This is a genomic window from Amycolatopsis taiwanensis DSM 45107 (genome assembly GCF_000519205.1).
Lineage (GTDB): Bacteria > Actinomycetota > Actinomycetes > Mycobacteriales > Pseudonocardiaceae > Amycolatopsis_E > Amycolatopsis_E taiwanensis.
Window position 1 is genome coordinate 57,672 of sequence record NZ_JAFB01000033.1, and the last position, 47,790, is coordinate 105,461.

The 47,790-nt window shown below is 70.0% G+C and carries 49 protein-coding genes (1 of these 49 cut by a window edge); 41 read left to right on the forward strand and 8 right to left on the reverse strand.

All coding sequences use genetic code 11. The features are described from left to right. Positions 1–1,221 carry the 3' portion of an acyl-CoA carboxylase subunit beta gene (locus tag A3CU_RS0125210; RefSeq protein ID WP_027944643.1) on the forward strand. Its footprint begins 288 nt before the window's first position, so the window shows 1,221 of its 1,509 coding nt (coding positions 289–1,509); its start codon lies beyond the left edge, outside the window; its stop codon occupies positions 1,219–1,221. 39 nt (positions 1,222–1,260) lie between these two features. Here A3CU_RS0125210 and A3CU_RS50620 read toward each other — a convergent pair whose 3' ends face one another. Next, a complete protein-coding gene (locus A3CU_RS50620) occupies positions 1,261–2,505 on the reverse strand; it encodes an HNH endonuclease signature motif containing protein (RefSeq protein WP_342668930.1) in 1,245 nt (414 codons plus the stop codon). 317 nt (positions 2,506–2,822) lie between these two features. On the opposite strand from A3CU_RS50620, the gene A3CU_RS46545 reads away from it, so the two are divergent. Then, positions 2,823–3,503: a PIG-L deacetylase family protein gene (locus A3CU_RS46545; RefSeq protein WP_052372140.1), complete on the forward strand. Its 681-nt coding sequence runs from the start codon at positions 2,823–2,825 to the stop codon at positions 3,501–3,503. Here A3CU_RS46545 and A3CU_RS0125225 read toward each other — a convergent pair. Then, entirely contained in the window at positions 3,454–3,990 is a 537-nt protein-coding gene (locus A3CU_RS0125225; RefSeq protein ID WP_027944644.1) for a dTDP-4-dehydrorhamnose 3,5-epimerase family protein, read from the reverse strand. The genes A3CU_RS46545 and A3CU_RS0125225 overlap by 50 nt on opposite strands. Positions 3,991–4,069: 79 nt before the next feature. Here A3CU_RS0125225 and A3CU_RS0125230 point away from each other — a divergent pair, with 79 nt between their 5' ends. The 17 genes from A3CU_RS0125230 to A3CU_RS0125310 all read left to right on the forward strand — a co-directional run bounded on the left by A3CU_RS0125230 (position 4,070) and on the right by A3CU_RS0125310 (position 22,227). Beyond that, positions 4,070–5,161: a class I SAM-dependent methyltransferase gene (locus tag A3CU_RS0125230; protein ID WP_027944645.1), complete on the forward strand. Its 1,092-nt coding sequence runs from the start codon at positions 4,070–4,072 to the stop codon at positions 5,159–5,161. A gap of 193 nt (positions 5,162–5,354) precedes the next feature. Then, positions 5,355–6,596 (forward strand): class I SAM-dependent methyltransferase, encoded by a 1,242-nt coding sequence (locus A3CU_RS0125235; protein WP_084143725.1) that lies wholly within the window; start codon positions 5,355–5,357, stop codon positions 6,594–6,596. A 29-nt stretch (positions 6,597–6,625) separates the two neighbouring features. Continuing rightward, on the forward strand, positions 6,626–7,423 hold the full coding sequence (locus A3CU_RS0125240) for a glycosyltransferase family protein (protein WP_027944647.1): 798 nt from the start codon (positions 6,626–6,628) through the stop codon (positions 7,421–7,423). Positions 7,424–7,425: 2 nt separating this feature from the next. Then, entirely contained in the window at positions 7,426–8,445 is a 1,020-nt protein-coding gene (locus tag A3CU_RS0125245; protein WP_027944648.1) for an NAD-dependent epimerase/dehydratase family protein, read from the forward strand. 74 nt (positions 8,446–8,519) lie between these two features. After that, positions 8,520–9,398 (forward strand): glycosyltransferase family 2 protein, encoded by an 879-nt coding sequence (locus A3CU_RS0125250; protein ID WP_027944649.1) that lies wholly within the window; start codon positions 8,520–8,522, stop codon positions 9,396–9,398. Then, entirely contained in the window at positions 9,395–11,566 is a 2,172-nt protein-coding gene (locus tag A3CU_RS50030; RefSeq protein ID WP_052372141.1) for a glycosyltransferase, read from the forward strand. The genes A3CU_RS0125250 and A3CU_RS50030 overlap by 4 nt, the downstream gene beginning before the upstream one ends. A gap of 173 nt (positions 11,567–11,739) precedes the next feature. Beyond that, complete coding sequence (locus A3CU_RS46555; RefSeq protein WP_245617323.1) at positions 11,740–12,132, forward strand: DUF1616 domain-containing protein; 393 nt, start codon at positions 11,740–11,742, stop codon at positions 12,130–12,132. Then, positions 12,129–13,355 carry a lipopolysaccharide biosynthesis protein gene (locus A3CU_RS46560; RefSeq protein ID WP_245617324.1) on the forward strand — a complete coding sequence of 409 codons (1,227 nt, stop codon included), beginning with the start codon at positions 12,129–12,131 and terminating at the stop codon, positions 13,353–13,355. The genes A3CU_RS46555 and A3CU_RS46560 overlap by 4 nt, the downstream gene beginning before the upstream one ends. A 257-nt stretch (positions 13,356–13,612) precedes the next feature. Next, positions 13,613–15,517 (forward strand): hypothetical protein, encoded by a 1,905-nt coding sequence (locus tag A3CU_RS0125270; protein ID WP_245617326.1) that lies wholly within the window; start codon positions 13,613–13,615, stop codon positions 15,515–15,517. Then, a complete protein-coding gene (locus A3CU_RS0125275; protein WP_027944651.1) occupies positions 15,514–16,065 on the forward strand; it encodes an acyltransferase in 552 nt (183 codons plus the stop codon). The genes A3CU_RS0125270 and A3CU_RS0125275 overlap by 4 nt, the downstream gene beginning before the upstream one ends. Continuing rightward, the gene (locus A3CU_RS0125280; RefSeq protein WP_027944652.1) at positions 16,062–16,295 is read left to right on the forward strand and encodes a hypothetical protein; all 234 of its coding nucleotides are present in this window, start codon (positions 16,062–16,064) and stop codon (positions 16,293–16,295) included. The genes A3CU_RS0125275 and A3CU_RS0125280 overlap by 4 nt, the downstream gene beginning before the upstream one ends. 96 nt (positions 16,296–16,391) lie before the next feature. Continuing rightward, positions 16,392–17,237, forward strand: coding sequence for a glycosyltransferase family 2 protein (locus A3CU_RS0125285; RefSeq protein ID WP_027944653.1), 846 nt, complete (start codon positions 16,392–16,394; stop codon positions 17,235–17,237). A 57-nt stretch (positions 17,238–17,294) separates the two neighbouring features. Beyond that, positions 17,295–18,098 carry a glycoside hydrolase family 16 protein gene (locus A3CU_RS0125290; RefSeq protein ID WP_027944654.1) on the forward strand — a complete coding sequence of 268 codons (804 nt, stop codon included), beginning with the start codon at positions 17,295–17,297 and terminating at the stop codon, positions 18,096–18,098. A gap of 89 nt (positions 18,099–18,187) precedes the next feature. After that, positions 18,188–18,802, forward strand: coding sequence for a malonic semialdehyde reductase (locus A3CU_RS0125295; RefSeq protein WP_027944655.1), 615 nt, complete (start codon positions 18,188–18,190; stop codon positions 18,800–18,802). 72 nt (positions 18,803–18,874) lie between these two features. Beyond that, complete coding sequence (locus A3CU_RS0125300; protein WP_027944656.1) at positions 18,875–19,411, forward strand: DUF4240 domain-containing protein; 537 nt, start codon at positions 18,875–18,877, stop codon at positions 19,409–19,411. A 240-nt stretch (positions 19,412–19,651) separates the two neighbouring features. After that, positions 19,652–21,688 carry a threonine--tRNA ligase gene (gene thrS, locus A3CU_RS0125305; protein ID WP_027944657.1) on the forward strand — a complete coding sequence of 679 codons (2,037 nt, stop codon included), beginning with the start codon at positions 19,652–19,654 and terminating at the stop codon, positions 21,686–21,688. Next, positions 21,685–22,227: an HIT family protein gene (locus tag A3CU_RS0125310; RefSeq protein WP_027944658.1), complete on the forward strand. Its 543-nt coding sequence runs from the start codon at positions 21,685–21,687 to the stop codon at positions 22,225–22,227. Before thrS ends, A3CU_RS0125310 begins: the two co-directional genes overlap by 4 nt. A gap of 90 nt (positions 22,228–22,317) precedes the next feature. On the opposite strand, the gene A3CU_RS0125315 is transcribed toward A3CU_RS0125310, so the two are convergent. Then, the gene (locus A3CU_RS0125315; protein ID WP_027944659.1) at positions 22,318–22,854 is read right to left on the reverse strand and encodes a YceI family protein; all 537 of its coding nucleotides are present in this window, start codon (positions 22,852–22,854) and stop codon (positions 22,318–22,320) included. A gap of 121 nt (positions 22,855–22,975) precedes the next feature. Here A3CU_RS0125315 and A3CU_RS0125320 point away from each other — a divergent pair, with 121 nt between their 5' ends. From A3CU_RS0125320 to A3CU_RS0125340, 5 genes are all read left to right on the forward strand, one after another. Then, a complete protein-coding gene (locus tag A3CU_RS0125320; protein WP_027944660.1) occupies positions 22,976–23,470 on the forward strand; it encodes a MarR family winged helix-turn-helix transcriptional regulator in 495 nt (164 codons plus the stop codon). Positions 23,471–23,739: 269 nt separating this feature from the next. After that, positions 23,740–24,351: a phosphatidylinositol phosphate synthase gene (pgsA, locus tag A3CU_RS0125325; RefSeq protein WP_027944661.1), complete on the forward strand. Its 612-nt coding sequence runs from the start codon at positions 23,740–23,742 to the stop codon at positions 24,349–24,351. Positions 24,352–24,573: 222 nt separating this feature from the next. Next, positions 24,574–25,491 carry a phosphatidylinositol mannoside acyltransferase gene (locus A3CU_RS0125330; RefSeq protein WP_027944662.1) on the forward strand — a complete coding sequence of 306 codons (918 nt, stop codon included), beginning with the start codon at positions 24,574–24,576 and terminating at the stop codon, positions 25,489–25,491. A 73-nt stretch (positions 25,492–25,564) separates the two neighbouring features. After that, complete coding sequence (locus tag A3CU_RS0125335) at positions 25,565–26,701, forward strand: glycosyltransferase family 4 protein (RefSeq protein ID WP_027944663.1); 1,137 nt, start codon at positions 25,565–25,567, stop codon at positions 26,699–26,701. Further along, positions 26,698–27,198 (forward strand): LemA family protein, encoded by a 501-nt coding sequence (locus A3CU_RS0125340; RefSeq protein WP_027944664.1) that lies wholly within the window; start codon positions 26,698–26,700, stop codon positions 27,196–27,198. Before A3CU_RS0125335 ends, A3CU_RS0125340 begins: the two co-directional genes overlap by 4 nt. A 13-nt stretch (positions 27,199–27,211) precedes the next feature. On the opposite strand, the gene A3CU_RS0125345 is transcribed toward A3CU_RS0125340, so the two are convergent. Further along, a complete protein-coding gene (locus A3CU_RS0125345) occupies positions 27,212–27,736 on the reverse strand; it encodes an XdhC family protein (protein WP_027944665.1) in 525 nt (174 codons plus the stop codon). A gap of 74 nt (positions 27,737–27,810) precedes the next feature. After that, complete coding sequence (locus A3CU_RS0125350) at positions 27,811–29,925, reverse strand: elongation factor G-like protein EF-G2 (protein ID WP_027944666.1); 2,115 nt, start codon at positions 29,923–29,925, stop codon at positions 27,811–27,813. A gap of 162 nt (positions 29,926–30,087) precedes the next feature. Here A3CU_RS0125350 and pdxS point away from each other — a divergent pair, with 162 nt between their 5' ends. The 13 genes from pdxS to A3CU_RS0125415 all read left to right on the forward strand — a co-directional run bounded on the left by pdxS (position 30,088) and on the right by A3CU_RS0125415 (position 42,828). Continuing rightward, the gene (gene pdxS, locus A3CU_RS0125355) at positions 30,088–31,002 is read left to right on the forward strand and encodes a pyridoxal 5'-phosphate synthase lyase subunit PdxS (RefSeq protein ID WP_027944667.1); all 915 of its coding nucleotides are present in this window, start codon (positions 30,088–30,090) and stop codon (positions 31,000–31,002) included. Positions 31,003–31,150: 148 nt separating this feature from the next. Further along, the gene (pdxT, locus tag A3CU_RS0125360; protein ID WP_027944668.1) at positions 31,151–31,777 is read left to right on the forward strand and encodes a pyridoxal 5'-phosphate synthase glutaminase subunit PdxT; all 627 of its coding nucleotides are present in this window, start codon (positions 31,151–31,153) and stop codon (positions 31,775–31,777) included. A gap of 152 nt (positions 31,778–31,929) precedes the next feature. Continuing rightward, positions 31,930–32,679: a YebC/PmpR family DNA-binding transcriptional regulator gene (locus A3CU_RS0125365; protein ID WP_027944669.1), complete on the forward strand. Its 750-nt coding sequence runs from the start codon at positions 31,930–31,932 to the stop codon at positions 32,677–32,679. A gap of 92 nt (positions 32,680–32,771) precedes the next feature. Beyond that, positions 32,772–33,284, forward strand: coding sequence for a DUF4262 domain-containing protein (locus tag A3CU_RS0125370; protein WP_043842480.1), 513 nt, complete (start codon positions 32,772–32,774; stop codon positions 33,282–33,284). Positions 33,285–33,428: 144 nt separating this feature from the next. Continuing rightward, complete coding sequence (ruvC, locus tag A3CU_RS0125375) at positions 33,429–34,004, forward strand: crossover junction endodeoxyribonuclease RuvC (protein ID WP_027944671.1); 576 nt, start codon at positions 33,429–33,431, stop codon at positions 34,002–34,004. Beyond that, positions 34,001–34,594, forward strand: a complete 594-nt coding sequence (gene ruvA, locus A3CU_RS0125380; RefSeq protein ID WP_027944672.1) for a Holliday junction branch migration protein RuvA — start codon at positions 34,001–34,003, stop codon at positions 34,592–34,594. Before ruvC ends, ruvA begins: the two co-directional genes overlap by 4 nt. Next, positions 34,591–35,637: a Holliday junction branch migration DNA helicase RuvB gene (gene ruvB / locus A3CU_RS0125385; protein WP_027944673.1), complete on the forward strand. Its 1,047-nt coding sequence runs from the start codon at positions 34,591–34,593 to the stop codon at positions 35,635–35,637. Before ruvA ends, ruvB begins: the two co-directional genes overlap by 4 nt. A gap of 125 nt (positions 35,638–35,762) precedes the next feature. Continuing rightward, on the forward strand, positions 35,763–36,155 hold the full coding sequence (yajC, locus tag A3CU_RS0125390; protein ID WP_027944674.1) for a preprotein translocase subunit YajC: 393 nt from the start codon (positions 35,763–35,765) through the stop codon (positions 36,153–36,155). A gap of 167 nt (positions 36,156–36,322) precedes the next feature. Next, a complete protein-coding gene (secD, locus tag A3CU_RS0125395; protein WP_027944675.1) occupies positions 36,323–37,897 on the forward strand; it encodes a protein translocase subunit SecD in 1,575 nt (524 codons plus the stop codon). Between the two features lies 1 nt (position 37,898). Continuing rightward, entirely contained in the window at positions 37,899–39,104 is a 1,206-nt protein-coding gene (secF, locus tag A3CU_RS0125400; RefSeq protein WP_027944676.1) for a protein translocase subunit SecF, read from the forward strand. A gap of 3 nt (positions 39,105–39,107) precedes the next feature. Further along, positions 39,108–39,626 (forward strand): adenine phosphoribosyltransferase, encoded by a 519-nt coding sequence (locus tag A3CU_RS0125405; protein WP_027944677.1) that lies wholly within the window; start codon positions 39,108–39,110, stop codon positions 39,624–39,626. 77 nt (positions 39,627–39,703) lie between these two features. Further along, a complete protein-coding gene (locus A3CU_RS0125410) occupies positions 39,704–42,019 on the forward strand; it encodes a RelA/SpoT family protein (protein WP_027944678.1) in 2,316 nt (771 codons plus the stop codon). Between the two features lie 29 nt (positions 42,020–42,048). Continuing rightward, entirely contained in the window at positions 42,049–42,828 is a 780-nt protein-coding gene (locus tag A3CU_RS0125415; protein WP_027944679.1) for an enoyl-CoA hydratase-related protein, read from the forward strand. 56 nt (positions 42,829–42,884) lie between these two features. Here the strand turns inward: A3CU_RS0125415 and A3CU_RS0125420 are convergent, their stop codons facing one another. Next, positions 42,885–43,739 (reverse strand): peptidylprolyl isomerase, encoded by an 855-nt coding sequence (locus A3CU_RS0125420; protein ID WP_027944680.1) that lies wholly within the window; start codon positions 43,737–43,739, stop codon positions 42,885–42,887. Positions 43,740–43,892: 153 nt separating this feature from the next. Here A3CU_RS0125420 and A3CU_RS0125425 point away from each other — a divergent pair, with 153 nt between their 5' ends. Next, positions 43,893–44,570, forward strand: coding sequence for a hypothetical protein (locus A3CU_RS0125425; protein WP_027944681.1), 678 nt, complete (start codon positions 43,893–43,895; stop codon positions 44,568–44,570). Here A3CU_RS0125425 and A3CU_RS0125430 read toward each other — a convergent pair. Then, complete coding sequence (locus A3CU_RS0125430) at positions 44,527–44,826, reverse strand: hypothetical protein (protein WP_245617327.1); 300 nt, start codon at positions 44,824–44,826, stop codon at positions 44,527–44,529. The two genes, A3CU_RS0125425 and A3CU_RS0125430, sit on opposite strands and share 44 nt — an antisense overlap. Further along, on the reverse strand, positions 44,823–46,253 hold the full coding sequence (locus A3CU_RS0125435) for a YibE/F family protein (protein WP_169739689.1): 1,431 nt from the start codon (positions 46,251–46,253) through the stop codon (positions 44,823–44,825). The genes A3CU_RS0125430 and A3CU_RS0125435 overlap by 4 nt, the downstream gene beginning before the upstream one ends. A 199-nt stretch (positions 46,254–46,452) precedes the next feature. Here A3CU_RS0125435 and A3CU_RS0125440 point away from each other — a divergent pair, with 199 nt between their 5' ends. From A3CU_RS0125440 to A3CU_RS0125450, 3 genes are all read left to right on the forward strand, one after another. Then, a complete protein-coding gene (locus A3CU_RS0125440) occupies positions 46,453–46,824 on the forward strand; it encodes an SsgA family sporulation/cell division regulator (protein ID WP_342668931.1) in 372 nt (123 codons plus the stop codon). A gap of 74 nt (positions 46,825–46,898) precedes the next feature. After that, positions 46,899–47,543, forward strand: a complete 645-nt coding sequence (locus A3CU_RS0125445) for a LysE family translocator (protein ID WP_027944685.1) — start codon at positions 46,899–46,901, stop codon at positions 47,541–47,543. A gap of 48 nt (positions 47,544–47,591) precedes the next feature. Continuing rightward, on the forward strand, positions 47,592–47,790 hold a 199-nt coding region (locus A3CU_RS0125450), incomplete at its 3' end, for a helix-turn-helix domain-containing protein (RefSeq protein ID WP_027944686.1).

The following is a 47,790-nucleotide window of genomic DNA, read 5'->3' on the forward strand; positions in this document are numbered from 1 at the left end:
TCCATCGGGACCGCGGCGGCCTCGAAGCGCACCAGGCTGGCCGTGCTGGCCCGCCAGGAACGGGTGCCGCTGGTGATGATGGCCGAAGGCGCCGGGCACCGCGCGACCAACGCGCTGTCCGCGCATCGCCCGGCACCGAACGACCTGCAGGCGCTGGCCGACCTGGCCGGCATCGTCCCGACGGTCACCGTGGTCACCGGCCCGTCCGCGGGGCACGGCGCGCTGGCGGCTCCGCTTTCCGACTTCACGGTCATGGTGGCCGGCGACGCCTCGCTGTTCACCGCCGGACCGCCGCTGGTACACGCGTCCGTCGGGGAAAACGTGGACAAGGAGGAACTCGGTGGCAGCGCGGTGCACGCCGAGATCAGCGGCGTCGCCCAGTGCGTGGCACCGGACGTGCACCAGGCACTGGCCGCGGCGCGCCGGTACCTGTCCTATCTGCCCTCGAACGCATGGCAGCCCCCACCGTTCTCCGGCGGTGACACGGGCCCCCGCACGCTGGATACGCTCCTGGAGATCGTGCCGCCGAACGCGCGCCGACCGTACGACATGCGCGCGGTCTGCCATGAGCTGGCCGACGCCGGATCGCTGTTCGAAATACAGCCCGGCTACGGCCCATCGCTGATCACCGCGTTGTGCCGGCTCGGCGGCTGCCCGGCCGTCATCGTCGCGAACCAGCCCATGGTGCTCGCGGGCGCCATCGACGTCGCGGCCGCGGAAAAGGCCGCCCGGTTCGTGGAACGGATGGCGGCGTTCGGCCTGCCCCTGGTGATGCTGGCGGACAACCCCGGAGTACTGGCCGGCAGCGTGTCCGAACGCGCCGGAATCCTTCGCTCGTCCGCGCGGATGTTCGCCGCACAGCACCGCGCCGCGGTCCCGAAGTTGCACGTCACGTTGCGCAAGGCCTTCGGGTTCGGCAGCTCGGTGATGGGGATGAACTCTTTCGACGCGCAGACCGTCTCGCTGGCCTTTCCCGGGGCCACGCTCGGCGGCATCCCGGCGGCGGTCGGTGGCGCCACCGCGAAGGCGGACGAGCGGACCCGGCGAGAACTGATCGAGACCGAGGCGGCGGGACCGTGGCGGCTCGCGGGTTCGGTCACCTACGACGAGATCATCGACCCCCGCGAGCTGCGCAACGCCCTGCTCGCCGGACTGCGGCTGGCACGGTCCAGGCTCACCGGCGCCCGGGAGCCCGTCCGCGGCACCGGTTACCTGCCCTGAGCGTCCGGCCCGCCAAGCCGGAGTCGGCCTGCTATGGGGTCAGTAGGGCGGTTCTTGGGTGTCGTCGCGCGGGTCGTCCTTTGTGGACTCGTCGGGATTTCCGACGGACGGTTTGAGGATGGGTTCTGGCCGGGTCGTGTGGCAGCGTCCGGTGGGAGTTGTCACCGTCAACTCGCCCGTCGCCTCGTCGAGGTGGAAGCCCCATTCGTCGGCGTCCTTCAAGCGATGGTGCGCACGACATAGGCAGATGAGGTTGGCTTGCGAGGTGTGCCCGTTCTTGCCGCGCCGGTAGTCGCGGTGGTGATCGACATCGGAGCGCTGGGCGGGTCGACGGCAGCCAGGCGCCCGGCATTCACGGTCGCGTACCCGGACGAGCTCGTCCAATGCGGCGGGCGGCCGGTACCGGGTACGACCGACATCCAATACGGCACCCGAGACTGGGTCGCACGTGACCTTGCGCCACACACTGTTCGGATCGGCCATGATCTCCCTGGCGATCTCGCCAGGGATCGGGCCATGTCCAGATAGTTCGCATCCGGTGTCGGTGATGCCCAACGCCGCATCGATGGGCACATGCACATACACCTGAGCGAGCACCCCGGGTAGTCCCTCGTGCTTACCCAACACCAGATCCGCCAGCACATCGGCCCTCAGCTGATCAAGCGTGCGTTCCTCGTCCTTGGTCTTCAACCTACGGGCGATACCGTCCACCCGGGCGTAGATCGCGCTGGCGATTTCGGCGGGGAGATACGCCCAGAGCGAAGCCATTCCCTCCTCAGCGTGCACCAGTTCGACCCGGCGATCCTTCCGATGCTTCTTCGCCCGCTCCGCATACCCATCAGGGTCGACCGCGCACACCGCATCCCGCGCGATCCTCCGCACCTTCTCCGAATCCTTGCCCGCCAGCCGCCCGGCGATCCGCTCGTCCACCTCACGGGCTTGTTCATCCGACAGCGCCGCGGTCACCTCACAAACTTTTCCCGCGGTACGCAGGTCGATCTTGCCATTCTCCATCGCCGTCAACAGTTTCGGCAGCCGAGTGGTCAACACCTCCGCCGCACCGACCAGGCCCGCGGCGGCCTGTCTGCTGACCGACAGTTCGAGCGCGACTTCATCGGCCACCCACCTCGTATGACCCCGAATCCGGCATAGTCGGGCGATAGCGTGCACCTGGGCGGCCTCGGCCCGGCATACCGCTTCCCGTGCGACGGCCATGGTCTCTACCGCAGCCCGGTCGGACATGCGCGCGATATCGTCGCCGCACAGCGAAAACAAGTCATACATCACGGGAGAGCCCTTCACTCGGCGACAGGGTATCAATAGTTTATCGACCAAACGATCGACAGTCCATCGAACAAAACGTTAAAACCGTTACCCGACGGCGTCATGAGTGACCCGTTACTGTCGAAAAACGGTACGAACGGCCCACTCGTGCATCATCTGAAAACTGGCGGCCGACAGCGAAACCGGTCACCAACCCTCGTCCACAGCCTTCTTTTCGGGTGCGGCCCAAATTTCGACCCAATGGTCGACGTGATCAAGAGATCATCTAGTAGACCACCGAAATCGCTCACCACGGCCGCCGTACTAGGCTCGTCGCCGTGATCTCCTTGCGACTGCCCGGAATCCGCCGTGTAGCGGTGCTCGCCGCACACTGCGACGACATCGCCATCGGCGCCGGCGGCACCCTGCTCACCTTGTGCACCGGCCGTCCGGAACTGTCCGTCCACGCGCTTGTGCTCGCCGGCGGCGGCACCGCGCGGGAGGCGGAGGAACGGGCCGCGCTGGCGGACTTCTGCGCCCCGGCGTGGGTCGAGGTCACCGTGCTGGACCTGCCGGACGGCCGGATGCCGGCGCACTGGTCGGCGGCGAAGGACGCGATCGCGGCGCTGCGTGCGCGTGTCGACCCGGACCTGGTGTTCGCGCCGCACCGGCGTGACCACCACCAGGACCACCGGCTGGTCGGCGAGATCGTGCCGCAGGTCTTTCGTGACCACCTCGTACTCGGCTACGAGATCGCCAAGTGGGACGGCGACCTGACCCAGCCGTCGGTCTACCAGCCGCTCACCGGGCCGGTCGCGCGCCGCAAGGCCGAACTGCTCGGCAAGCACTACCCGTCACAGCACGGCAAGGACTGGTACACCGAGGACGCCTTCCTGGGCCTCGCTCGCCTGCGCGGCATCCAGCAGCACGCCGGCTATGCGGAAGCATTCCACGTGGAAAAGCTGGCGCTCACCCTCGAAGCTCCCGCCACGGCGGAGCCGCCGCATCCCGCGCGCTGACGGTGGTGACCGGAAGTGGCCAGGCTATCGCGAGGTCCGGGTCGTCGTAGCGGACGGCGATGTCCTCGGAGGGATCGTGGGGACGGTCGATCCGGTAGCAGACGTCCGCGGTCTCGGTCAGCGCCTGGAATCCGTGCAAAAGCCCGGGAGGCACGTACAGATGCGTGAACTCCACGTCGTCGAGGCGCACCGTGAGGTGCCTGCCGAAGGCTGGGGAGCCGGGGCGGATGTCGACCACCACGTCGAGCACCGCGCCGTGCGCGCAGCGGACCAGTTTCGCTTCACCGCGGCCGGACCGGCCGTGCAACCCGCGCACCACGCCCCGGCGGGTGCGCGACTGCGAGTCCTGAGCCCGCGGCCCGAGGTCGATCCCGTGCTCGGCCCCGATCGCGGCGTCGAAGGTCCGGATGAAGAAGCCGCGCTCGTCGTGGTGGGGCACGGGGGTCAGCAACAGGACCCCCGGCAGTTCGGTTTCCTTGATCTGCACCGTGCTCGCTCCTGTCGATGCCGCGGGTGACGCTGCCGCGCCCCATCCGGAAAGTCGTGACCAGGGAAGGAAAGTTACCGTGCCAGCTTGCCGAGCCTGTGGGGGAACCGACGGCGAGGTCGTGCTCGACCTCGGCGCGCAGCCACCCTGCGACCTGTTCCCGCCCGCCGCCGACCCCGGGCCGGATCCGCTGTTCCCGTTGCGGATGTGGCTGTGCGCGGCCTGCTCGCTGGCCCAACTGGTGGAGGATCCCGGCACCCGCGAGGAGCCGGCCGGGGTGGAGCCGCGGGCGCTGACCACGCAGGCCGCCGACGCGGTGCGGACCCTGCGGGAGGCCGGACTGGTCCGTCCCGGCGCGACGGTGGCGGAGTTCGGCAGCCCGCACGGCGGCTCGTGGCTTCCGCTGCTGCGCGAAGCCGGCATGCGGGAAGCGCTTCCCGGCGAGCCCGCCGACCTGGTCGTGGACTGTTTCGGGATGATGCACGAGGCCGACCAGCGGGCCGCGATGGCGGAGCGCGCCGCGCGGCTGGCCCCCGGTGGCGCGCTGCTCATGCAGTTCCACTCGCTCGCCTCGATCCTGGCCCAGCACCAGTGGAACGCCCTGCGCCACGGCCATTTCGCCTATTACTCGACCCCGGCGGCGATCACGCTCGCCACCTCGGCGGGGCTGCGGTCCGGGCGCGGCTGGACCTTCCCGCTCTACGGGGGAACGGTCCTGCTGGAGTTCCGGGCTGCCGCGGTGCTCGACGAGGAGCTGGACGACGAGGTGGCGCGAATGGTGCGTGCGGAACTCGCGGCGGGCGTCACTTCTCCGGCGCGGGTGGCCGGACTCGCCCGGGAAGTGGTTCGGACCTGCGATCGCCTGCGGGACCGCCTGGTCCGCTGCGCGGAAGACGGAAGACAGGTGATCGGATACGGCGCCGCCTCCCGCGCGGTCGTGTTACTCCGGCAAGCTCAAATCGATATCGATCTGTTGCCGGCGATAGTCGACATCTCGCCGGCCAAGCGCGGCCGGCGGATGCCGGCGAGCGGTATTCCCATTGTCGGGCCGGAGATTCTCACCGAGGCGCGACCGGACGCGGTACTGCTGTTCGTGCCCGATCTGCTGCCCGAGGTGCGGGCCGCCAACCCCGTGCTCGACGAGGCCGGCTGCGCCTGGATCCTCGCCTGATCTCCCTGGTCAGGGGCTACGCGCGGGGCGGATTGCTCCGCCCTCGGGCACCCGGTTCTCGGGGCTTGGACCGCTTGGCTCAGACCGGTCATCTGGTTGCGAGTAACGCGAGAGCCTGATCCGCCTATAGTCACCGTGACGTTCGAGTCCCGGAAGCAACCCGGGGATGTGCCACGGGGGTGTCACCGCGACTATGCCGACTGACCAGGGACTTACCTGCCGCCTGTGCGGGTCGGGTGAGTTGCTGAGCGTGCTCGATCTCGGCGCCAGCCCGCCGTGCGAGTCCTTTCTGGCCGAGTCCGAACTCGACCGGCCGGAACCGACCTACCCGTTGCACCTGCGGTTGTGTGGCAGTTGTCACCTCGCACAAATACCGCCGCTGATCGATCCGGCCACCACGTTCAGCGAATACGCCTATTTCTCGTCGTTTTCCAGTTCCTGGCTGGCGCACGCGGAAACCTTCGTCGACGAGGCCGTGGACCGCCTCGGCCTGGACGGCGGCAGCTTCGTGGTCGAGGTCGCCAGCAACGACGGCTACCTGCTGCGCAACGTGGTCGAGCGCGGGTTGCGGTGCCTGGGCATCGAACCGTCGGTCAACGTCGGGAAGGCCGCCCGCGAGGCAGGGGTGCCCACCCTGACCGCGTTCCTGGACTCCGGCACGGGTGCGGCCGTGCGGGACGAACACGGGCCCGCGGACCTCGTCGTGGCCAACAACGTCTACGCGCACGTTCCGGACATCCGCGGGTTCACCGCGGGGCTTCGCGCCCTGGTGGCCGACGACGGCTGGGTCTCCGTGGAGGTGCAGCACCTGCTCAGCCTGATCGAGTCGACCCAGTACGACACGATCTACCACGAGCATTTCCAGTACTACACCGTCGCCACCGCCCAGCGCGCGCTGGCGACCGCCGGGCTGACCGTGGTCGACGTCGAGCGCCTGCCCACCCACGGCGGCTCCATCCGGTTGTGGGCGCGGCCCGAAGCGGCGGCCGGCCCGCCCAGCGAGCGGGTGCATGCGGTCCTCACCGCGGAAAAAGCGGCCGGTCTGCACGAGATGTCCGGCTACACCGATTTCGCCGCGCGCGTCGCCGAGGTCCGCACCGACCTGCTGGACTTCCTGATCCAGGCCCGGCGCCGCGGGGAGCGCGTCGCCGGGTACGGCGCTCCGGGCAAGGGCAACACCCTGCTCAACCACTGCGGTATCCGGCCGGACCTGCTGCCGTACACAGTGGACCGGAACCCGTACAAGCAGGGCCGGTACACGCCCGGTACCCGCATCCCGATCTTCGCCCCCGATCGGCTCGCGCACGACCGGCCCGACTACGTGCTGGTGCTGCCGTGGAACCTGCGCGCCGAACTGACCGAGCAGTTGGCCTATGTCGCCGAGTGGGGCGGACGCCTGGTGTTTCCCATTCCTCGCCTGGAGGTGGCTCCTTGAGCACCGGTTCGCCCGAGCCGTCGCACGGCCTGAAGGTCGTGCTGTTCTGCGGCGGGTACGGCATGCGGATGCGTAACGGCCCCGCCGACGACGTACCCAAGCCGATGCAGATGGTCGGACCGCGCCCGCTGCTGTGGCACGTCATGCGCTATTACGCGCATTTCGGGCACCGGGACTTCGTGTTGTGCCTCGGCTACGGTGCGCACCACATCAAGGACTTCTTCCTCACCTACACCGAAACCGCGTCCAACGATTTCGTGTTGCGCGACGGCCGGGTCGAGCTGCTGTCCACGGACATCAGCGACTGGCGGATCACGTTCGTGCACACGGGAATCGAGTCCTCGATCGGCGAGCGACTGCGGCGGGTTCGCGAGCATGTCGCGGGCGAGGAGATCTTCCTGGCCAACTACGCCGACGTGCTCACCGACGCGCCGCTTGACGTCATGATCGACAACCTCGCCGCCAGTGACGCGGCGGCGTCGATGATGGTGGTGCCGCCACAACTTTCGTTCCACTGCGTCGAACTCGACGACAACCGCGTGCGGTCGATCAGCTCGGCGAACCGGCTGCCGGTGTGGGAGAACGCAGGGTATTTCGTGCTGCGGCAGGAGGTTTTCGATCATCTGCCGGAGAACGGCGATCTCGTCGAGGACGCGTGTGGCGCGCTGGCCCGGAGCGGGCGCCTGATCGCCCACCCGCACCGCGGCTTCTGGCAGCCCGCCGACACGTTCAAGGAACGCGCCGCGCTCGACGCCGCGTACGAAAGCGGCGCGCGCCCGTGGATGTTGTGGGAACAGCCGGGTGCACGAGTGAGGGTGGGCACATGACCATGCGGGTACTGCTCACCGGTCATCAGGGCTATCTCGGTTCGGTCATGGCGCCGGTGCTGCGCGCCGCCGGCCACGAGGTGGCCGGGCTGGACTCGGGACTGTTCGCCGACTGCGTGCTGGGGCCGCACCCGGCGGACCCGCCCGGCGAAGCGGTGGACCTGCGCGACGTCACTCCGGACCGGCTGGCCGGGGTGGACGCCGTGGTCCACCTGGCCGCGCTGTCCAACGACCCGCTCGGCTCGCTCGAACCCGAGCTCACCTACCAGATCAACCACACCGCCTCGGTGCAGTTGGCGAAGCTGGCCAAGGATGCCGGCGTCCGCCGTTTCCTTTACGCGTCAACGTGTTCGGTCTACGGCGCGGCCGGTGACGGCCTGGTCGACGAGGACGCCCCGCTGCGGCCGGTGACGCCCTACGCCGAGTCGAAGGTGCGGGTCGAGGACGATCTCCATGACCTCGCCGACTCCGGGTTCAGCCCGGTGTACCTGCGCAATGCGACCGCGTTCGGCTTCTCGCCACGCCCGCGGGCCGACATCGTGCTCAACAACCTGGTGGGCCATGCCGTGCTCAGCGGAGAAGTGCGGGTGCTCTCCGACGGCACCCCGTGGCGCCCCCTGGTGCACGCGCTGGACATCGCGGGCGCGTTCGCGGCCGCGTTGACCGCCCCGGTCGAAGCGGTCCACGACACGGCCTTCAACGTCGGCACCGAGACCAACAACCTGACCGTGCGCCAGATCGCCGAAGCGGTGGTCGAGGCCGTGCCGGGTTCGCGCCTGGTGATCACCGGTGAGGCCGGCCCGGACCCGCGCTCCTACCGGGTGGACTTCTCCCGTATCCGGGCCGCACTGCCCGGCTTCGAGGCGCGCTGGACGGTCGGCGCGGGTGCCCGGGAGCTGGCCGATACCTATACCCGGCATGGGCTCACCGAGGCCGGGTTCCGAACCCGGTACACCCGGCTGGCGTGGCTGAAGGCACAACGGGAGAAAGGCGGATTACGGGCCGATCTCCGGCGAACCTGAAGCGGCCCCGAGGCGTCCGTTTCGGTGAACGACTTCCGCGCCAACCTTTCCCCCGAGCCACGCGAGGACGACCAGTGACCATTACCGACACGGAAAGACCGCTCGCGGCTGACGCCAACGAGTTCGACAACCTGGCGGACGCGATCGCCCACGCGGCCGCCTGCCCGCCGCGCCGGGGCCCCGACCCGCGCGTCTCGGTCGTGGTGCCGGCGAAGAACGAGGCGCCCAACCTGCGCGAGGTACTGCCGGAGTTGCCGCCGGTGCACGAGGTGATCGTCGTCGACGGGCATTCCCACGACAACACCGTGGCGGTGTCGCGGGCGGCTCGGCCGGGCGTCCGGGTCATCCAGCAAACCCGGCGGGGCAAGGGAAACGCGCTCGCTTGTGGCTTCCTCGCGGCCTCGGGCGACGTCATCGTGATGTTCGACGCGGACGGTTCGGCAGATCCCGCCGAGATCGAGCGGTTCGTCGGGGCGCTCGTCGGGGGTGCGGACTTCGCCAAGGGAACGCGGTTCGCGCCGGGCGGTGGCAGCCACGACATCACCGGCCTGCGCGCGGCCGGCAATCTTGGCCTGAACCAGTTGAGCAACACGCTGTTCGGGGGCGGGTTCACCGATCTTTGCTACGGCTACAACGCGTTCTGGCGGGACCTGGTACCGCGGCTGGCGCTCCCGCCGGTGTTCGGCCCGCCCGGCGACACCATGGTGTGGGGCGACGGTTTCGAGATCGAGACGGTGATCAACTGCCGGGTGGCCGCGCTGGGTCTGTGGATCACCGAGGTGCCCAGCGTGGAGCGGCGGCGGCTGTACGGCGACACGAACCTGCGCACGTTCAGCGACGGGGGCCGGGTGCTGCGCACGCTCGTCGCGGAGTGGCAACGGGTCGGGCAGCAGCGGCGCACCCGGCGGTTCGGCAGCTTCACCCCGGCGTGGGAAGCCGAAGGTCTGGTATGAGCGGGACTGTGGACCTGACCACCTCCGTGGTCATCTGTGCCTACACCGAACGCCGGTGGTACGACCTGGTCGAGGCGGTGGATTCGGTGCGCGAGCAGAGCGTGCCGCCCGGCGAGATCATCGTCTGCATCGACGGCAACCCGGACCTCGCCGAGCGCGCGGCCGCGGAGTTCGTCGGGGTCAGTGTCATCGAGAACACCGGCAAACGCGGGCTGTCCGGCGCGCGGAACACCGCGATCGACCTCGCCAAGGGCGAGGTGATCGCCTTCCTCGACGACGACGCGGTGGCCGCGCGCGACTGGCTCGAACAACTGCTGCTCGGCTACCGCGACGCGCGGGTGCTCGCGGTCGGCGGCGCGGCGCGGCCGGAGTGGCCGGCGGGCCACCGGCCGGAGCTGCTGCCGGGCGAGCTGGACTGGGTCGTCGGCTGCACCTACATCGGACAGCCCACAGAGGACACTGAAGTGCGGAACCTCATGGGCTGCAACATGTCCTTCCGCCGTGAGGCGTTCCAGCTGGCCGGCCGGTTCGCCGAGGACCTCGGCCGGGTCGGCCGCACCCCGCTGGGCTGCGAGGAGACCGAGCTGTGCATCCGGCTGCGGCAGGCCTCGCCGGGCTCGGTGATCCTGTTCCGGCCCGACGCGGTGGTCGGCCACCGCGTCACGCCCGACCGGCTCACCTGGTCCTACCTGCGTCGCCGGGGTTGGGGCGAGGGCATCTCCAAGGCCCAGGTGTCGCGGACGGTCGGCGCGGACGCGGCCCTGGCCACCGAGCGCGACTACCTGCGCAAGGTGATCCCGGCCGGGCTCATCCGGGAGCTCGCGCGCGGCCGCGTGTCCGGGGCGCTCGCACTGGGCACGGTGGTGTCCGCGACCGCGGCCGGGTACCTGCGCGGCGCGGTCGCCGGGCAGCGGCTGCGGATCCGGCCGAGCCTGCCGAGGCTGGTGCACGGCCCGATCCACGTGTCTACTGTGGACGCTTCCGGTGCGCCGGCCGAGCTGTCCGTGCCACCGCGCACGGTCGGCACCTACCGGGCCGCCCAGGTGCTGGTGCGCGACGGCCGCCGGACCCTGGACGTCGTGCTCCTCCCGGTGCGGGACGGCACGGTGCGGCTGGACCCGGTCAACCGTGGCGCGGTGGACAGCCCGCCGTGCCCGGCGTTCGACCGGCCGCTGATCAGCGTCGTCATCCCGACCGCGCACCGCAAGCAGCAGGCGGTCGCCAGCGTCCGGGCGGCGCTTCAGGCCGGCTACCCGAAGCTGGAAATCCTGGTGGTGGACAACTTCCCGCCCGAACCGGCCGGTGACGCGTGGCTGCGCGCGGAGGTCGAGGCCCTCGGCGCCCGCTATCTCGTCGAGCCGAGCAAGGGCGTGAGCGTGGCGCGCAACAGCGGCGCGCGGGCGAGCAGCGGTGAGCTGATCGCCTTCGTGGACGAGAACATCAGTGTCGAGCCGGGCTGGTTCGACGCCGTCTCCGAGGAGTTCGCCACCGATCCGTCGGTGGGGTGCGTGACCGCGCTGGTGCTCCCGGCGAGCCTGGAAACCGACGCGGAGGTGCTCTTCGAACGGCTCAAGGGCTACAGCCACACCGTGCAGCGGCAGCGGCTCAACCGCGAGACGGCCCGCGAGGACCCGCTCTACCCGCTGTCGATGGCGCGCTACGGCCCGGGCAGCTGCACCACCTGGCGCCGCGACACCTTCGAGCGGCTCGGTGGGTTCGACCCGTTGCTGGGGCCGGGCACCCCGGCGATGGCGGGGGAGGACCTGGACCTGTTCGTGCGCTTGGCCCGGGCGGGCGGCACGGTGGTGTACACCCCGCACGCGGTCGCGCGGCACACCCACCGCGCCGACTGGCTCGAACTGCGCGAGCAGATGCGCGGCTACGGCGTGGGCCTGTCCTCGATGCTGGTGCGTTCCGTGCTGCGCCAACCGGTCGTGGTGTTCTCGATCCTGCGCCGGGTCCCGCGCGGGCTGTCGCGGCTGGCGTCGCGGACACCCGAACTCCCGCTGTCGGACCGCGCGGCACGCGCCCGGCTGCGGCAGCTCCGCCGCGACGAGCGCTACGGGATGATCGAGGGCCCGCTGGCGCTGGCCCGCTCGTGGGTGGCACGACCCCGCGGGCAGACCGGCGGTGATACGCCCTCCGCCAAGCCGCGGCAATCAGGGTGACGACCACGCGCGCCCTGTCGACACGGTCAAGGGGGTCTGGGGGCGGAGCCCCCACCGGACACTGTCGCGCGCAAACCCGCGGAGAAACAGCAGTGACCCGGTTTTGCGGGCGCTGGTGCCATCGGTGAACATTTCCATGGCCGCGCGCAGACTCGCGGAAGAGAGGGGAGCCCGTGGGCGAGCAGCTGAGGATCCGGCGGATCACCGCCTACTGCATGCTCGCGGTGTGCGCGATGACCGTGCTGATGATCGTCGCGGACTTCACCAACCCGGTCCGGACCCCGGTGGTCCTGCTGTTCGTCCTCACCGTTCCGGGCTGGTCACTGATCTCCTACGTGAACGTGCGCCATCTGTCGGTCACCTGGATCAGCGCGGTCGGCCTGTCGCTTTCGGTGTGCATCGTCCTCGCGCAGTTTCTGGTACTGACCAAGTTCTGGCACCCGGAGGCCGCCCTGGCGATCCTCGCCTGCGTCTGTGTCCCGCTGCTGGCGCATCACGTGCTGCGTTCCCAGTTGCCGGCCGTCGCGCGCGAAACACCCGGTGAGCCCGCGGCCGGTGCGCCGTGACGGAGACCTCGGAGACCGCGGAGACCTCGGCGCGCGGGATGACGGCCGACGGGCTCGCGCTCACCGCGAGCGCGGCGGTGACCGCCGCCGCCGGGATGATCGGGTGGGTGCTCGCCGCGCGGCTGCTGCCGCCCGCCGAAGTCGGCGATACCTCCGCGTTCGTCTCGGGTTTCCTGCTCGTTGCCGGAATCGCCGAGCTCGGGCTCGGACCCGCCGTCCTGCGCTGGCTTCCCCGCGCCGGCCACCACCGGCGCCGGTTGCTCGGCCGGGGCTACCTGGCGGTGCTCGCGGGCAGCCTGGTCGCCTCGGCGGCGTTCGTGCTGGTCCCGGCGGGCGCGGACGTCGTACACCGGGTGCCCGCGGGCCTGGCGCTGTTCCTGCCCGCCGCGGTGGGCTGGACCCTGTTCCAGTTCCAGGACTTCGTCCTCACCGGCCTCGGCAAGGCGCGCTGGGTGCCGGTGGAGAACGGCGTGTTCAGCGCGCTGCGGCTGGCGTTGCTCGGCGCCCTTGCCCCGGCGCTGGGCGCGCTCGGGCTGGTGCTGTCCTGGGTCGTGCCGACCGTGCTCGGGGTGCTGGTGGTGACCGTGCTGGTGTACCGGCGGGCACGGTCTGGACAGGCCGCGGTGGGTATGCTGCCGGACCGGCGCGAGGTCGTGCGGCTGCTGGCGCCGGCCTATCCGGCGATGCTGTGCGTCGTCGTGCTCTACAACGTGGTGCCGCTGATCGTCCTGCACCGGTTCGGCTCGGCGGCGAACGCGGTCTTCTTCGTGGTCTGGACCGCGATCAACGCGCTCGACGTGGCCGCCACGTCGTTCGTGAACCCATTGGTGGTGCGCCTTTCCACGGAACCGGGGCAGGCCCGGGCCCTGGTGACGAAGGCCGCGGGGCGGCTGGTTCTGGTGTTCGCACCCGTGCTGCTCGCGGGCGGCCTGCTCGCCGGGGTGCTGCTGACGATCTTCGGGCCCGACTACACCCAGGGTGCGGACCTGCTGCGCATCCTGCTCGCCGCGCAACTGCCCCGGCTGGTGGTCATCGTCGGCGTCGCGGTGCACCTGGCGGCCGGGCGGGGCCTCGGTGTGGCACTCCCGCAGGCCGCCACCGCCGCCGCGGCGATCGGGCTCGCCTCGCTGATGCCCAGCGAATTCGCCTTCGGCGTCGGCATGTTCGTCACACAGGCCGTGCTCGCCGTGATCGTGCTGCTGCACCTGCGAGGGCGCGCGTGAAGGGGGTTTGGGGGCGTGCCCCCAAGCGGGGTCTGGGGGTTGCACCCCCAGAAGGCACAGGGGTTTGGGGGCGTGCCCCCAAGCAGGATCTGGGGATTGCACCCCCAGAAGGCACAGGGGCTCGGGGGCGTGCCCCCCAGCAGGTTCCGGAGGCTGCACCCCGAGCGCGCACAGGGATCTGGGACGCGCCTACCCGGTTCCTCGGCCCGATCGGGAAACGGCGCGATCCGGGCCAGAAGCCGAGTACTCCGGCGCCGTTGAACTCGCCGACCCGCTACATCCCCGTGCTGGGCCGGCTCACGCCCACGCCACCGTCCGCCGAACCGAAACCGCCCGACACCCCCGAGCAGCCGCGGCGCCAAGGCCGCGGGGCGCGTCCGGCGCTGCTGGCCGACCCGTTCTTCGGGCCGGGGCTCGCCGCGGTCTCGGTCATCCTCTGGATCATCGGGCTGCATCCGGTGGCGCCGGAGCAACTCGGCGGGGCCGGACTGGTCGCCGAGTTGTCCGTACCGCTGCTGCTGTCCTACCCGCTGCTGGTCGCCGCGGTGGTACTGGAGTTGTTGCGCTACCAGCCGCGCAACTGGGTCTTGTCGTGCTACACCACGCTCGGCGTTCTCGGCGTCTACGCGCTCCAGCCGGCGGTGGAGCAGGTGGCGCGGTTGCCGGTGGCCTGGCTGCATGCGGGATTCGCCGACTACATCGCCACCCACGGTGACATCCTGCACAACTACGACGCCCGGTTCTCCTGGGCGGGCTTCTTCTCGCTGGTCGCGATGATCACCAAGGCGGCCGGGTTGCCCAACGCGATCGGATTGCTCAACTGGGCGCCGGTCGTCCTTTCCGGATTGTCCGTGCTCGGGGTGCGGGCGATGGCGGTCTCGGCGCTGGGCAACCGGCGGGCGTCGTGGCTCGCGCCGTGGATCTTCCTCGCGGCGAACTGGACCGAGCAGGACTACTTCTCCCCGCAGGGCACCGCCATGGTGCTGCTGCTGGCCGCGCTCACCCTGACCTTCCGGCACCTGGTACGTCCCCGGTTGACCGAGCCGGTGAAGGCCCGGCTGCGTGCGCGGCTGGCGCCCCGGTCCAGTCCGAAGGCCCGGCTGGTCGCGCAGGGCGCGGTGGTGCTGATCGGGCTCGCCCTGGCGGTCACCCACCAGCTGACGCCGTTCCTGCTCGGCGCGTTGCTGTTGTTACTGCTGCTGTTCGGGCGGCTCTGGTCGGCCTGGTTGCCGTTCCTGGTGCTCGGCGCCGCCGTGGTGTGGTTTTCGCTCGGCGCCTCGGAGTTCTGGAGCGGGCAGCTGATCCAGATGATTCTCAGCCCGCTCGGCGACCTTTCCTCGTCGGTGGACCAGGGCATCGTCAGCCGGTTCGCCGGCGACATCGGGCATCTGGTGGTGCTGGTTACCCGGATCGGCATCTGCGCCTTCGTCGTGCTGCTGGCCGCGGCGGGGATCGTGCTGATGCGCCGGGATTCCCTGCGGTCGTGGCTGTTGCCGGCGCTGTGCGTCTCGCCGTTCGCGATCGCCGTCGCCCAGCCCTACGGCGGCGAGGTGTTCATGCGGTGCTTCCTGTTCGCACTGCCCCTGCTGGCGTTGCCCGCGTCGATCGCGCTGGAACGGGTGATCACCTTGGTGCGCCGGCTGCGGTGGCGGAGCCGCCCGTCGCGCACGATCGCGCTGGTCGCCGTCCCGTGGGTGGTGATCACCGGGCTGATCGCGGGCACGGTCACCGCGCGCGGCGGCAACGACGCCTACACCAGCTTCACCACCAGCGACATCGCCGCCGCCACCTGGGCGGTCGAGCGGGCACATCCCGGGCAGCGGGTGGACTCGCTGGTCAACTCGGTCCCGTTGTCGTTCCTGCGGGTCGGCGAGGTGTCCCAGTACGAAGTGGACGGTTACTGCCCCAACCTGGGCAACCTGCCCACCCTCGTCGACTGCATCCGCACCGACGGGCCCGACTATCTTGTCCTCACCGGACCCCAGTTCGCCTACCTGAAGATCTTCGATCAGGTGCCCGCCCACTTCGGGGAGGAGCTGACGGCGCAGCTGGAGGGCACGGGTCTGTACCGGATGGTGTTCCGCGACGGCACCTCGATGGTGCTGGCGCGGGCCACGCCGGCGCAGGAGGTCGTCACGGGCAGCGGTGGAGGAACGGGTTGAGCGAGCAGGGTGGGCTGGGCCGGACACTGGCCAGGCAGCTCTACATCGAGTTGTGGTCGGTCACGATCGGGACGTTCGTCAACGGGGTTCTCGCCAGTTCGCTGGTGCCCAGGCCGCTGCGGCTGGCCGGGTACCGGGCGCTCGGCGGGCGCATCCACTCCGGCAACATCTTTCCCGGACTGCGGGTGATGGGGCCGTTGCGGAACCTGGAGATCGGGCGGCGGACCTTCCTCAACCACGGGTGCTACCTGGAGACCGTGGGGGAGATCCGCATCGGGGAGGGCTGCCAGTTCGGCCCGCAGGTCATGATCGTCACCTCGCATCACGACCGCCTGCCCGACGGCACGGTGTCCCGGGCGCCACGGCCCCGGCCGGTGGTGATCGGTGATCGGGTGTGGGTCGGCGCGCGGGCGCAGATCCTGCCCGGCGTGCGTGTCGCCCCCGACGTGGTGATCGCCGCGGGCGCGGTGGTCACCCGGGACTGCCCGGTGCCGGGCGTCTACGCCGGGGTGCCGGCCCGGCTCGTCCAGCCGGAGCCAACCCGGTGAGCCTGGCGGATGTGCTCACCACGATCACCGCGGTACTCGGGGTGGCGCTGCTGATCGTGCTGATCGTGCGCACCGTGCTCAAGGAACTCGCGGTGGGCCGCCGCTCCGCGGACACCGCGACCGCGCGCACGGGGCGGATTCGCACGCTCGACCTGGTCGCCGTGCTCCTCACCGTCCTCACCGCGGTCGGCGCCATCTGGCGGATCGTCGTGGGGCTGGTGCCGTCCTGAAGGAACAGAGAAAGACATGAGTAGCCCTGAGTCAAGCCGCGGCAATCAAGGCGACCACCGCGCGCGCCCCGAGCGCAAACTCGCGGAGGAAAAGGCATGAGCCCGAGCGTCTCCGTGTGCATCCCGGCCTACCAGGCCGGAGAGTACCTCGCCGCGACGATCAACAGCGTCCTTCGCCAGACCTTCGAAGACTTCGAACTCCTCGTGCTGGACAACGCCTCCACCGACGCGACTCCCGACATCCTGCGCGGCTTCACCGACCCGCGCCTGCGCGTCCTGCGCAACCCCGAAGTGCTGCCGGTGGCGGCCAACTGGAACCGCGTGATCTCCAAGTCCGCCGCCCCGCTGGTGAAACTGGTGTGCGCCGACGACCTGCTGCATCCGCGTTGTCTGGAGCGCCAGCACGCGGTGCTGGCCGGCGACCGGAGTCTCGCGCTGGTCTGCAGCCGCCGCGATCTGGTCAACGAGCAGGCCCGCCCGATCGCCCGCAACCGCGGCCTGCGGGGCCTGCTCGGCCGCCACGACAGCCGCACGGTGATCCGCAAGATCGTGCGGCACGGCGGAAACCCGCTCGGCGAACCGGCCGGCGCGCTGTTCCGGCGGGAACATTTCGACGCCGTGGGCGGATTCGACGGGCGGTGGCGGTTCCCGCTGGATCTCCACCTGTGGATCCGGCTGCTCGAACACGGCGACTTCTACGGGATGCCGGAGTCGCTGGCCGCGTTCCGGATCGGCCGTGGCTCGCTGTCCGCCCAGGCCCAGCGGGCCGAGTACGCCGAGCAGCGTTCGCTGACCGAGCGGACCGCGACGGCTCCACAGTGGACGGTGCCGCGGGTGGACCGGATGGTCGGCGCGGCACGGGCGCCAGGTGCCCGGCTGCGGCGGCAGGCGGCGTTCCTGCTGGCGCGGCGGCAGGCGGAACACCGAGCGCCCGGCGGTTGATCAGCTTGTGACCGCGCGGGTGAACCACCCATGTGGGGGAGCGGTATTTTGTCGCGCGTGAACAGACGCGCCCTCGTCCTTGTCGCCGCTCTGGTGCTCGCTGTCGCAGGCGTGGCCGCCGTCGTCATCACCAGCCAGCGGTTCGGCGCCACCGGCGGCAACGCGGCGGTCTCCACGAGCGGACCGACCGTGCTGGCGCCCCCGAAGTCCGACGAGGCGGCGGTGGATTTCGATTGGCAGCGCATCGCCGGCGACGAGTTCGACGGCACGAAGGTCGACACCAGGAAGTGGTCGGTCTACGACGGTTTCGACCAGGCGTCGAACACGAAGTGGAGCGCGAAGCAGTGCACCGTCACCGGCGGGGTGCTCACCCTGACCGGGGCGGCGGACCACGCGGGCACCACGTGCGGCATGTCCTGGCAGGGCGACCAGGTCTACGGCCGGTGGGAGGTGCGGGCGCGGTTCCCGGCCCCGGCCGCCATCGCCTACGACCCGGTCTTCCTGCTGTGGCCGGAGAACGACGACAAGGCGGCGGTCGGCGAGCTCGACTTCGCCGAGGAGTACGACCCCAACCGCCAGTACATCGAAAGCTGGCTGCACGGCCCGGGTGACGTTCAGGTCGCCTACGAGCGCAAGTACGTCGACCTGACCCAGTGGCACAACTTCGCGGTGGAGTGGCAGGCCAGCCACATCACCTGCTACATCGACGGCGTGCCCTGGGTGGGCTACGCCAACCCCGAGGGCATCCCGTCCCAGCCGATGCATCTGGTGCTCCAACAGAACTTCGTGCCGCGCACCAAAGCGGACGTGCCGCCGATCAAGTCCACGGTCGAGGTCGACTGGGTCCGCATCTACCGATAGTGACCACGCGCACACGACGATTCCGGAAATAGTCAAGCGTTCAACAGCGTTGGCGTTGGGAGGGAATGAGCCGACCGAAGGAGTTCACCGTGACCTCGACCGCCAGCCTGGCCGACGTGCTGCACCTGCCACAGGATGTCCAGGACCTGCTCTTCCGAGAAGCCCGGACGGCGAACAGCTTCAGTTCCGAGCCGGTGTCCGACGAGCAGCTCCAGGCCATCTACGACCTGGTCAAATGGGCGCCCACCTCGATGAACACCCAGCCGTTGCGGGCGCTGGTGATCCGCAGCGCCGAGGGCAGGCAGCGCCTGCTGCCGCACATGTCCGAGGGCAACCGCGCCAAGACCGCCACCGCGCCGGTGACCGTGGTGCTGGCCGCCGACACCGACTTCCACGAGAACCTGCCGAAGACGTTCCCGCACAAGCCGGAAGCGAAGGATTCCTTCGCCGAGGAGTCCAGGCGTGAGCAGTTCGCGAAGCTGAACGCCCTGCTGCAGGTCGGGTACTTCATCGTCGGCGTCCGCGCCGCCGGCCTGGCCGCCGGCCCGATGACCGGGTTCGACAACGCCGGCATCGACCGCGAGTTCTTCTCCCGCAACAAGTGGAAGTCCCTGGTCGTGATCAACATCGGCAAGCCGGGCGAGAACCCCTGGTTCGGCCGGTTGCCGCGCCTGGACTACGAAGAGGTCGTCCAGACGCTCTGAGCCAAGGGGCTGGGCGCGGAGACCGGCGGCCCAGGCCACTCCTGTCACACTCAGGTGAGAGGCTGCACGGTCATGGACATCCGACAGTTCTGGACGCTGATCGACGACGCCCGCGGCCAGGTCCCCGCACCGGCAGACAGCGATGCGGTGGCCGGCCGCGCCAGCACCTTGCTCGCCGCCTGCCCTCGTGAGGAAATCGTGGCCACCCAACAGGTCATCTGGGACCTGATGGCCGCCTCTTACCGCAATCCCCTGTGGGCAGCCGCCTACATGATCAACGGTGGTTGCTCCGACGACGGCTTCGACTACTTCCGTGGCTGGTTGATCGCCCAAGGCCGCGACGTGTTCGAGCAGGCCGTGGCCGATCCGGATGCATTGGCCGACCTGCCGTCCATCCGCGCCGCAGCGGTCGATGGAGCAGAGATGGAGTGCGAAGACACGCTGAGCATTGCCTGGAACGCGCACCTCGCCGCAACCGGAGAGCAGGTTCCAACAGGCTCGTACACCGTCCAGTACCCAGAACTGGACTCCGACTGGAATTTCGACTTCGATGACCGGACCGAGATGAAGAGCCGCCTGCCTCGCTTGGCCGCGCTCTACCTGGACTGACACGACAAGGACCTGCGCCGGCGGGCTCCCTGGCGTGCAGGTGCCGAATCGACGTTCAACCTGCTCGCGCTCCGGTGTCCGCGACGCGCAGTGACGGCACATCTTCCCGAGAAACCCCAGCATGCCCGGGAGGAACCTCCTGCCTTCATACAGGAGAGGACGTCAACCGAATGGGGAAGGCGGGCGGCGGATAGCATCGGTGGGTAACCATCGCGTTTCGCACACCTCGAGGAGCCCATCGTGAATCAGCCGTCGCCCGCCGCAGCCGCACCCGCCTCGCGCGTGGTGGTGCCGGCCGGCACCACGGCGGGCTCCGCGGTCCGGGAGGCGGGCCTGCCGGCGCGCGGGCCGGAGGCGATCGTGGTGGTTCGTGACCCGGACGGCCGACTGCGTGACCTGGCCTGGGTGCCCGATGCCGACGTCGAGGTGGAGCCGGTCGCGGCGAACACCGAGGACGGGCGCAGCGTGATCCGGCACTCCGCGGCGCACGTGCTGGCGCAGGCCGTGCAGCAGCAGTTCCCGGAGGCCAAGCTCGGCATCGGCCCGCCGGTGCGTGACGGGTTCTACTACGACTTCGCGGTCGACACCCCGTTCACCCCCGAGGATCTGCAGGCGCTGGAAAAGCGGATGAAGCAGATCATCAAGTCCGCCCAGCAGTTCTCCCGCCGGGCCTTCGGCTCGGTCGACGAGGCCCGTCGGGAACTCGCGGACGAGCCGTTCAAACTCGAACTGGTCGACCTCAAGTCCAGCAGCGAGGACGTGGACACCAACGAGATCATGGAGGTCGGCGCCGGCGACCTCACGATCTACGACAACCTCGACCCGCGGAGCAAGGAGCGGGTCTGGAGCGACCTGTGCCGCGGCCCGCACGTGCCGACCACCAAGTTCATTCCGGCCTTCAAGCTGACCAGGGTGGCCGCCGCGTACTGGCGTGGCGACGAGAAGAACCCACAGCTGCAACGGATCTACGGCACCGCGTGGGAATCGCAGGAGGCCCTGGACGACCACCTCGAGCGCATCGCCGAGGCCGAGCGCCGCGACCACCGCAAGCTGGGCGCGGAGCTGGACCTGTTCTCCTTCCCGGAGGAGATCGGCTCGGGCCTGCCGGTGTTCCACCCCAAGGGCGGCATCATCCGGCGTGAGCTGGAGAACTACTCGCGCCGGCGGCATGAGGAGTCGGGCTACGAGTTCGTCAACACCCCGCACATCACCAAGAGCGCCCTGTTCCTCACCTCGGGGCACCTGCCGTACTACGCGGACACGATGTTCCCGCCGATGCAGCTCGAGGGTGAGGACTACTACCTCAAGGCCATGAACTGCCCGATGCACCACCTCATCTTCCGGTCTCGCGGGCGGTCCTACCGGGAGCTGCCGCTGCGGCTGTTCGAATTCGGCACGGTGTACCGGTACGAGAAGTCGGGCGTGGTGCACGGCCTGACCCGGGTGCGTGGCCTCACCATGGACGATTCGCACATCTACTGCACGCAGGAGCAGATGGCCGGGGAACTGCGGTCGCTGCTGCGTTTCGTGCTCGACCTGCTCGCCGACTACGGGCTGACCGACTTCTACCTCGAATTGTCCACTCGCGGAGATTCGGACAAGTTCATCGGTGAGGACCAGGAGTGGGAGGAGGCGACCGAGACCCTGCGCCAGGCCGCCCTCGACTCCGGTCTGGAGCTGGTGCCCGACCCGGGCGGCGCGGCCTACTACGGCCCGAAGATCTCGGTGCAGGCCAAGGACGCGATCGGCCGCTCGTGGCAGATGTCGACCATCCAGCTCGACTTCAACCACCCCAAGCGGTTCGAGCTCACCTACACCGCGGCCGACGGCACCCGCAAGCAGCCCGTGGTGATCCACCGTGCCCTGTTCGGTTCGATCGAGCGCTTCTTCGGCGTGCTCACCGAGCACTACGCGGGCGCCTTCCCGGCGTGGCTCTCGCCGGTTCAGGTGGTGGGCATCCCCATCGCCGACGAGCACGTCGAGCATCTGCGCGGGGTCGAAAAGGCGTTGCGCGCCAAGGGAATCCGGGTTGACATCGACACCAGCGACGACCGGATGCAGAAGAAGATCCGCACCCACACCACCCAGAAGGTGCCGTTCATGCTGCTGGCCGGCCCGCGCGACGTGGCGGCCGGCGCGGTGTCGTTCCGGTTCCGGGACGGTACCCAGATCAACGGTGTGCCGGTGGTCGATGCGGTGGAGGCGATCGCGGGATGGATCGATCGCAGGGAAAACGGTTCGCCGAACGCGCAGGCCTTCGAGGCGGTCCTGGGGTGAGGCCGGAAACGCTCGTCCCGCAGGACGGTGCCGGGGTGCCCGATGCGTTGCAGCGCCTGTGGACCCCGCACCGGATGGCCTACATCCAAGAAGCCGGCAAGCCCGAAGGTGACGAGCCGGAAGGCTGCCCGTTCTGCCGGCTGATCGCGCTGGAAGACGCCGACGCGCTGATCATCGCGCGCGGTGAGCTGGTCTACGCGGTCCTGAACCTCTACCCGTACAACCCGGGGCACCTGATGGTGCTGCCGTACCGGCATGTCGCGGACTACACCGAGCTGACCGGCGAGGAGACTCGCGAGTTGGCGGAGTTCACGCAGCACGCGATGACCGTGGTGCGGTCGGTGTCCGGGCCCCACGGTTTCAACATCGGCATGAACCAGGGCCTGGTCGCCGGGGCGGGCATCGCGGGGCACCTGCACCAGCACGTCGTGCCCCGCTGGGGCGGCGACGCGAACTTCATGCCGGTCGTCGGCCACACGAAGGTGCTCCCGCAGCTGCTCGGCCAGACGCGCGACCTGCTGGCCAACGCCTGGCACTGACATCGCCGCTGTGCATGAGTGACCCGTTCATGCCGAATTTCGGCATGAACGGGTCACTCATCGCACTGCGCACTTGTGACGGCGCGGCTTCTATGCCTGGAGGCCGGCCTCGATGTCCAGCTCGATCTTGATCTTGTCGCTCACCACGGCGCCGGGAATGCTCTTGCCCACCTCGAAGTCGCCGCGGCTGATCTCGGCGGTGGCCGACACGCCGAGCACCTTGCCGTTCGGGCCGTCGGCGAAGCCGCCCAGCTCGGCCGTCAGCGTCACCGGCTTCGTCACGCCGTGCATGGTCAGCTCGCCGTCGATCAGGTACTCGCCGTCGGAGAACCGGATCCCGGTCGAGGTGAACGTGATGGTCGGGTAGGTCTCGACGTCCAGGAAGTCCGCGGAGCGGACGTGCGCGTCGCGCTGCTCGTTGTTGGTGTCCACGCTGGTGGTGTGGATGGTGGTGGTGACCTTGGAGTCGAGGATGTCGCCGGCGGTCACGATGGTGGTCTCGACCTGGTCGAACCGGCCGCGGACCTTGGAGACGCCGAGGTGGCGGACGGTGAAGCTGACGTCGGAGTGAGTGGCGTCGAGCTGCCAGGTACCAGTGATGTAACCCGGGATCTCGGTCGTGGTCATGTTGCTCCTCCTGAGGTGAAAATGGTCTGAGGCATTGGGGGAGGGACAGCCGCTTGGTTGAGCCCTCAACCAGACTGTAGCAAAGTCGATTGAGCGTTCAACTAGGGGTATCATGGCTGGCATGTCCGCAACCAGGTGGCTCACCGACGACGAGCAGCAAGTGTGGCGCGCCTTCTACGCGGCCGTCGACCTGCTTCGCGGACATGTCGAAGGGCAACTCCAGCGCGACGCGGGTATGCCCCACACCTACTACGAGGTGCTGGTCGCCCTGTCCGAGGCGCCGGGTCGCACACTGCGCATGAGTGAGTTGGCCCAGCGCTGCCGGTCGTCCCGTAGCCGGCTGTCCCACGCGGTGGCTCGGCTGGAGGAAAACGGGTGGGTCCGGCGCCGGTCCTGCCCGACGGACAAGCGGGGCGCGTTCGCCTCGCTCACCGCCGAGGGGCTGGCGGCGATCGAGGAGGCAGCGCCCGGGCACGTCGAGGCGGTGCGGGAAGCGCTGTTCGACGCCCTGACCCCGGACCAGGTACGCGCGCTGGGCGAGATCAGCGCCGCGATCCAGGGCAAGCTGACCCCGCGATGCGCCGCAGCCCTGGCAGAATTGGACGAAGTCGGTTAGCGAGTGTTCGAGGTGGCCTGCGTGGCGGTGCGGGTAGCGGAACCGGCTGACAGCCTCGCCGCGAGCGGCTGGCGCCGCTTGTGAAAACGAGCTAGCGCGCCCGCGTCGAGGGGGTCGAGACGCTGCCGTGGCGGGCGCCACGTCGCGTTCCAGGACATCTTCCGCGCGCCGCCGCGAACCGGCGCGGGCCGGGGTGGATAGGCTGCGCTCTGCAACCCCAACAGCAGCCAGGTGACGTCTTTGATGCCCGACAGTTCCGAGCAGACCCGATGTTGAACATCTTCGCGCGTGCCTCCGTCTCACGCGTTCTCGACCCGCTGGGGCGCGCGCTGGTACGAGCCGGCCTCACGCCCAACGCGATGACGGTGGTCGGCACGACCGGCGCGATCGTCTGCGCCCTGGTGTTCTTCCCGACCGGGATGCTGCTCGCCGGCACGTTCACCGTCTGGGGGTTCGCCATGCTCGACCTGCTGGACGGGGCCATGGCGCGGGCCCGCGGCTACGGCACGCCCTTCGGCGCGGCGCTGGACGCGACCTGCGACCGGCTGGTCGACGGCGCGCTGTTCGGCGCGATCGCGTGGTGGTGCTTCGTGGTCGCGAGCGATCTGCGGGCCGCTGCGGCCGCCCTGGTCTGCCTGGTGCTGGGACAGGTCATCTCCTACATCAAGGCGCGGGCCGAGGCGTCCGGCCTGAAGGCCGACGGGGGCATCGTCGAGCGGGCCGAACGCCTGATCATCGCGCTGGTCGGCACCGGGCTGGAGGGGTTCGGCGTGCCCTACGCGGTCGAGGGATCGCTGTGGTTGCTGGCCGTGCTCTCCGCGATCACGCTGGCCCAGCGGATGTTCGCGGTGGCCGCCTCGGCACGGGAGGAGCACGCGTGAGCAGCCCGGTGTCCACGATCGCGGTCGCGCGCAAACTCGCGAAGGAGAAGGCGTGAGCAGCCCTGTGTCAAGTCGCGGCTCCCAGGCCGACCCAAGAGCGCGCCGCCGACAAGCCCCGCTACCGCGGCGGCAGGGCGCCGTCGTGGGCGAGGTGACTCGAGTTCGTGAGGAGCGCCCTGTCAACAGGATCGCGCTCGCGCGCAAACTCTCGGAGGACACGGCGTGAGCGGGTTCGGTCGGCGCGTCAGTGAACTCGGTTATGCCGCGGGCTGGAAGCTGGTCCGCCGGCTGCCCGCGGGCATGACCGGCGCCGCGTTCTCGCTGGCCGCCGACTTCGCGGCGCGGCGCGCCGGTCCCGGCGCCCAGCAGCTGCGCCGCAACCTCGCCCGGGTCGTGCCGCAGGCCGACGAGGACGAACTCGACGAGCTGACCCGGCGCGCGCTGCGCTCGTACGCCCGCTACTGGCACGAGATGTTCCGGCTGCAGGCGATGGACCACGCGGCGATCCAGCAGCGGGTCGCCGAGCAGGCCAGCGGCGTCGAGTACCTGGACGCGGCGCTGGCCGAGGGCAACGGGGCGGTCCTCGCGCTGCCCCATTCCGGCAACTGGGACGCGGCCGGGATATGGCTGGTCGGCTATGCGGGCTCGTTCACCACGGTCGTGGAGCGGCTCAAACCCGAGTCGGTGTACCAGCGGTTCGTCAGCTTCCGGGAGTCGCTCGGCTACGAGATCGTGCCTGCCACCGGCAGCACCGGCTCGTTCCGCCTGCTGCTGGAGCGCCTGCGCGCCAACAAGGTGCTGTGCCTGCTCGGTGACCGCGACCTCACCGGAACCGGGGTGCCGGTCACGTTCTTCGGCGAGCCGACCCGGATGCCGGGCGGCCCGGCCCGGCTGGCGGCCAGCACCGGGGCCGCGCTGCTGCCGGTCGGCCTGTGGTTCACCGAAGACGGCTGGGGGCTGCGGATCCATCCGCCGATCCGGGTGGCCGCACGGGCCGAGGTGCCCGCCGCGATCCAGGCGCTGGCCGATGTCTTCGCCGGGGACATCGCCGCGCACCCGACCGACTGGCACATGGTGCAGAAGCTGTGGACCGCCGACTTCGAGGAGCCCGGCGCGGGCGAAACACGGGAGGCGGCGTGAGCGAAAGTCATCGTTTCTCGCCGCTCGCCCTTGCCGACCGGGTGCGGGTATCCCATAAGGCACAGGAGGCGGCGTGAAGATCGGCATCGTCTGCCCCTACTCGTTCGACGTGCCGGGCGGGGTGCAGAACCACGTCGTGGACCTGGCCAGGGCGCTGCTCGACCGGGGGCACGAGGTATCGGTGCTCGCCCCGGGCGACGAGGACGCCGACCTGCCGCCGTTCGTCCAGGCCGTGGGGAAGGCGCTGGGCATCCGGTACAACGGGTCGGTGGCCCGGCTCCAGTTCGGGCCGGTGTCCTACGCGCGGGTGCGGCGGTGGTTGCACGAGGGCAACTTCGACGTGCTCCACCTGCACGAGCCGAGCGCGCCGAGTCTGTCCCTGCTCGCGTTGAAGGTCGCCGACGGCCCGATCGTGGCCACCTTCCACACCTCGACGCCGCGATCCCGCACGCTGTCGGCGTTCCAGCCGGTGCTGCGCCCGCTGCAGGAGAAGATCACCGCGCGGATCGCGGTGTCCGCGCTCGCCCGTCGGGTGCAGGTCGAGCACGCGGGCGGTGACGCGGTCGAGATTCCCAACGGCGTCGACGTCGAGTTCTTCTCGAAGGCGACGCCGCTGGAGGGCTACCCGCGGGCCGGCGGCACGATCGGTTTCGTCGGCCGGTTCACCGAGCCGCGTAAGGGAATGGCGGTACTGCTCGGCGCGGCGGAGGAGCTGCTGCCCGACTTTCCCGGCCTGCGGCTGCTGGTGGTCGGGCGGGGCGAGCCGGAGGCGCTGCGCCGGATGGCCGGGCCGAAGCTGGCGCCGCACATCGAGCTGCTCGGCCAGGTCGACGACGAAGGCAAGGCCCGGGCGCTGCGCAGCGTCGACGTGTACTGCGCCCCCAACACCGGGGGCGAGAGCTTCGGCATGATCCTCACCGAGGCGATGGCCGCCAGGACGGCGGTGGTCGCCAGTGGGCTGGACTCGTTCCGCCGGGTGCTCGACGACGGCCGCGCCGGCCTGCTCACCCCGACCGGCGACGCCGCCGCGCTCGCCGGGGCGCTGCGCGAGGTGCTCGCCGATCCGGCGCGGCGCGCGTCGCTGGTCGCCGCGGCAGGGGAGCGGGTGATGATCTTCGACTGGTCCGTGGTGGTGGCCCAGGTGCTCCGGGTCTACGAGACGGCCGTCGCCGCCGATCCGCGGCGCGTTGCCGAAGTGGCGCCGCATTGAACTGGTTCGTGCTTCTCGTCGCCATCGTCGCGGCCGTGGTGGTGCTCGGCGGGCTGTTCCTGGTCGCGACCGCCAACCGGCTGGACCGGCTGCACGTCCGGCTGGACGCGGGCTGGGCGGCGCTGGACGCGGCGCTGGCCCGGCGTTCGGTCGTCGCCCGAGCCGTGGCCGCCGGGGCGCTGCCGCCCCCGGAGGGCGCGTGCCTGCGCGAGGCCGCGGACGCGGCGGAAACCGCGCCGCGTCCGGACCGGGAATCCGCCGAGAACGAGCTGACCCGGCTGCTCGCCGTGATCGACCGGGACCGGTTGCCGCCGCGGCTCGCGGACGAGCTGGCCGATGCCGAACAGCGCGTGGTGATCGCACGGCGGGTGCACAACGACGCGGTGCGCGACACACTCGCCCTGCGGCGCCGGCGCAAGGTGCGCTACTTCAAGCTCGCCGGCACCGCACCGCAGCCGGAGTATTTCGAGATCGCCGAGCCCGACCCGGCGACCTGACCAGCGGGGCCGGTCAGAAGTGGAAGCCGCCGCTGCGCCCGTTCCGGTCGGCCAGCAGGCCGGCCAGGGTGGCGATGGCGATCTCCGGCGGGGTCCGTGAGCCGATGTTGAGGCCCACCGGCCGGTGCACGCGGGCGATGTCGTCTCCGGAGACGCCGAGTCGCTTCAGCGCCTCGATGTGCGGCCCGGGGTGCCGCGGGTTGCCCATCACGCCGACCCACCGGACCCGGTGGGCCAACACGTCCCGCAGGGCGGGGCCGAGTTCGGGCCGGTGGTGGTCGGTGACCACGACCTCGGCCGACTCGTCGAGCTCGGGTAGTTCGGTGAACACCTCGGCGTCGGGCTCGGACAACGCCTTCGCCCGGTCGGGATCGGGCTCGTAGAGGGCCGCCCGGTAGCCGAGATCGGGCGCGTAGCGCAGCAGGTAACCCGCCACCGGCGAGGCGAACACGGTCAGCAACGTGCGGCCGGCGGCCTGGTGCCGGATCTCGCCCTCACCGTGCGCGACCGCGCACGCCGGGTCGTCCTCGGATGCCATGCGTGAGAGCGTAATTCACAACGTGAGTTCGGCAAGCAGAGTGACGGAGAACGACGCTGCGATTCTGCCACCGATCACCCCGCCAGGGCGTGCGGAAGCGGGTCGTAGCGGGCGTGCCGGCGGGTGAAGCTCGCCGTGCCCGAGGTGAGCGAACGCAGGTCGGTGGAGTACCGGACGAGTTCGGTCGCGGGCACCTCCGCCCGGATCACGCTGCGCCCGCCGTCCGTCGACTCGGTGCCCAGCACGCGCCCGCGCCGGGCCGACAGGTCGCCGAGCACCGTGCCCAGGTGCTCGTCGGGCAGCCGCACCACGACCTCGTCGAGTGGTTCGAGCAAGGTGACCCGCCCGTTCGCCGCCGCGTCCTTGAGTGCGAGCGCACCGGCCGTCTGAAAGGCCGCGTCCGAGGAGTCCACGCTGTGCGCCTTGCCGTCCACCAGGGTCACCCGGAGATCGACCACCGGATACCCGGCGGTGAGCCCGCGCTTGAGCTGCGCCCGCACACCCTTCTCCACGCTCGGGATGAACTGGTTCGGGATCGCGCCGCCGACGATCCGGTCGACGAACTCGAATCCCGCGCCTCGTTCCAGCGGCTGCACCTCGATGTCGCAGACGGCGTACTGCCCGTGCCCGCCGGACTGCTTGACGTGCCGGCCGTGTCCCTTGGCCGGTCCGGCGAAGGTCTCCCGCAGGCTGATCCTGATCGGCTCGGTGTCCACCTCCGCGCCACCCGCGCGCAGCCGGGACAGCACCACGTCGGCGTGGGCCTCGCCCATGCACCACAGGACCAGCTGGCCGGTTTCGGAGTTGCGTTCCAGCCGCAGCGTCGGGTCCCCGGCCACGAGGCGGGAAAGGTTGCGCGCCAAGGCATCCTCGTCGCTGCGGTTGTGCGCGACGATCGCGACGGGCAGCAGCGGCTCCGGCATCGTCCACGGCCGCATCAGCAGTGGGTGCTCCGGCGAGGACACCGTGTCGCCGGTCTCCGCCGAACCGACCTTGGTCAGCGCGCACAGGTCGCCCGCGACGCAGTAGGGAACCTCGCGCAGGTTCGAGCCGAGCGGCGAATAGATGTGCGCCACGCGCTCGTCGGCATCGTGGTCTTCGTGCCCGCGCTCGGTCAGTCCGTGCCCCGAGACGTGCACCGGGCGCTCGGGGCGCAGCGTGCCGGAGAACACGCGCACCAGGGACACCCGGCCGACGTAGGAGTCGACCGCGGTCCGCACCACCTCGGCGGCGAGCGGCCCGCCCGGGTCGGCCCGCAGCTCGATCCGCTGGGTGCCGTCGATCGAACTGATCTCCGGCAGCGGGTGCTCCAACGGCGAGGGGAACGCGCGGACGATGCCGTCCAGCACCTCGGCCAAGCCGACCCCGGTGGTTGCGGACACCGGGATGACCGGGTGGAAGGTGCCGCGCGCGACGGCGGTCTCCAGGTCCGAGATCAACGTCGCCTCGGAGATCTCCTCGCCTTCGAGGTAACGGTCCATCAGCGACTCGTCCTCGCTCTCGGCGATGACCCCCTCGATCAGCTCGTTGCGCGCCAGGGTCAGCCGTTCCAGGTCCGCGGGGTCGGGCTCGCCCACGGTGGGCGGGTACCCGTTCGAATAGTCGAGCAGCCGCTGCGTGATCAGCCCGATCAGGCCGGGCCGGTCGCCGCCGGCGGGCAGGTACAGCGGGAGCACGCCCGCGCCGAACGCCTCCTGGCACGCGGCGATCTCGCCCATCACGTCGGCACGGTGATGGTCGAGCCGGGAAATCACCACGGCGCGAGGCATGCCGACCGCGGCGCACTCCTCCCACAGCGCGACCGTGGCCGGGTCCACGCCCTCGAACGCGGACACCACGAACAGCGCGGCGTCAGCGGCACGCAACCCCGCGCGCAGCTCCCCGACGAAGTCCGCGTAGCCCGGCGTGTCGATCAGGTTGATCTTGACTCCGTCGTGCAGCACGGGGGCGACGGCAAGGCCGACCGAACGCTGCTGGCGGACCGCCGCCGGATCGTGGTCGCAGACCGTGGTGCCCTCTACCACGGAACCGGCCCTGTTCACGGTGCCGGACGCCGCGAGCAGGGCCTCGGTGAGCGTGGTCTTGCCGGAACCGGACGGTCCCACCAGGACGACGTTGCGAACGTTGCGCGGATCGTCCACAGCGACCGCGGCCCCGGAATCATCGTGTCTGGATTGCTTGTCGGCCATGACGTGGCCTCCCGGGACGTCGGGTGTCGTTGGGTGTGCCTTCGATCACACACCCGATGGGGCCACCCCGGCAACCCCGCGTTCGCCGGCCCCGCGAATGGCCTGCTGAGATAGCGCCTAACTGGCCTGGGGAAGCGGTCCATTCGAACCTACGATTGTGGTATGTCCCAAGTTGAATCCACTGGTTCCACCGTGCCGGAGCGCGGCACCGCACGGGTGAAGCGCGGCATGGCGGAGATGCTCAAGGGCGGCGTGATCATGGACGTCGTCACCCCCGAGCAGGCCAAGATCGCCGAAGACGCCGGCGCCGTCGCGGTGATGGCGCTGGAGCGGGTACCGGCCGACATCCGGGCGCAGGGCGGGGTGGCCAGGATGAGCGACCCCGACCTGATCGACGGGATCATCCAGGCCGTCTCCATCCCGGTGATGGCCAAGGCCCGGATCGGCCATTTCGTCGAGGCTCAGGTGTTGCAGGCGCTCGGCGTCGACTACGTCGACGAGTCCGAGGTGCTCACCCCGGCCGACTACGCCCACCACATCGACAAGTGGGCCTTCACCGTGCCGTTCGTGTGCGGCGCGACGAACCTGGGCGAGGCGCTGCGCCGGATCGGCGAGGGCGCGGCGATGATCCGTTCCAAGGGTGAGGCCGGCACCGGCGACGTGTCCAACGCGACCTTGCACATGCGCAAAATCCGCGCCGAGATCCGGCGCTTGAGCTCGCTGTCCGAGGACGAGCTGTACGTCGAGGCCAAGGAGTTGCAGGCACCGTACGAGCTGGTCCGGGAGGTGGCCGAGCAGGGCAGGCTGCCGGTGGTGCTGTTCACCGCGGGTGGCATCGCGACCCCGGCCGACGCCGCGATGATGATGCAGCTGGGTGCGGAGGGGGTGTTCGTCGGATCGGGGATCTTCAAGTCCGGCGACCCGGCCGGACGAGCCGCCGCGATCGTCAAGGCGACCACCTTCCACGACGACCCGGAGATGCTGGCCAGGGTCTCGCGCGGGCTGGGCGAGGCGATGGTCGGCATCAACGTCGACGAGGTGCCCGAACCGCACCGCCTCGCCGAACGCGGCTGGTGAGGCGCGAGTCCCACGTTCCCGTCGCGCGTGTCCCACATTCCCGTCGCGTGTGTCCCACGTTCCCGTCGCGTGAGTCCCACATTCCGGTCGTGCGAGTTCTGCGTTCCGGCGGCACGAGTTCCACGGCCGGTGAGGTGAAGGAGGTCAGGTGTCCGCTACACCGGTGATCGGGGTGCTTGCCCTGCAGGGCGACGTGCGTGAACACGCCGCCATGCTCGAGCGCTGCGGGGCGCGGGCGCGCCCGGTGCGGCGCCCGGAGGAACTGGCTGAGGTGCACGGGCTGGTGCTGCCCGGCGGCGAGTCGACCACCATGTCCAGGTTGCTCGAAACGTTCGAGTTGCTCGACCCGCTACAGGAGCGGATCGAGGCAGGCATGCCGGCCTACGGCTCGTGCGCCGGCATGATCCTGCTGGCCCGGCAGGTGCTGGACGGCCGGCCGGACCAGCGGCAGCTCGACGGGCTCGACGTGGTGGTCCGGCGCAACGCGTTCGGGCGCCAGGTCGACTCGTTCGAAGCCGATCTCGACTTCGACGGCCTTGCCGGCGGTCCGCTGCACACGGTTTTCATCCGGGCACCATGGGTGGAGAAGGCCGGCGACGGGGTGGAGATCCTGGCCCGGGTGCCCAAGACGCCGCACGCCGGGGACGCTGCCGATAGGATCGTCGCGGTCCGGCAGGGACCGGTGCTCGCCACCGCGTTCCATCCGGAACTGACCGGGGACGAGCGGGTGCACCGGCTGTTCGTCGACATGGTGGGGGCAGCGCTGCCGGGATGATGTAGCAGAATCGCACAGCACCCCGGTGGCATGAGCGTGTTCGCGCCCGCGTTCGCAAGGGTATGAGGAGGAGAGATGAGCGGCCACTCCCGGTTCGGGACGTCACAGTGGCCACCGCGAAGTCTCTTCGAGGACGAGAGCATGGAGGAGAGATGAGCGGCCACTCCAAGTGGGCGACCACGAAACACAAGAAGGCCGCCCTCGACGCCAAGCGTGGCAAGCTGTTCGCGAGACTGATCAAGAACATCGAGGTCGCCGCGCGGACCGGCGGGGGCGACCCGGACGGTAACCCGACGCTCTACGACGCGATCCAGAAGGCCAAGAAGAACTCGGTCCCGCAGGACAACATCGAGCGGGCGCGCAAGCGCGGCGCCGGCGAGGAAGCCGGCGGCGCCGACTGGCAGACGATCATGTACGAGGGCTACGGCCCCAACGGCGTCGCGGTGCTGATCGAATGCCTCACCGACAACCGCAACCGCGCGGCGTCGGAGGTGCGGACCGCGTTGACCCGCAACAACGGCTCGCTCGCCGACCCGGGCTCGGTGGCCTACCTGTTCAACCGCAAGGGCGTGGTGATCATGCCCAAGAGCGGGCTGTCCGAGGACGACGTCCTGCTGGCCGTGCTCGACGCGGGCGCGGAGGAGGTGAACGATCTCGGTGACAGCTTCGAGATCGTCTCGGAGGCGACGGACCTGATCGCGGTCCGCACCTCGTTGCAGGACGCGGGCTACGACTACGAGTCGGCGGAGGCCAGCTTCCTGCCGTCGGTGAACGTGCCGTTGGACGTCGAAGGCGCGAAGAAGGTGTTCCGTCTGATCGACGCGCTCGAAGACTGCGACGACGTCCAGAACGTCTACGCCAACTTCGACGTTTCCGACGACATCCTCGCCGAAGTCGGCTGACCGGTGTCACCACGGAACTCCCGGCGTGCGGGCACGCCGGGAGTTCCGTACTGGTCTGTGCCGGCGTCGATCCATCGGGCAGAATGCGCGCCATGACGACCGAGGCCCTCGCCCCCGAAGATCAGGAACTGCTCGAGCGGATCGCCGACGAGGCCGAACGGCGGGGCAACGCCGTCATCCGGGTTCCCCGGGACGACAAGGGTTCCGGCTACTGCTTCACCGCGTGTGTGTGGGCCATGCACCAGGTGCCGGAGGCGGTGGTCGTAGGCCTCCCCGAGAACGTGGCGCCGGTCCTGCTCGACGCCTACGTGGACCGGGCGGCCACCGGGGAGGTGTTCACCCCGGGGCGGGTCTACGACGATTTCTTCGAGGGCGTGGCGGTCACCTTCGAACGGGTCGACCGCGGTTACTACGTCGAGTACTTCGGCAGCGCGTTCCTCGTCTACCCCGACGGCGACTTCCCCGCGGTGCAGATCATCGTCGCCACCCCGGAGGGCAAGTGGCCGTGGGATCCCGACGCGCCAGAGGGCTTCGCCGAGTGGCAGCCCGTGCTCACCGACAGCGGGCTCCCGGAGAGCTGGACGCCGGGCGTCGACGGTCCATAGTGGACTCTGTGCATGAGTGGCCCGTTACTGCCGGATGCCGGCAGTAACGGGTCACTCATGCCACCGGCCGCGGCGCGTCCTCCCCGCCTTCCGCGGCGCCGGCGGGTAGCCTGCCGAACAGGTGTTCGGCGAGAAGGAGAATCGGTGCGAGTGCTCGGTGTCGACCCCGGGCTGACCCGGTGTGGACTGGGTGTGGTGGACGGTGGCACCGGGCGAACGGTCACCTGTGTCGCCGTGGACGTCGTGCGGACCCCGGTCGACGCGTCGCTGGAGATCAGGCTGCTGCGGCTGGCCGACGCGGTGGAGGACTGGCTCGAGCGGTACCGTCCGGAAGCGGTGGCGGTGGAGCGGGTGTTCAGCCAGCACAACGTGCGCACTGTGATGGGTACCGCGCAGGCCGGGGGAGTCGTCGCGCTGACCGCGGCACGGCGGAGGCTGCCGGTCGCCTTCCACACGCCGAGCGAGGTGAAGGCGGCGGTGACCGGCTCCGGGCGCGCCGACAAGGCGCAGGTCACCGGCATGGTCACCCGGCTGCTCAAGCTGGCCGAGGCGCCCAGCCCGGCCGACGCGGCGGACGCGCTGGCACTGGCGATCTGCCACCTGTGGCGCGAGCCGATGCGGGCGCGGCTGGCCGAAGCGGAGGCGCGGGCGGCCGAGCTGGCCAGGACGCACCGGGCAAGGCTGGCCGCGGCGGCCAGGAACGCGAAGGGGAACCGATGATTTCGTCGCTGCGTGGAGAGGTGCTCTCGATCGGTCTCGACCACGTCGTGGTGGAGGTCGGCGGGGTGGGGTTGTCGGTGCAGGCCACTCCGGCCACGCTCGCCACGCTCCGCCGTGGGGAGCAGACGCAGCTGCACACGGCGCTGGTCGTGCGCGAGGACTCACTGACCCTGTTCGGCTTCGCCGACGCCGATGCCCGCGAGCTGTTCGGGTTGCTGCAGACCGTGTCCGGCATCGGGCCGCGCCTGGCGCTCGCCGCGCTGGCCGTGCTCGATCCCGACAAGCTGCGCACCGCGCTCGCCGACGGCGACATCGGCGTGCTCACCCAGGTGCCGGGGATCGGCCGCAAGGGTGCCGAGCGGCTCACCCTGGAACTGCGCGACAAGGTCGTGGCCACCGCGGCGGCCGGGCCGCAGGTGCCGGCGGCGGCCTCGGGGGCGGTCCGGGGCGAGGTCGTGGAAGCGCTCACCGGCCTCGGTTTCGCGGCGAAGCAGGCCGAGCAGGCGGTGGACCGGGTGCTGGCCGACGGTACGTCCGGCGACACCCCGGCGGTGCTGCGCGCGGCGCTGAAGGCCTTGGGGCGTAAGTGAACGGGCCCGACGCCGAGGAGACCCTGTCCGCGCTGCCGCAACAGGGCGAGCGGGACGTCGAAACCACCCTGCGCCCCCGTCGGCTCGCCGAGTTCGTCGGCCAGCCCCGGGTGCGCGAGCAACTGGAACTGGTGCTCGAAAGCGCGCGGCGGCGCGGTGTCCCGCCCGATCACGTGCTGTTGTCCGGCCCGCCGGGCCTGGGCAAGACCAGCCTGGCGATGATCATCGCGGCGGAGCTGGACGCGGCGATCCGGATCACCTCCGGGCCGGCGCTGGAGCGGGCGGGAGACCTGGCCGCGATGCTGTCCAACCTCGCCGAAGGCGACGTGTTGTTCATCGACGAGATCCACCGGATCGCCCGCCCCGCCGAAGAGATGCTCTACCTGGCGATGGAGGACTTCCGGGTCGACGTGGTGGTGGGCAAGGGGCCCGGCGCCACCAGCATTCCGCTGGAGATCGCGCCCTTCACGCTGGTCGGGGCCACCACCCGGTCCGGCGCGCTGACCGGGCCGCTGCGCGACCGGTTCGGGTTCACCGGACAAATGGAGTTCTACGCCGAAGCCGAACTCGACCAGGTCGTGCGCCGCGCGGCCACCATCCTGGGCATCGGGATCGACGCGGCCTCCAGCGCCGAGATCGCCCGCCGCTCGCGGGGCACGCCCCGGATCGCCAACCGCCTGCTGCGCCGCGTGCGGGACTACGCGGAGGTGCGCGCCGACGGGCGGATCACCCGCGAGATCACCCGCGCGGCGCTGGAGGTCTACGACGTGGACGAACTGGGGCTCGACCGGCTCGACCGGGCGGTTCTCGGCGCGCTGGTGCGCTCCTTCGGCGGCGGCCCGGTCGGGGTCTCCACCCTCGCGGTCGCGGTCGGAGAGGAACCGTCGACCGTGGAAGAGGTTTGCGAGCCTTACCTGGTCCGTGCCGGCATGCTCGCGCGGACTCCCCGGGGACGGGTGGCCACCGCGGCGGCGTGGGAGCATCTCGGGCTTCCCCCGCCTCCGGAGTACGGTCGTGGAGACCAGGCAATTCTGTTCGAGTAGGCGTTACGCTCGTGCGAGAACGGCCCGAGTGCTGAGCTTCGAGGTGAGGGCTGGCACACTCGAAAGAGCACAACCGGACAGAAGGACCGAAGGAAGGCGGGCGTGGCGCCCGCCGAAGGAGAATTATGAGCCAGTACCTATTGCCGATGCTCCTCCTGCTCGTCGTGGCGATTCCGCTGGTGATGGGTACCCGCAAGCAGAAGCGGGCCGTGGCGGAGCAGCAGCAGCTCCAGAGCAGCCTCGTCGAGGGTGACCGCGTGATGACCACCTCCGGCCTGTACGGCACGGTGGCCGACACCAGCAGCGACACCACGATCGACATCGAGATCGCGCCCGGCGTGGTGACCACGTGGCTGCGGCAGGCGGTGCGGGAGAAGGTCGCGCCGGAGGTCGAAACCGACGAGCACGACGAGGCCGATGACGACGCGGCTACCGAGACGGCGGTGGTGGCTTCGGCCGAGGAGACCGAGAAGCCCGGCCCGGAGATCGCGCCTCCGCTGGAGCACGGAAAGAAGTAGCCCGTTGTCGCGGCGGGGGGCCTCGCCGCGAAGCCGGGAGCAGGGCCCCGGCGTTGCGTAGCGACGCCGGGGGTGAACGCTGCATTCACCGCGTGGCGAGTAGTGTCTCGGTGTGACTGGGGGGACACACCGTTGATCAGCAGGATCACTCGAGGAGAACGACGACCGTGGCACCACCGGCCGGGCGCATCCGCGCAGGACGCTATCTCGGCTTCTTCGTGTTCATCGTGGTCTTGCTCTACGCGCTGGTGTTCTTCACCGGCGGTGGAAAGCCGACCCCGAAGCTGGGTATCGACCTCCAGGGCGGCACCCGGGTAACGCTGACCGCCCATACCCCGGACGGATCCGCGCCGTCGAAGGACTCGCTCAACCAGGCGCGCCAGATCATCGAACGCCGGGTCAACGGCAACGGCGTCGCCGGCACCGAGGTCCTGCTGGACGGCAGCAACATCGTCATCACCGTGCCGGGCGAGCAGGGCGACGAGGCGAAGAAGCTCGGCCAGACCGCCAAGCTGGGCTTCCGCAAGGTGCTCGACGCGCAGACGTCGACCGCGCCGCCGGCACCGGTCCCGCCGAACGTGGTGACCACCGACCCCGCGGTGATCCAGGCGGCGAAGGGCAGCCGCCAGGACACCGGGCTGGTGACCGGCAGCGGTGACAGCCTGGCGGAGTCGCAGGCGGCGCAGCAGTCGCTGGCCGCGTTCATCTGCCCCACGCAGGATCCGTTGCGCGGCAACGACGATCCGAACCTCCCGCTGCTGACCTGCAATGAGGACGGCTCCGAGAAGTACTTGCTCGGCCCGGTCTTCCTGGAGGGCACCGAGATCGACAACGCGGTGTCGTCGCCGCCGGCGCAGAACAAGGCGGGCTGGACCGTCGACCTGACGTTCAAGTCGGCCGGGCGCCAGATCTGGGCCGACTTCACCACCAAGAACATCCAGCAGCGCGCCGCGTTCGTGCTGGACACGCAGGTGGTGTCGGCGCCGACCATCCAGAACGCGATCGTGGACGGCAACACCCAGATCATGGGCCAGTTCACCCAGCAGCAGACCAAGGACTTGGCCAATGTCCTGAAGTACGGCTCGCTGCCGCTGTCGTTCACTTCGTCCGACGCGGTCACCGTGTCCGCCACGCTCGGTCTCGCTTCACTCGAGGCCGGGTTGATCGCCGGCGGAGTCGGCCTGGTGCTGGTGTTCGTGTACTGCCTGTTCTACTACCGGCTGCTCGGCGCGCTGACCATCGTGTCGCTCGCGCTGTCGGCCACCATCGTCTACGCGGTACTGGTACTGCTCGGCCGGTGGATCGGGTTCACCCTCGACCTCGCCGGTGTCGCCGGGTTCATCATCGCCATCGGGGTCACCGCGGACTCGTTCGTCGTGTTCTTCGAACGGCTCAAGGACGAGATACGCGAGGCCGGCCGCACCTTCCGGTCGGCGGTGCCACGCGGCTGGGTGCGGGCGCGGCGTACGATCCTGGCCTCGGACGGGGTCATGTTCCTGGCCTCCGCGGTGCTGTACGCGATCGCGGTCGGCGACGTGCAGGGCTTCGCGTTCACCCTCGGCCTGTCCACCGTGCTCGACCTGGTTGTGGTGTTCCTGGTGACGCATCCGCTGGTGGCGCTGGCGTCGAAATCCAAGTTCCTGTCCAACCCGAAACTCACCGGTCTCGGTGGCGTGCAGACCATCGCCGCCGAGCGCCGGTCCGCCCGAAAAGCCGCCACCGCGGCCGTGAAGGAGGCGTGACGTGGCCAGTAGCGAAGGCTCTGCCAAGACGGGCTCCCTCTTCCACCGGCTGTATGTGGGCACCGGCGCGTTCGACATCGTCGGCAAGCGCAAGCGCTGGTACATCTTCTTCGGCCTGCTGGTGCTGGTGTGCATCGCGTCGATCGGTATCCGCGGTTTCAACTGGGGCATCGAGTTCGAGGGCGGCACGCAGATCCAGCTGCCGGCGCACGGCACGCACGGCGTGATCACCACGGAGCAGGCGAGCCGGGTGTTCACCGACGCGACCGGGAAGCAGCTGTCCTCGACGCAGACGATCGGCGTCGGCGACGCGGCCAACGTGCAGCTGAGGTCGGAGTCCCTGGACCCGCCCACGGTCGAGAAGGCCAAGCAGGCGCTGTTCGAGCAGCTCCAGCCGGTCTCCGCGAACGGCCAGCCCAGTGTGCAGGCGATCAGCGACAGCGCGGTGAGCGCGTCCTGGGGCCAGGAGATCTCGCAGAAGGCGCTCATCGCGCTCGCGGTCTTCGCCGTGCTGGTGACGGTGTTCCTGAGCATCTACTTCGAACGCTGGATGGCGCTGGCGGCGCTGATCTCGCTGGTGCACGACATCGTGATCACGGCCGGCGTCTACTCGCTGGTCGGGTTCGAGGTGACCCCGGCCACGGTGATCGGCCTGCTGACCATCCTCGGGTTCTCGCTCTACGACACGGTGGTGGTGTTCGACAAGGTCAAGGAGAACGCCCGCGGCATCCTCGGCCTGACCCGCCGTACTTATGCCGAGACGGCGAACCTGGCGCTCAACCAGACGCTGATGCGGTCGATCAACACTTCGGTGATCGCCCTGCTGCCGGTGCTCGGCCTGCTCGTGGTCGGCTACTTCCTGCTCGGTTCGGGCACCCTGCAGGACCTGGCTCTGGTGCAGCTGGCGGGCATGCTGATCGGTGTGCTGTCGTCGCTGTTCCTGGCGACCCCGCTGCTGGTGGACTTCAAGATGCGTGACCCGAGGTTCAAACAGCAGGCCGAGCGCGTGCGTGCGCGGCGCGCGAACGCGGCCCGCAAGGCCGCCGAGCGCGAGGCCGAAGAAGAGTTCGACCCGGCCGACGACGACGCGCTCGCAGCGGAACTGCGCCGCGAGCGGGCGTTCGCGGCGGCGGCCAGCGTGCCGGCGCGAACGCCGAAGGCGCCTCCCCGGCGCGGTGGGCGACCGTCGGGCAAGCGGAAGCGCTGACCCGTGAATCTGGAGGCCGCGCTCGGCCTGATCGGCGAGGTCCCCGACTTTCCCGAACCCGGCGTGCTGTTCCGTGACCTGTCGCCGCTGTTCGCCGATGGTGACGGGTTCGCCACGGTGGTGAACGCGCTGGCGGAGACGGTGGATCCGGACGTCGAACTGCTCGCCGCGGTCGAGGCACGCGGGTTCATGCTCGCCGCCGCGGTCGGCTACGCGCGCGGGCTGGGCGTGGTGCTGGTGCGCAAGCCCGGCAAGCTTCCGGCGGTCGCCGGCCGGATCGACTACGCCCTCGAATACGGCACGGCGGCGCTGGAGCTCCCCTCCGGCGTCACCCACCCCGGCGCCCGGGTGGCGGTCGTCGACGACGTGCTGGCCACCGGCGGCACGGTGGCCGCCGCCTGCAGCCTGCTTGACCAGGCCGGGGCCGTCGTCACCGGCATCTCGGTGGTGCTGGAACTGGCCGCCCTCGACGGGCGGGCCACCCTCCGCGACCGAAAGGTGCACTCCCTGCTGACCTCCTGACCGCCAGCCGAGCTACGGCTGTTCGGCGGGCGGGCGTTACGCTGGTCGTGCTAGATGCTGAACCGGAGGAGGTGGGGGTGAGCCAGGAGACCGGTACCGCGGCGCCCGCTCCGGAAGATGCGCCGCCGCGCGGCGTGACCAGGGCTCCGTCTGCCACCCGGCGGGTGCGTGCCCGGCTGGCCCGGCGGATCACCGCTCAGCGCGCCGCTTCGGTGAAGCAGGTGCTCGAACCCCTTGCGGTGATCCACCGCGAGCTGCACCCGAACGCCGATCTCAGCCTGCTGCAGCGCGCCTACGACGTGGCCGAGGAACTGCACCGCGACCAGCGGCGCAAGTCCGGCGACCCGTACATCACCCACCCGCTGGCGGTGGCGACCATCCTGGCCGAGCTGGGCATGGACACCATCACGCTGGTCGCCGCGCTTTTGCACGACACCGTCGAGGACACCGGGTACTCGACGGAGAAGCTGACCGAGGACTTCGGCGACAAGGTCGCCCAGCTCGTCGACGGTGTCACCAAGCTGGACAAGGTCAAGCTGGGCACCGCGGCCGAGGCCGAGACGATCCGCAAGATGGTCATCGCGATGGCGCGTGACCCGCGGGTGCTGGTGATCAAGCTGGCCGACCGGCTGCACAACATGCGCACCATGCGGTTCCTGCCGCCGGAGAAGCAGGCGCGCAAGGCGAAGGAGACCCTGGAGGTACTCGCCCCGCTCGCACACCGGCTCGGCATGGCCACGGTCAAGTGGGAGCTGGAGGATCTCGCGTTCGCGATCCTGCAGCCCAAGAAGTACGACGAGATCGTCCGCCTGGTCGCCGACCGGGCGCCCTCGCGCGACATCTACCTGCGCAAGGTGATCGACGAGCTGACCTTGAGCCTGGGCAGTTCCCGCATCACCGCGAAGGTCGAGGGCCGGCCGAAGCACTACTACTCGATCCACCAGAAGATGATCGTCCGTGGCCGCGACCTCGACGACATCCACGACCTCGTCGGCGTGCGGATCCTGGTCGAGGACGTGCGCGACTGCTACGCGGCGATGGGCGTGGTGCACGCGCTCTGGCAGCCGATGCCCGGCCGGTTCAAGGACTACATCGCGCAGCCGCGGTTCGGCGTGTACCAGTCGTTGCACACCACCGTGATCGGGCCCGACGGCAAGCCTCTCGAAGTGCAGATCCGTACCCATGAGATGCACCACACCGCGGAGTACGGGATCGCCGCGCACTGGCGGTACAAGGAGACCAAGGGCACCCATAACGGCAATGCCGTCGACATCGACGAGATGGCCTGGATGCGGCAGTTGCTCGACTGGCAGCGTGAGGCCGCCGATCCCGGCGAGTTCCTCGATTCGCTGCGCTACGAACTGGCTGCCCGCGAAATCTTCGTGTTCACGCCGAAGGGCGACGTGGTGACGCTGCCGGTCGGTGGTACGCCGGTGGACTTCGCCTACGCCGTGCACACCGAGGTCGGCCATCGCTGTATCGGCGCCCGGGTCAACGGCCGCCTGGTCGCGCTCGAACGCAAGCTCGAAAACGGCGACGTGGTCGAGATCTTCACTTCGAAGGCCGAGAACGCCGGACCGAGCCGGGACTGGCTGTCCTTCGCGAAGTCCCCGAAGGCCCGCGCGAAGATCCGTCAGTGGTTCGCCAAGGAGCGCCGGGACGAGGCGATCGAAGCGGGCAAGGACGCGATCACCAAGGAGGTCCGCAAGATCGGCCTGCCCATGCAGCGGCTGGTCTCCGCGGAGAACATGGGTTCGGTCGCGGCCGAGTTGCGGCATGCGGACATCAGCTCGCTGTATGCGGCCGTGGGGGAGGGACACACCAGCGCCAAGCACGTGGTGCAGCGGCTGGTCACCCTGATCGGCGGGGTCGAGGAGGCCGAGGAGGAACTGGCCGCCCGGTCCACCCCGTCCACGGTGACGCGGCGCCGGGGCGCGGGCGACGTGGGCGTGATCGTGAAGGATGCCGGTGACGTGTGGGCGAAGCTGGCGCGCTGCTGCACCCCGGTGCCCGGCGACGAGATCCTCGGGTTCGTCACCCGCGGCGGCGGGGTCAGCGTGCACCGCACCGACTGCACCAACGCCGCGGACCTGCGTACGCAGCCGGAGCGCCTGGTCGAGGTCGAGTGGGCGCCTTCGGAGAACTCGGTGTTCCTGGTGGCCATCCAGGTGGAGGCGCTGGACCGGCACCGGCTGCTGTCCGACATCACGAAGGTGCTGGCCGACGAGAAGGTCAACATCCTGTCCGCGTCCGTCCAGACCTCGCGGGACCGGGTCGCGGTGAGCCGGTTCTCCTTCGAGATGGGCGACCCGAAGCACCTCGGGCATGTGCTCAAGGTCGTGCGCGGCGTTGAAGGCGTCTACGACGTGTACCGAGTCACTTCCGCCTCCTGAACCTTGGCCCAGGGCCGTAGGGTTCGATCATGGTGGAAGGGCTGCGGTTCGAGCGGGACGGCGGGGTCGGCAGGCTGACCTTCACCCGGCCGGAGAAGAAGAACGCGATCACCTACCAGATGTGGTCGGCGATCCCCGACGTGGTGGCCGAGGTCGAGGCCGACCCGGAGATCATCGCGCTGGTCCTCACCGGTGCTGGGACGGACTTCTCGGCGGGCGCGGACATCAGCGAGTTCGGGCGGCTGCGCTCGACGGCGGAGAGCGCGGCGGCCTACGACAAGGTGGTGGAAGCGGCGGTCACCGCGCTGACCGAGATGCGCAAGCCGAGCGTGGCCATGATCCGGGGTAACTGCGTCGGCGGCGGCTGCCAGGTCTCGGTCGCGTGCGACTTCCGGTTCGCTCAGGCGGGTGCGCGGTTCGGCATCACCCCGGCAAAACTCGGGATCGTCTACGACTTCCGGTCCACCCGCCAGCTGGTCGGGCTGATCGGACCGGCGCACGCGCGGTACCTGCTGCTCTCGGGTCGGTTCGTCGACGCCGCGCGGGCGCGCGAGATCGGCCTGGTCAACGACGTGTTCACCGCCGAGGAGTTCGAGGCGGAGGTCTACTCCTTTGTGGACACCCTGGGGCAGCGCTCGCAGGCCTCGATCCGGGGCATGAACCGGATCATCGAGAAGATCTCCGCCGGGCAGCGGGAAAGCGACTCCGAGGTCGAGGCGATCCGGTCAGCGGCGGTCCACGGCCCGGACTACGCCGAGGGCGTCGCCGCCTTCCTGGACGGCCGCCCGCCGCGCTTCACCTACCGCTGAACCGGGCACTCACGCGCCTGAACCGGGGACTCGCGTGCCTGGACCGGGGACACGGGTTAGTTGTCGACGGTGCCGCCGGTGAACGTGACCGGGGTGTTCGGCGCGCCGGTGCCGTCAGCGCTCTGGGCGGCGGAGGCGGGGTCGATGCCTGCCCGCGCGACCTTGTCCAGAACCTGCAGGCCGGCGTCGGTGATCGAGCCGAACACGGTGTAGTTCGGGGGGAGCTGCGCGTCGCCGTAGACCATGAAGAACTGGCTGCCGTTGGTGTCCGGACCGGCGTTGGCCATGGCGAGGACGCCGCGGCCATAGGTCAGTTCCGGGAAGGTCTCGTCCTTGAACGAATAGCCGGGTCCGCCCTTGCCGGTGCCGGCCGGGTCGCCGCACTGGAGCATCTGCAGGCCCTCGGTGCTGAGCCGGTGACACGAGGTGCCGGTGAAGTAGCCCTGCTGGAGGAGGCTCACGAAGCTGTTCACCGTGCACGGCGCCAGGGACCGGTCCAGCGTCAGTGGAAGGTTGCCCGCGGTGGAGGAGAGGGTGACGTTCACCTCGCCGGTCGAGGGGATGTTCGCGGTTTGGGGCGGATTGGCCGGCTTGGCGGCCGGCCGGTCCGGCGTGGCCGGGTATTCGCACGTGGTCGGGTTCGGCAGCGGGGTGGACCGCTTGGCCTCCACCACCCGCTGGGTCGGGATGTCGATCGGCGGAGCGGCCGACGACGACGGCGAAGCCGTGGCCGATCCGTCGTCGCTCTTCACGACCTGGAAATACACCACTACGCCGGCGATCACGATGACGGCTGCGACGGTCACCCCGGCCTGGACGATCCGGCGCCGTTTCAGCGCCTGCTGCCGTCGAACCATCTGCCGTTCGAGCTTGCGCTTCGCGGCTTCCCGGCGCTGCTGGTTGGTCGGCACCTGCCCCTCCAGAATCCACTCGACGTGACACATCGGGTGGCGGCAGTCTATGGCCACACTCTGTGAGAACCTCGTACGGGGGCGGTGGGAGTGCGTGGGGGCGGCGCCCCGGCACGATACAGCCGATCAGGCACTGCGGATTAGGGTGGACCAGTGGTGACCGAACCGAGCAACGAGTCGAAGAAGCCTGCCCGGCCAGCTGACCCGGATCGCCTTCCGCTGCATCAGGAGGGTTCCGTCCTGCGGCGCCGCCGGGCGGTGTCCGGCCTGGCCAGCGCCGTGGTGATCGCCGCGGCTTTCGGGTTCTTCGGCGGGCTGGCCGGCGGCGAACTCACCGGGTTGATCGTCGCGGTCGTGGTCGCCGCGTTGCTCGGTTACCTTGTGGTGTTCACCGCGCGCCGCCGGGTGTGGCTCGAGGACGGCATGGTGCTGGTCCGGGTATGGCGGACCCGCCGCGTCGACATCGCCCAGGCCGAGCGCATCGACCTGCTGGTCACCGACGTGCGCGGGATGCGGACCATCAGCCTGCTGTTCAATGCCCGGCGCCGCAGCCGGGCCGCGAAGGTCGACCTCGCCGTCTACGCCGGCACCGGTGGCCGGGAACTCGGGGTGCTCGCGCTGCGGAGGCTGGCCAACGCGCTGATGAACAACATCGAGGCCAACGGCATGGTGTTCTCCGAACTGCTCGTCGCGCAACTGAAGTCGGAAGCACGGGGGGACGCGGCGGCCGACCGTCCGCTGTACCGGCTGGCCGCGGCGGCGCCGGCCGGGCGGTTCGCCCAGCGGTTCACGATGGACGCCGTGAGCAGCTTTGTGGCTCATCTGGACTGACCTCACCGCCGGCGCCGAGTCGCCGCTCGATCGTGGCCAGTTGTTCGCGGATCTTCTCCAGCTGGTAAACGATCTCCGGTAGCTCCGCCGCGGCGAAGGTGGCCAGCCGCTCGAGATAGCCGGCCACGTCCCTGAGCTCGCGCAGGACGGTGGTGAGGCTCGGCACCGCCCTCAGCGTTCGGTGGGCGATGCGGAAGAGGCAGCGCGGAATGGCCAGCACTGCCACTTCGTACCGCACCGAGACGTTGATCTTCACACCGGGGTTCGCCGGCTTGCCGGCCGTTTGCCTGGGCCTTCGCGAACTTCCTCACGGCTCGCGATCAACGCGGCGAGCACGGTGGTGACCGGCACGGCCGCCACGATGCCGACCCCGCCGGCGAGGGCGCGCACGATTTCCCCGGCGAGGTCCGAGGAGCTGAGGATCGCGCCGAGGCCGACACCGGAGATCGACGAGTACAGCAGCACCGGCAGCGCCGCACCTGCGTAGGCCATCACGAGGGTGTTCACCGCGGAGCCGACGTGGTCGCGCCCGATCCGCAGACCGGCGCGGTACAGCTGGCGCCAGCCGAGATCCGGGTTGGCGCGGCGCAGCTCCCACACCGCGCTGGTCTGCGTCACGGTGACGTCGTCAAGCACGCCCAGAGCGCCGATGACGATGCCGGCCAGCAACAGACCACGTGCGTCGATTCCGTGCCCGAGCGAGGCGATGAGCGTAGTCGTGCTCTCGTCCAGGCCGATCAGGGACGCCGCGACCGAGAAGATCGCCGACAGCGCGCCGATGAGGGCGAGACTGATCATGGTGCCCAGCACGGCGGCCGAGGTCCGTGCGGACAGGCCGTGCGTGAGGTAGAGCACGACGAACATGATCACGGCCGCGCCGACGATCGCCACCAGCAGCGGGCTGCGCCCGGCGAGGATGGCGGGCAGCACGAACAGCACCAGCACGACGAAGCTCAGCACGAGCGCACCCAGCGCGGCGAGCCCCTGCCAGCGTCCGAGGATCACCACGGCGGCGGCGAACAACGCGGCGAGCACGGCGAGCGGGAGGCCGCGCTGGAAGTCCACCAGCTGGTAGGAAGTGGCATCGCGCGGGTTGGCGCCGTTGTAGGCCAGCACCACCTTGTCGCCGGCGGTGAAGCGCGGAGTACTGGGTTCTATCGGCACGGTGAGCTTGATGGCCGACCCGCTCGCGGCACCGTCAGTGAGCGTGACTTCGACGGTGAGGCAACTCTTTTCGTCGCCGGTGGGCTGGCCGAGGAGCACCTGCCCCGGGGCCAGGCACGGCCCGCTGGCCGCGGTGGTGATGGTGCCCTGCACCGGAACGCCCTGCTGGTAGGCGCTGGTGGGTTTCGCCGTGCCCCACGGGTAGAGCCACAACGCGGCCACAACGCTGGCCGCCGCGATCGGGACGAGTAACCAGATGAGCAGCACGCGGACCCGGCGGGACGCGGGAGCCGCCGGGCCGTGGCCGTGGCCATGACCGTGTCCGGCTTCGAGGACCGGTGGTCTGCGGGAAGCGGGCCTTCGTCCTGCTCTCGTTTCACCGGTTCCCGGTCCGCCGGTTCTTCCCTCCGTGGCGGGTTTTCCGCGGCCGCCGGGGTTCCGGCCGGGCGCGCGGGGCGGCTGCGGGGGAATCCGGCGGATCGGGCCGGTGTCCTGGTCGGCCCAGTCGTCGTGGGTCACCGCAACATCCTGCACTCCGGCGCGCGGCCGGATCGCGCACGGGGCGCGCACGGGGCGCGAGCGGTGCGCTCCGGTCCGCGAAGGCGCGTGTGATCAACGCCGAAAACGACCCGGAATTCACCCCAAACCCGCGTAACGCCGTCAGCCAAGGCGAGTTTGCTTGTTGGCACGAGGACACCAAGGATGCCGGAGGCGCATCGTGGACCAGCATCAATACGTCACGTTCGACGGGTTCGACATGCCCGTCTACTCGAGGTGGTCATACGATCCCGAGGACCCTTACGCCGTCACGCTCTCCTTCAGCGCGGAAGGTGGCCGGTGGGTGGCCTGGAATTTCGCTCGTGACCTCCTCTACGACGGTCTGCGCTCCTCGGCCGGGCTCGGCGACGTCCGGGTGTATCCGGACATCGATCTCCTGGTCATCGAGCTCGACTCGCCCGACGGTCATGCCGTCGTGGAGATGGAGCGGGTGCAGGCGGAAAACTTCCTCGTCGAGACCACCGAGGCCGTCCCGATCGGCGAGGAGCGCATCGATATCGACGCGTTCCTCGCCGAGATCATCAAGGTCTGACGCTTCGGTCTTGGCGAGGTCATGGCATAGCATCCGAGAATGATCACATCGACGCTGCCGCACAGCGCCCAAGAATGATCGGCGCCGTTCTGGCTTTCGCGGGGGTCGCAGCTCTGATCAACATCACCCCCGGGCTGGATACCCTCCTGGTCGTACGAGCCTCCGCGGCGCAGGGCAGAAGTTTCGGTCTGGCGGCCGCATCCGGAGTTCTCGTCGGCTGCCTCGCCTGGGGCGTCGCCACGGCCGTCGGACTGACCGCGCTCCTGACCGCCTCGCATCTCGCCTACGATGTCCTGCGTTTCGCCGGGGCCGCCTATCTGGCCTGGCTGGGCGTCTGGGCCCTCGTCCGCTCCCGTCACCGAACCTCCACGGAGGGTTCTTCGGTGACGCAGGAACACACGGCGCGGTCGTGGCTCGCGGCCTTCCGGTCCGGCGTTGGGACCAACCTGCTCAATCCCAAGGCCGGGGTGTTCTACATGAGCCTGATTCCGCAGTTCATCCCGCAGGGCGCACCGGCTTTCGGCACCACGCTGCTGTTCACCGCGGTGGACCTCGTCGAACTGGCGATCTGGTTCTGGCTGGTCTCCGGGGCCGCACACGCGCTGAGCGAACGGATCCGGCGGCCATCCTTCCGCCGCCGCATGGAACAGATCAGCGGGGTCGCGTTCCTCGGCTTCTCGGTCAACGTGCTGGCCGAACACCGCGGCTACAGAGGTTGAATTGTCAGGATTTGATCACGGCGTGTCGGGCTGACATTGGCTGGTCGGGTGCTGTATCTGGTTCGGGTGCGTTATCCCGATGGTGGTGGGCTGACGGCCGAGGGCCGGGCCCGGCGTGAGGTGGTTCGGTTGCAGGCGGCGGAGATGCTGGCCCAGGAGGTTGCGGTGCCGGAGATCGCCAGACGGCTGCGGGTGTCGCAGAATGCGGTGTATGTGTGGCGGCGGCGCTGGCTGGCCGAGGGTGAGG

What these genes read in the sequence shown, in the direction of transcription:
- A3CU_RS50620 (WP_342668930.1), bottom strand. Translation starts at nt 2,505, where the DNA reads ATGTATGACTTGTTTTCGCTGTGCGGCGACGATATCGCGCGCATGTCC.
- A3CU_RS0125320 (WP_027944660.1), top strand. Translation starts at nt 22,976, where the DNA reads ATGTCCGCAACCAGGTGGCTCACCGACGACGAGCAGCAAGTGTGGCGC.
- pgsA (WP_027944661.1), top strand. Translation starts at nt 23,740, where the DNA reads ATGTTGAACATCTTCGCGCGTGCCTCCGTCTCACGCGTTCTCGACCCG.
- yajC (WP_027944674.1), top strand. Translation starts at nt 35,763, where the DNA reads ATGAGCCAGTACCTATTGCCGATGCTCCTCCTGCTCGTCGTGGCGATT.
- A3CU_RS0125350 (WP_027944666.1), bottom strand. Translation starts at nt 29,925, where the DNA reads ATGGCCGACAAGCAATCCAGACACGATGATTCCGGGGCCGCGGTCGCT.
- ruvA (WP_027944672.1), top strand. Translation starts at nt 34,001, where the DNA reads ATGATTTCGTCGCTGCGTGGAGAGGTGCTCTCGATCGGTCTCGACCAC.
- A3CU_RS0125315 (WP_027944659.1), bottom strand. Translation starts at nt 22,854, where the DNA reads ATGACCACGACCGAGATCCCGGGTTACATCACTGGTACCTGGCAGCTC.
- A3CU_RS0125345 (WP_027944665.1), bottom strand. Translation starts at nt 27,736, where the DNA reads ATGGCATCCGAGGACGACCCGGCGTGCGCGGTCGCGCACGGTGAGGGC.
- A3CU_RS0125370 (WP_043842480.1), top strand. Translation starts at nt 32,772, where the DNA reads ATGACGACCGAGGCCCTCGCCCCCGAAGATCAGGAACTGCTCGAGCGG.
- A3CU_RS0125245 (WP_027944648.1), top strand. Translation starts at nt 7,426, where the DNA reads ATGCGGGTACTGCTCACCGGTCATCAGGGCTATCTCGGTTCGGTCATG.
- A3CU_RS0125285 (WP_027944653.1), top strand. Translation starts at nt 16,392, where the DNA reads ATGAGCCCGAGCGTCTCCGTGTGCATCCCGGCCTACCAGGCCGGAGAG.
- A3CU_RS50030 (WP_052372141.1), top strand. Translation starts at nt 9,395, where the DNA reads ATGAGCGGGACTGTGGACCTGACCACCTCCGTGGTCATCTGTGCCTAC.
- A3CU_RS0125235 (WP_084143725.1), top strand. Translation starts at nt 5,355, where the DNA reads ATGCCGACTGACCAGGGACTTACCTGCCGCCTGTGCGGGTCGGGTGAG.
- pdxS (WP_027944667.1), top strand. Translation starts at nt 30,088, where the DNA reads ATGTCCCAAGTTGAATCCACTGGTTCCACCGTGCCGGAGCGCGGCACC.
- A3CU_RS0125445 (WP_027944685.1), top strand. Translation starts at nt 46,899, where the DNA reads ATGATCGGCGCCGTTCTGGCTTTCGCGGGGGTCGCAGCTCTGATCAAC.
- A3CU_RS0125365 (WP_027944669.1), top strand. Translation starts at nt 31,930, where the DNA reads ATGAGCGGCCACTCCAAGTGGGCGACCACGAAACACAAGAAGGCCGCC.
- A3CU_RS0125415 (WP_027944679.1), top strand. Translation starts at nt 42,049, where the DNA reads ATGGTGGAAGGGCTGCGGTTCGAGCGGGACGGCGGGGTCGGCAGGCTG.
- A3CU_RS0125300 (WP_027944656.1), top strand. Translation starts at nt 18,875, where the DNA reads ATGGACATCCGACAGTTCTGGACGCTGATCGACGACGCCCGCGGCCAG.